The organism is Alteromonas sp. KUL17, assembly GCF_006538305.1.
Lineage (GTDB): Bacteria > Pseudomonadota > Gammaproteobacteria > Enterobacterales > Alteromonadaceae > Alteromonas > Alteromonas macleodii.
This window is the reverse complement of record NZ_BJKJ01000004.1, coordinates 288,357-346,027: the sequence shown is the minus strand read 5'-3', so window position 1 is coordinate 346,027 and position 57,671 is coordinate 288,357. Positions and strand designations below refer to the sequence as shown.

52 protein-coding genes, 3 pseudogenes and 1 other annotated feature (1 of these 56 only partly in view) are annotated in these 57,671 nt (G+C 43.7%); of the genes and pseudogenes, 31 read left to right on the top strand and 24 right to left on the bottom strand.

Features of this window, described 5'->3' with window-relative positions:
* Nucleotides 1-53: 53 nt before the first annotated feature.
* The gene (locus tag KUL49_RS06205; protein WP_131136674.1) at nt 54-419 is read right to left on the bottom strand and encodes a DP-EP family protein; all 366 of its coding nucleotides are present in this window, start codon (nt 417-419) and stop codon (nt 54-56) included.
* A 32-nt stretch (nt 420-451) separates the two neighbouring features.
* A complete protein-coding gene (locus KUL49_RS06200; RefSeq protein WP_131136673.1) occupies nt 452-3,697 on the bottom strand; it encodes a winged helix-turn-helix domain-containing protein in 3,246 nt (1,081 codons plus the stop codon).
* A 203-nt stretch (nt 3,698-3,900) separates the two neighbouring features.
* On the opposite strand from KUL49_RS06200, the pseudogene KUL49_RS06195 reads away from it, so the two are divergent.
* The 7 genes and pseudogenes from KUL49_RS06195 to KUL49_RS06170 form a co-directional block, all read left to right on the top strand.
* Nucleotides 3,901-4,170: pseudogene (locus KUL49_RS06195) on the top strand (hypothetical protein); the annotation flags it as partial.
* Between the two features lie 159 nt (nt 4,171-4,329).
* Nucleotides 4,330-5,181: a DUF692 domain-containing protein gene (locus KUL49_RS06190; protein WP_131136671.1), complete on the top strand. Its 852-nt coding sequence runs from the start codon at nt 4,330-4,332 to the stop codon at nt 5,179-5,181.
* On the top strand, nt 5,178-5,942 hold the full coding sequence (locus KUL49_RS06185; RefSeq protein ID WP_131136670.1) for a DUF2063 domain-containing protein: 765 nt from the start codon (nt 5,178-5,180) through the stop codon (nt 5,940-5,942). Before KUL49_RS06190 ends, KUL49_RS06185 begins: the two co-directional genes overlap by 4 nt.
* A 153-nt stretch (nt 5,943-6,095) precedes the next feature.
* On the top strand, nt 6,096-6,218 hold the full coding sequence (locus tag KUL49_RS21090) for a hypothetical protein (protein WP_256253717.1): 123 nt from the start codon (nt 6,096-6,098) through the stop codon (nt 6,216-6,218).
* Between the two features lie 22 nt (nt 6,219-6,240).
* The gene (gene apt, locus KUL49_RS06180; protein ID WP_014950051.1) at nt 6,241-6,777 is read left to right on the top strand and encodes an adenine phosphoribosyltransferase; all 537 of its coding nucleotides are present in this window, start codon (nt 6,241-6,243) and stop codon (nt 6,775-6,777) included.
* Between the two features lie 41 nt (nt 6,778-6,818).
* Complete coding sequence (dnaX, locus tag KUL49_RS06175; RefSeq protein ID WP_131136669.1) at nt 6,819-9,929, top strand: DNA polymerase III subunit gamma/tau; 3,111 nt, start codon at nt 6,819-6,821, stop codon at nt 9,927-9,929.
* Nucleotides 9,930-9,967: 38 nt separating this feature from the next.
* Nucleotides 9,968-10,294, top strand: a complete 327-nt coding sequence (locus KUL49_RS06170) for a YbaB/EbfC family nucleoid-associated protein (protein ID WP_014950049.1) — start codon at nt 9,968-9,970, stop codon at nt 10,292-10,294.
* Nucleotides 10,295-10,430: 136 nt separating this feature from the next.
* Here the strand turns inward: KUL49_RS06170 and KUL49_RS06165 are convergent, their stop codons facing one another.
* Complete coding sequence (locus KUL49_RS06165; RefSeq protein ID WP_131136668.1) at nt 10,431-11,219, bottom strand: ferredoxin--NADP reductase; 789 nt, start codon at nt 11,217-11,219, stop codon at nt 10,431-10,433.
* A 267-nt stretch (nt 11,220-11,486) separates the two neighbouring features.
* On the opposite strand from KUL49_RS06165, the gene KUL49_RS06160 reads away from it, so the two are divergent.
* From KUL49_RS06160 to KUL49_RS06135, 6 genes are all read left to right on the top strand, one after another.
* Nucleotides 11,487-12,179 carry a hypothetical protein gene (locus KUL49_RS06160; RefSeq protein WP_242633740.1) on the top strand — a complete coding sequence of 231 codons (693 nt, stop codon included), beginning with the start codon at nt 11,487-11,489 and terminating at the stop codon, nt 12,177-12,179.
* A 241-nt stretch (nt 12,180-12,420) separates the two neighbouring features.
* Complete coding sequence (locus KUL49_RS06155; RefSeq protein ID WP_014950046.1) at nt 12,421-13,368, top strand: hypothetical protein; 948 nt, start codon at nt 12,421-12,423, stop codon at nt 13,366-13,368.
* 5 nt (nt 13,369-13,373) lie between these two features.
* Entirely contained in the window at nt 13,374-13,973 is a 600-nt protein-coding gene (gene recR / locus KUL49_RS06150) for a recombination mediator RecR (protein ID WP_014950045.1), read from the top strand.
* Nucleotides 13,974-14,213: 240 nt separating this feature from the next.
* Nucleotides 14,214-16,136, top strand: a complete 1,923-nt coding sequence (htpG, locus tag KUL49_RS06145; RefSeq protein ID WP_014950044.1) for a molecular chaperone HtpG — start codon at nt 14,214-14,216, stop codon at nt 16,134-16,136.
* A 337-nt stretch (nt 16,137-16,473) separates the two neighbouring features.
* A complete protein-coding gene (gene adk / locus KUL49_RS06140) occupies nt 16,474-17,118 on the top strand; it encodes an adenylate kinase (RefSeq protein WP_014950043.1) in 645 nt (214 codons plus the stop codon).
* A gap of 147 nt (nt 17,119-17,265) precedes the next feature.
* Nucleotides 17,266-17,661: an MAPEG family protein gene (locus KUL49_RS06135; RefSeq protein ID WP_014976958.1), complete on the top strand. Its 396-nt coding sequence runs from the start codon at nt 17,266-17,268 to the stop codon at nt 17,659-17,661.
* A gap of 92 nt (nt 17,662-17,753) precedes the next feature.
* Here KUL49_RS06135 and KUL49_RS06130 read toward each other — a convergent pair whose 3' ends face one another.
* The 3 genes from KUL49_RS06130 to lepB form a co-directional block, all read right to left on the bottom strand.
* The gene (locus KUL49_RS06130) at nt 17,754-19,952 is read right to left on the bottom strand and encodes a TonB-dependent receptor (RefSeq protein ID WP_131136666.1); all 2,199 of its coding nucleotides are present in this window, start codon (nt 19,950-19,952) and stop codon (nt 17,754-17,756) included.
* A gap of 268 nt (nt 19,953-20,220) precedes the next feature.
* The gene (locus KUL49_RS06125; protein WP_131136665.1) at nt 20,221-20,451 is read right to left on the bottom strand and encodes a hypothetical protein; all 231 of its coding nucleotides are present in this window, start codon (nt 20,449-20,451) and stop codon (nt 20,221-20,223) included.
* 451 nt (nt 20,452-20,902) lie between these two features.
* Complete coding sequence (lepB, locus tag KUL49_RS06120) at nt 20,903-21,556, bottom strand: signal peptidase I (protein WP_131136664.1); 654 nt, start codon at nt 21,554-21,556, stop codon at nt 20,903-20,905.
* A gap of 330 nt (nt 21,557-21,886) precedes the next feature.
* Here lepB and KUL49_RS06115 point away from each other — a divergent pair, with 330 nt between their 5' ends.
* Nucleotides 21,887-24,802 carry a pitrilysin family protein gene (locus KUL49_RS06115; protein WP_131136663.1) on the top strand — a complete coding sequence of 972 codons (2,916 nt, stop codon included), beginning with the start codon at nt 21,887-21,889 and terminating at the stop codon, nt 24,800-24,802.
* Nucleotides 24,803-24,921: 119 nt separating this feature from the next.
* On the opposite strand, the gene KUL49_RS06110 is transcribed toward KUL49_RS06115, so the two are convergent.
* Nucleotides 24,922-27,057, bottom strand: coding sequence for a methyl-accepting chemotaxis protein (locus KUL49_RS06110; RefSeq protein WP_131136662.1), 2,136 nt, complete (start codon nt 27,055-27,057; stop codon nt 24,922-24,924).
* Nucleotides 27,058-27,433: 376 nt separating this feature from the next.
* On the opposite strand from KUL49_RS06110, the gene KUL49_RS06105 reads away from it, so the two are divergent.
* Together KUL49_RS06105 and KUL49_RS06100 are read left to right on the top strand one after the other, a co-directional pair.
* The gene (locus KUL49_RS06105) at nt 27,434-28,279 is read left to right on the top strand and encodes a formate/nitrite transporter family protein (protein ID WP_131136661.1); all 846 of its coding nucleotides are present in this window, start codon (nt 27,434-27,436) and stop codon (nt 28,277-28,279) included.
* A 372-nt stretch (nt 28,280-28,651) separates the two neighbouring features.
* Nucleotides 28,652-28,954 (top strand): excalibur calcium-binding domain-containing protein, encoded by a 303-nt coding sequence (locus KUL49_RS06100; protein WP_242633738.1) that lies wholly within the window; start codon nt 28,652-28,654, stop codon nt 28,952-28,954.
* A gap of 98 nt (nt 28,955-29,052) precedes the next feature.
* Here the strand turns inward: KUL49_RS06100 and hisIE are convergent, their stop codons facing one another.
* The 8 genes from hisIE to hisG are packed head-to-tail and all read right to left on the bottom strand — an operon-like array spanning nt 29,053 to nt 36,193.
* The gene (gene hisIE, locus KUL49_RS06095; protein ID WP_014979742.1) at nt 29,053-29,670 is read right to left on the bottom strand and encodes a bifunctional phosphoribosyl-AMP cyclohydrolase/phosphoribosyl-ATP diphosphatase HisIE; all 618 of its coding nucleotides are present in this window, start codon (nt 29,668-29,670) and stop codon (nt 29,053-29,055) included.
* A complete protein-coding gene (gene hisF / locus KUL49_RS06090; RefSeq protein ID WP_131136659.1) occupies nt 29,667-30,479 on the bottom strand; it encodes an imidazole glycerol phosphate synthase subunit HisF in 813 nt (270 codons plus the stop codon). Before hisF ends, hisIE begins: the two co-directional genes overlap by 4 nt.
* Entirely contained in the window at nt 30,461-31,198 is a 738-nt protein-coding gene (hisA, locus tag KUL49_RS06085) for a 1-(5-phosphoribosyl)-5-[(5-phosphoribosylamino)methylideneamino]imidazole-4-carboxamide isomerase (protein ID WP_131136658.1), read from the bottom strand. The genes hisF and hisA overlap by 19 nt, the downstream gene beginning before the upstream one ends.
* Nucleotides 31,198-31,827, bottom strand: coding sequence for an imidazole glycerol phosphate synthase subunit HisH (hisH, locus tag KUL49_RS06080; protein ID WP_131136657.1), 630 nt, complete (start codon nt 31,825-31,827; stop codon nt 31,198-31,200). Before hisH ends, hisA begins: the two co-directional genes overlap by 1 nt.
* Entirely contained in the window at nt 31,827-32,897 is a 1,071-nt protein-coding gene (gene hisB / locus KUL49_RS06075) for a bifunctional histidinol-phosphatase/imidazoleglycerol-phosphate dehydratase HisB (protein ID WP_131136656.1), read from the bottom strand. Before hisB ends, hisH begins: the two co-directional genes overlap by 1 nt.
* Complete coding sequence (gene hisC / locus KUL49_RS06070; RefSeq protein WP_131136655.1) at nt 32,894-33,973, bottom strand: histidinol-phosphate transaminase; 1,080 nt, start codon at nt 33,971-33,973, stop codon at nt 32,894-32,896. Before hisC ends, hisB begins: the two co-directional genes overlap by 4 nt.
* Nucleotides 33,973-35,277: a histidinol dehydrogenase gene (gene hisD / locus KUL49_RS06065; protein ID WP_131136654.1), complete on the bottom strand. Its 1,305-nt coding sequence runs from the start codon at nt 35,275-35,277 to the stop codon at nt 33,973-33,975. The genes hisC and hisD overlap by 1 nt, the downstream gene beginning before the upstream one ends.
* A gap of 13 nt (nt 35,278-35,290) precedes the next feature.
* On the bottom strand, nt 35,291-36,193 hold the full coding sequence (gene hisG, locus KUL49_RS06060) for an ATP phosphoribosyltransferase (RefSeq protein WP_014950027.1): 903 nt from the start codon (nt 36,191-36,193) through the stop codon (nt 35,291-35,293).
* Nucleotides 36,194-36,243: 50 nt separating this feature from the next.
* Nucleotides 36,244-36,360 (bottom strand) — a sequence feature (His leader region).
* A gap of 230 nt (nt 36,361-36,590) precedes the next feature.
* Between hisG and KUL49_RS06055 the strand changes: the two genes are divergently transcribed.
* Nucleotides 36,591-36,830: a hypothetical protein gene (locus KUL49_RS06055; RefSeq protein ID WP_014950026.1), complete on the top strand. Its 240-nt coding sequence runs from the start codon at nt 36,591-36,593 to the stop codon at nt 36,828-36,830.
* Nucleotides 36,831-36,845: 15 nt separating this feature from the next.
* On the opposite strand, the pseudogene KUL49_RS06050 reads toward KUL49_RS06055, so the two are convergent.
* Nucleotides 36,846-37,618: pseudogene (locus tag KUL49_RS06050) on the bottom strand (ParA family protein).
* A gap of 162 nt (nt 37,619-37,780) precedes the next feature.
* Between KUL49_RS06050 and KUL49_RS06045 the strand changes: the two are divergent.
* The gene (locus KUL49_RS06045) at nt 37,781-38,821 is read left to right on the top strand and encodes an MBL fold metallo-hydrolase (RefSeq protein ID WP_131136653.1); all 1,041 of its coding nucleotides are present in this window, start codon (nt 37,781-37,783) and stop codon (nt 38,819-38,821) included.
* A 78-nt stretch (nt 38,822-38,899) separates the two neighbouring features.
* Here the strand turns inward: KUL49_RS06045 and KUL49_RS06040 are convergent, their stop codons facing one another.
* The 4 genes from KUL49_RS06040 to KUL49_RS06025 all read right to left on the bottom strand — a co-directional run bounded on the left by KUL49_RS06040 (nt 38,900) and on the right by KUL49_RS06025 (nt 41,815).
* Entirely contained in the window at nt 38,900-39,889 is a 990-nt protein-coding gene (locus KUL49_RS06040) for a hypothetical protein (protein ID WP_242633737.1), read from the bottom strand.
* A gap of 304 nt (nt 39,890-40,193) precedes the next feature.
* Nucleotides 40,194-40,766: a YSC84-related protein gene (locus KUL49_RS06035; protein ID WP_131136652.1), complete on the bottom strand. Its 573-nt coding sequence runs from the start codon at nt 40,764-40,766 to the stop codon at nt 40,194-40,196.
* A gap of 180 nt (nt 40,767-40,946) precedes the next feature.
* Nucleotides 40,947-41,216: a DUF6482 family protein gene (locus KUL49_RS06030; RefSeq protein ID WP_257721543.1), complete on the bottom strand. Its 270-nt coding sequence runs from the start codon at nt 41,214-41,216 to the stop codon at nt 40,947-40,949.
* Between the two features lie 116 nt (nt 41,217-41,332).
* The gene (locus tag KUL49_RS06025; RefSeq protein WP_014950020.1) at nt 41,333-41,815 is read right to left on the bottom strand and encodes a DUF2244 domain-containing protein; all 483 of its coding nucleotides are present in this window, start codon (nt 41,813-41,815) and stop codon (nt 41,333-41,335) included.
* A gap of 153 nt (nt 41,816-41,968) precedes the next feature.
* Here KUL49_RS06025 and KUL49_RS06020 point away from each other — a divergent pair, with 153 nt between their 5' ends.
* The 3 genes and pseudogenes from KUL49_RS06020 to KUL49_RS06010 all read left to right on the top strand — a co-directional run bounded on the left by KUL49_RS06020 (nt 41,969) and on the right by KUL49_RS06010 (nt 44,599).
* Entirely contained in the window at nt 41,969-42,877 is a 909-nt protein-coding gene (locus tag KUL49_RS06020; RefSeq protein ID WP_014976941.1) for a sulfite exporter TauE/SafE family protein, read from the top strand.
* 114 nt (nt 42,878-42,991) lie between these two features.
* Nucleotides 42,992-44,295 (top strand): annotated as a pseudogene (locus KUL49_RS06015) (alpha-amylase family glycosyl hydrolase).
* An 85-nt stretch (nt 44,296-44,380) separates the two neighbouring features.
* Nucleotides 44,381-44,599: a hypothetical protein gene (locus KUL49_RS06010; RefSeq protein ID WP_014976939.1), complete on the top strand. Its 219-nt coding sequence runs from the start codon at nt 44,381-44,383 to the stop codon at nt 44,597-44,599.
* A gap of 50 nt (nt 44,600-44,649) precedes the next feature.
* Here the strand turns inward: KUL49_RS06010 and KUL49_RS06005 are convergent, their stop codons facing one another.
* From KUL49_RS06005 to KUL49_RS05995, 3 genes are all read right to left on the bottom strand, one after another.
* On the bottom strand, nt 44,650-45,345 hold the full coding sequence (locus KUL49_RS06005) for a calcium-binding protein (protein ID WP_131136651.1): 696 nt from the start codon (nt 45,343-45,345) through the stop codon (nt 44,650-44,652).
* Nucleotides 45,346-45,665: 320 nt separating this feature from the next.
* Nucleotides 45,666-46,064 carry a GFA family protein gene (locus tag KUL49_RS06000; protein ID WP_131136650.1) on the bottom strand — a complete coding sequence of 133 codons (399 nt, stop codon included), beginning with the start codon at nt 46,062-46,064 and terminating at the stop codon, nt 45,666-45,668.
* A 47-nt stretch (nt 46,065-46,111) separates the two neighbouring features.
* A complete protein-coding gene (locus KUL49_RS05995; RefSeq protein ID WP_131136649.1) occupies nt 46,112-47,167 on the bottom strand; it encodes an aromatic ring-hydroxylating dioxygenase subunit alpha in 1,056 nt (351 codons plus the stop codon).
* A gap of 161 nt (nt 47,168-47,328) precedes the next feature.
* Between KUL49_RS05995 and KUL49_RS05990 the strand changes: the two genes are divergently transcribed.
* Together KUL49_RS05990 and KUL49_RS05985 are read left to right on the top strand one after the other, a co-directional pair.
* Complete coding sequence (locus KUL49_RS05990; protein ID WP_131136648.1) at nt 47,329-48,249, top strand: cation diffusion facilitator family transporter; 921 nt, start codon at nt 47,329-47,331, stop codon at nt 48,247-48,249.
* A 102-nt stretch (nt 48,250-48,351) separates the two neighbouring features.
* Nucleotides 48,352-48,684: a hypothetical protein gene (locus KUL49_RS05985; RefSeq protein ID WP_131136647.1), complete on the top strand. Its 333-nt coding sequence runs from the start codon at nt 48,352-48,354 to the stop codon at nt 48,682-48,684.
* Between the two features lie 157 nt (nt 48,685-48,841).
* On the opposite strand, the gene KUL49_RS05980 is transcribed toward KUL49_RS05985, so the two are convergent.
* Complete coding sequence (locus tag KUL49_RS05980; RefSeq protein ID WP_039236345.1) at nt 48,842-49,081, bottom strand: hypothetical protein; 240 nt, start codon at nt 49,079-49,081, stop codon at nt 48,842-48,844.
* A 310-nt stretch (nt 49,082-49,391) separates the two neighbouring features.
* On the opposite strand from KUL49_RS05980, the gene KUL49_RS05975 reads away from it, so the two are divergent.
* From KUL49_RS05975 to KUL49_RS05940, 8 genes are all read left to right on the top strand, one after another.
* The gene (locus tag KUL49_RS05975) at nt 49,392-51,311 is read left to right on the top strand and encodes an ATP-dependent DNA helicase (RefSeq protein WP_131136646.1); all 1,920 of its coding nucleotides are present in this window, start codon (nt 49,392-49,394) and stop codon (nt 51,309-51,311) included.
* A 78-nt stretch (nt 51,312-51,389) separates the two neighbouring features.
* A complete protein-coding gene (gene tsaB, locus KUL49_RS05970) occupies nt 51,390-52,106 on the top strand; it encodes a tRNA (adenosine(37)-N6)-threonylcarbamoyltransferase complex dimerization subunit type 1 TsaB (protein WP_131136645.1) in 717 nt (238 codons plus the stop codon).
* Nucleotides 52,107-52,234: 128 nt separating this feature from the next.
* Complete coding sequence (locus KUL49_RS05965; RefSeq protein WP_014950008.1) at nt 52,235-52,528, top strand: hypothetical protein; 294 nt, start codon at nt 52,235-52,237, stop codon at nt 52,526-52,528.
* Nucleotides 52,529-52,871: 343 nt separating this feature from the next.
* Nucleotides 52,872-53,525 carry a Slp family lipoprotein gene (locus KUL49_RS05960; protein ID WP_014950007.1) on the top strand — a complete coding sequence of 218 codons (654 nt, stop codon included), beginning with the start codon at nt 52,872-52,874 and terminating at the stop codon, nt 53,523-53,525.
* A gap of 98 nt (nt 53,526-53,623) precedes the next feature.
* Complete coding sequence (locus KUL49_RS05955; protein ID WP_131136644.1) at nt 53,624-54,463, top strand: alpha/beta fold hydrolase; 840 nt, start codon at nt 53,624-53,626, stop codon at nt 54,461-54,463.
* A 120-nt stretch (nt 54,464-54,583) separates the two neighbouring features.
* Nucleotides 54,584-56,236: a long-chain-fatty-acid--CoA ligase FadD gene (gene fadD, locus KUL49_RS05950; RefSeq protein WP_131136643.1), complete on the top strand. Its 1,653-nt coding sequence runs from the start codon at nt 54,584-54,586 to the stop codon at nt 56,234-56,236.
* Between the two features lie 62 nt (nt 56,237-56,298).
* On the top strand, nt 56,299-57,456 hold the full coding sequence (rnd, locus tag KUL49_RS05945) for a ribonuclease D (RefSeq protein WP_131136642.1): 1,158 nt from the start codon (nt 56,299-56,301) through the stop codon (nt 57,454-57,456).
* 120 nt (nt 57,457-57,576) lie between these two features.
* A protein-coding gene (locus KUL49_RS05940; RefSeq protein WP_014950003.1) for a YcgL domain-containing protein crosses the window boundary here: on the top strand, nt 57,577-57,671 show its beginning. The gene runs 202 nt beyond the window's last position; only the first 95 of its 297 coding nucleotides appear in the window; the start codon lies at nt 57,577-57,579; its stop codon lies beyond the right edge, outside the window.

The window sequence follows — 57,671 nt, the reverse complement described above, 5'->3', positions numbered from 1 at the left end:
CGCGCAATATCGACGGATAACTGCCATGTTTCTTGGTCTAGTCCATGAGAACGTTAACCTGGTCTGCGATTAATCATCTGTGGATCTGGACTGACAAAAATGCAGTTTAATGGGGCTGTGACTAATTTCATGCAGATATCCTCTTTCGAATGGTCGGAGTCGACAAAAATAATTGTCTGACGATCATTTGAGATACTAAAGGTCAAATCATTATCAGCATCGCCGGAAATGATGGGGCCAACGAAACCAAGCTGTTGCTCGTTTTTAATCAAGGTGTAAGAAATTACCGTGTTAGGTTCTGTTACGACAATTGTCGATTCAGCCAAGGTAGTGCCTTCAATGTCGGTATAAAATGTGTACGTATGTTTTTCAGGGCTTGCCGATACATAGAACTGGATTAATGGAGTAGGTGATGACATTGTTTCTCTCTTATTTGCTAAGTGATTTAAAGTTATTGGAGTAAGCGAGTATAGAATTGACGCATTTCGTCTATTTTACTGTACGGGGGATTTTCTGAGTTCAAGCATATAGATGCAACATGTTGTGCATACAGTATGCTGTAGTGCTGACTTTTGTTGGCAACACTATCGTTCAAACTAGATAAATGCGCACAGAGCCGTTCAATTTGCTCGCTATCGTCGTGAAGTTCCTGGTTAATTTTTAAAGTTAGGTACTCATTTCGTGACTGAAGAGAATAAAAATCAGAAACGGGTTCTTGTGACTGCAGTTCTGGCTTAAGCGTTTCGAGCTGATTAATAAGTTCACCGGCGTGTTTCCAGCTGTCTTTAGATTGCAAAAAGCGTATTAGCGTAGAAATAGAGCGATATTCATTTTTATCAGATACTAAGCTAATAAGTTTGGACGTTTCGTCTTCAACGTCTTGTGTGTAAAAGTAAACATGCTTAAGCGTTTTAATATAGACGTCATCGCCTATCCACTCTGTGTTTTTCGGATCTTGTTGCAGCGCTTTTTCTATCAAATATTTTGCTTTATCTATTGAATGTAAAGCTTGTTCGTCATTATTTCGCATTAAAAGCAATGTGGCTTGCTTGGTGAGTAAAGCAACATAAGTTTGTATAACCGCCGCATTTTCACCATCTTGTTCATACAATAACTGGAGTTGGGAAGCCCCTTCGCGATAGTAACGTTCCGCGCTTTCAAATTCACCTAAATGCAATACCATCGAAGCTAGCCAAGATCGCGTGTCGGCTGAATACAATAATGCTTCTGTATTACTCGGATCGGCTTCTACTACTTTTTCTTTATATTCAAGCGATGCCTGGTAATGCTTAATTGCATTTTCAAAGTCAAACTGCTCGAAGGCAATAGTGCCTACGGAGTTCTCTGCATAAGAAACTTCCATCATGGCTTCGAGACTATTTGGAGCCGCTGCGAGCATAGCTTTACTTGTACTAAGATAGCTATCGAAGTATTTTTTTGACTCACTCATAGCACCGTTAATGTAGTGAATTTGACCTAGCCAAAATTGATTTGCGCCATACGCTTTAAGAAGTTGCTGGTTGGTTTGCTGTTCTTTTAGTAATTCTTCAAGACGTATTGATGCTTCGTCGTATGCTTCTTTAGCTGTGTCGATTTCGTCACGATAAAATTTAACTTCGGCCATGGCTTGAACAGACAAAGCGTGCTGAAAACGAAGCTCAAAACTAGCTGATTGTGTATTAAACAAAGTAGTATTTTGAGTTTGTTTAGCGCGTTCGACATATTGTAGCGCTTGTTCACTGATGCCTTCTAATAAGTCCATTCTTTTAACGGTGCGAAGCTTATCTGCAAAATCACCTATCATGAACCCCATTAAGTCTTCTGCTTCTTTTCGTTTGTTTTCTGCTAGCTCACGCGCTTGCTGGCTGTATATAGTAGCAATGGATGAAACAACGAGTAATACAACCAATGTTGCAGCAGTAACACCTTTTAAAACTTTCCGTCGACTAATACGCTTTTGACTTTGCGCAATAAATTCCCTTTCGCTTTCTTCAAGACGAATATTCGCTAGACTAGTCAACATGATTGCATCGAAAAATGGTTTTCCTTCTGACAATAGAAAAGCGTGATTTTTGTTATTTACTAACCACTGACTAGTTTGTTCTGCTAACCTTGCTTTTAGAATTAGGCTGTTGTGATGTGTCTCCACCCACTTCTGAACGCGCTCCCACTTTCGCAACACGGCTTCATGGGCAACTTTGAAACTTGCTTTTCCTTTATTTGAGAAAGAAACAAATAAGCGATGCTCGACCATTTGCTTAACTAACTCTCGCTCGTCCTGCGTTTGTAGCGTGTCCCAATGTGCCGTTTTGCTTGTCAATGTGTTACCCGACTGCGTTACATTAACAATAAGAGGAAGGATATTATCTAACGCATTTTTCACGGCGTCAGAAAGACTTTCATAAAGTTGCTCAGCCTTGTGTCCTATAGCCCCTTCAATGCCCTCTAATTCGTTATATGTCTTTACACATAGCTTGTTGTTCGCTCTTTGCAAATATAATTCTTGAAGTGTGTATTGCAGCAATGGAAGACAATTAGGTGCGCGAGATGCATCGGATAGAATGATATCGTCTAGTCGTGAATTTGTGTGCTCATCGAATTCCCAGGCAATATTTGCGGCAACCGCGGGTCGTTTAATAATTTGACTTAACTCGTTCAATGAGGGGGGCGTAACGTCTATATGTGCGCCCTTTCCTTTGTTCTTCATTAATGTTTCGAAGGTAGAAATAATCGGGTAAAAATCGTTTCTACTGATGAGGAAGGTGAGGAAAAAATTGCTTTGGCTCAGCTGTTCTAGAATACTAAAAAAACGTGATTTGGAAGACGTGGGAATAGACTGATCTGCCAGGTACGCCTCTAGTCGGTCTATGATGATTGCAAAACATGGGAAGTTAACCCCCTGATCTCGTTCTGCAAGCCAATCAGAGACAATTGCTATAACTTGGTCTGCTTCATTTAGCAGCAGTTCAGCAAGTTCTGTTGCACTTAAATTATTAAAGACGTAACTATTTTCATCGCCCCAGTCGATCATATAAGAGGCGAGCTCAACAAAGATAGCAAATTCATTGTTCGAAGATTCTATGTCGGCAACATCGATACTAGCAAAGTCATGCGCATAGATACTGTTTAGCCCTTTATTTCTAAGAAACAGAGGGAGTACGCCTGCATGTATTAATGAACTTTTACCGCATCCACTAGGGCCTAAAATTAATGAAAAAGGCCTTTTTTTGCGAAATAATTCCGCCTTGTGCGAAACAATATCTCTAATTAGCGCGTCTCGACCGAAAAATATTTCACTCTCTTTAGCAGTAAACGCTTTTAACCCTACGAATGGGGGATGTTCGGTCCATGTAGATGCTACCGTATTATCTGTGTCGTTCACCAAAAACTGAACGTCAGCGATTATTCGATAACCTCGTTTGCGAACGGTTTCAATATATTGGGGGGCTGTTGCTTTATCGTTTAATGCCCTTCTTAAATGTGTGATTGCTTTATGTACAGGATTGTCACCGGTAGGAGAATCGGGCCAGCATTGTGAAACAATTTCGTCCGCTGAGACTACTTCATTGTTTTTTTGGCATAACAAAAGCAGAACATCCATTGACTTAGGCTCAATGCTTCGCTTTATTTTCCCTAACGTCAATCTATTATTAGACGGTTCGACTTGCCAATCGCCTAAAAAAAATTTTTGTCTCACGCTCAGCCCCAATACACTATTCGTTTTTATTTAATGTGAATGTTCACTTTTTTTCCTATATTAAGCGCATAATGAGTGAATGAATAAAGAGATAATGTAAAAAAGTTATATTTCTTGTAAGTTTTTTTTGTATTGGCAAGGTCTTTTAAATTACACGTGCTTACTGTACGTCAAACATGACTAATATTATTGAGGGTACATCAATGAAACAAATCAAAAAATCATCAGTAGCGACAGCGTTGGGTGCAGTTGTAATTGGCTCTTTGGCGTCAACGGTTGCAGTAGCAGATGTAAATCCATTTGGTATGCAAGCATTAGAATCTGGTTACAGCCAATTCGCTGCGGAAGGCAAGTGTGGCGAAGGTAAATGTGGCGGCGACAAAGCAGAGAAAGAAGGCAAGTGCGGCGAAGGTAAGTGTGGCGGCGACAAGAAAGCTGGAAAAGAAGGCAAGTGCGGCGAAGGTAAATGCGGTAGCATGTAACCGCCATTCAAAAAGCATCGTGTAGCTTGAAAAAGAATGATGAAGGCTACACGAGTTACGCTTAGCAAAAAAATGGCTGTCGAATGATGGCCTTTTTTGTCTAGTAACGTACGTTACAATTGTGCAATCCCATGCGGTAAAGGGGAAGATATGAAAAACATCTGTGGCGCAGGTCTTGGGTTTCGCCGGGAAATGCTAAAAGCGCTTTTACCTACATTGCCATCTGAAGTCGATTTTTGGGAAGTAGCCCCTGAAAATTGGATCCCACTTGGTGGGAAGTACCAAGAACAATTTCAGCAAGCGTCTTCGCAAGCTCCCTTTACAACTCATGGTTTATCTTTGTCTATCGGAAGTAGCGACAAACTAGATGTCGAGTTTGTAAAAAACGTTAAGCGATTTTTAGATGCAAACAATATTGCATTGTATAGCGAGCACTTAAGCTTTTGTTCTGGCAACGGGCATATGTACGATCTGATGCCAATTCCTTTTACTGAAGACGCGATTAAGCACGTAGTATCTCGAATTGTTCAAGTTCAAGATATCATCGAACGACCGCTGGTCTTAGAAAATGTCTCTTATTACATTGCGCCAGGCCAAGAGATGGATGAACTTGAATTTACCAAGAGCATACTAAATGAATCGGGTTGCAAAATGCTTCTCGACGTAAACAATGTTTACGTGAACAGTATCAACCATAAATACGATGCGAAAGCGTTCATTAACGGCTTGCCCTCAGACAAAATTGTGTATGGCCATATTGCTGGTCATTATGATGAAGCAGAGGATTTGAAAGTTGATACTCACGGGGCTGATGTCATTGAGCCAGTTTGGGCGCTGTTGGAGCATGCTTACCTTACTCACGGCGTATTTCCGACTTTGCTAGAGCGTGATTTTAATATTCCCCCGTTAAGCGAATTATTAGCGGAAGTGAAGAAAATTAAGCAAATTCAAGCAAAATGCGAAGCTGTTCAAGCATCAAACGTTAAAGGAAGTGTCGCGTGACTCAGTCATTTCAAACCACTCAAAAAACGTTCGTTGATGCGATCAAAGACCCACAGACATTTTGTGATACCGACACTGATCACATTCGTCGGATGAAAATCTATCAATCCCTGTTTTTTAACAACATCGATAATTTCGTCAGTACCGGTTTTCCCGTTTTAAAATCTATTGTGGTAAAACAGTATGGTGAAAAAGGATGGGAGAGTATTGTGCGTCAATTTTTTATTGAGCACGAATGCCGCTCCCCTTATTTTGCTGAAATAAGTAAAGAGTTCGTTGAGTACCTTTCAACAGAGCCAACCTTCGATATTACTCTGCCCGACTTTGCTGCGGAGCTTGCTCACTATGAGTGGCTTGAGCTTGACGTCAGTATCAGAAAAAACGAAGACGACATTGAATTTTATCAACAAGGAAACAATGTTCCCGCAATTAGGGTGTCACCGTATGCCTCGTTGGCGGCATATCAGTTCGAAGTCCATCTAATTGGTGAGGATTATATCCCAGAGCAACCTGCCCAAGAACAGCAGTTCTACGTTGTTTACAGAGACCGTGAGTTTGACGTTCAATTTGCTCATGTTAATCCGGTGACGGCTATTTTAGTCAACACGCTGGAACAATATGAACTGGGGATGGAAATAGAACAATTAGCTGAGTCGTTGTGCCAACAACTTCCCCAAATTCCTTCAAACGTGCTTATAAATGGTATGAACCAGACCCTCACTGACATGTTACAAAAAGGAATACTGCTTCCAGTATCCTAAGTAACCATTACTATTTACCTGCTTTATATTAAACTTTCGCCAGGATCTGGTCTGAAAGTGAGCGATCGATCATATTAGCGCTGTCAATCGGGCTTGCTTTCGATTAACATTTAGCACCATTTTTTTGTTCACAAAATTGTTTAGGTAGTGCAAATGGCTGACAATTCAGATTTCAAAGAAGTCTATAACAAGTGGTACTTTCTAGCATCGCTAGTAACTCTAATCGCGTTCCCGTTGATGCATATCATCGCCGGCTGGTTCACCTTCTGGTTATAACGCAGACATTCAAGGCATAATTGTGACTGCAGAATATATTAAATCAGTAGTGAAAACCGTACCTGACTATCCAAAGCCAGGTATTTTATTTAGAGATGTGACCAGCGTTTTAGAAGATCACAAAGCATTTAGTAGCTGTATCTCGTTACTTGTAGAAAAGTATCAAGGTATGGGATTTACCAAGATAGCAGGTACTGAAGCACGCGGGTTCCTTTTTGGTGCGCCATTGGCCATCGAAATGGGCATTGGTTTTGTTCCAGTGAGAAAACCCAACAAACTTCCTCGTGAAGTAGTTAGCGAGAGCTACGAGCTTGAATATGGCATGGATACATTGGAAATCCATAAAGATGCCATTGAGCCAGGTGATAAAGTCCTTCTTATTGACGATTTACTTGCAACTGGTGGAACGATAGCCGCTTCTGCGAAACTAATTCGTTCACTAGGCGGTGAAGTAAACCATGCAGGTTTTGTTATTAACTTACCGGACCTAGGTGGCGAGAAGAAATTGAGTACGCTTGATATAGAAAGCTACTCTATTTGTGAGTTTGAAGGCGAATAATCGCTATAAAGCATAACTAGCAAAAGGCGAAATACGTAATAATGAGTTATCAGGTACTAGCAAGGAAGTGGCGACCGGGCAAGTTCAGTGAACTTGTGGGTCAGGAACATGTTGTCTCTGCCATTTCAAATGCTTTGGATAACGATCGTCTACACCACGCTTATCTGTTTACAGGTACGCGAGGCGTAGGTAAAACTACCATTGCACGTATTTTTTCGAAAAGCCTTAACTGCGAAGAAGGACAAGGGGCAAACCCTTGCGGTCAATGTAACACCTGTAAAGAGATAGAGCAGGGGAACTACGTTGATTTGTTAGAGATTGACGCTGCATCAAGAACCAAAGTTGAGGATACTCGCGAGCTTCTTGATAACGTGCAATACAAACCCACTCGCGGGCGTTACAAAGTGTACCTTATCGATGAGGTACACATGCTTTCAAAACACAGCTTTAATGCGCTGTTAAAAACGCTGGAAGAGCCACCTCCACATGTTAAGTTCTTACTGGCGACCACCGATCCTCAAAAGCTTCCGATAACCATCTTATCCCGTTGCTTGCAGTTTAACTTGAAAGCCATGTCTCGGGAGCAGATTGTTGGACAGCTGCAGCATATTTTAGAGCATGAACAGCTACCTTTCGAGCCACAAGCGCTAGCGCTTTTGGCAAGAGCCGCCCAAGGTAGTATGCGTGATGCGCTGAGTTTAACAGACCAAGCGATTGCACAGGGTGGAAATCAAGTGCTGGCATCGGTGGTAACCGATATGTTGGGGCTGATGGACAAGAACCAGCTGCTTAAAGTGGTTCATGCGGTAGTAAGTAAAAGTCCTGCCGATGTATTGCAGTTGGTCAATGACATCGCAGAGCAAGCCCCCGATTATGACAACGTACACAGCGAATTGGCTAGCCTGCTGCACCAAATAGCGTTAACGCAATGGGTGCCTGAAGCATGTAAGCTAGAAACTACATCGGCTAAAGCGATATTTCAATTAGCGAAAACTATTCCAGCCGAGCAAGTGCAGCTGCTTTATCAGATTGCACTGCAAGGAAGAAAAGACTTACCGTTTGCTGCGGATGGAAAAAGTGCGTTTGAAATGACATTGATGCGAATGATGTCGTTTGCTCCAAATACCCCCATCAAAGACACCGCAAGCGAGATTGAAAACGGGAGGAGTGAGCATAGTTTACCTGTAGATCATGCTTCTTCCAGTGGTGGCCCGGGAAACGTCGGTAAGCAGGAGGAAGCGCCGTTAAGCGAAACTTCTGCAACCAATGTGCAGGAGGAGACGCCTTCACATCTATCGGTTGAATCTACCTCTGAACAGTCGTTAGAAAGTGCGCCATCTACCCCAGACTCACTTGCTACATCAATAATCGAAAAAGAGCAGCAAGAACAATCTACGTCTCCATTTGAATCACAGCAAGAGCAGGAACATGCAGCCGCTGATGAAAGCGAGTTGAGTGGAAGTGATACTCTGTCGGCGCTACCTCATGCAGAGTCAGGTGCAACGACAACTCAAACTACAAAACTTGAGCGTGATGCTTCACATGATGATGAATCCGTAAAGCCAGCTCCAACTTCGTCTATTGAAGAACTACCCGTAGAAAACACCGCGGTACAAGCGGTACAAACAGAAAGCGTTGCTGCAGAGCTTGAACCAACGCCAAGTGAAGTCAGTGCGCCCCATAACGAAGCAGCGCAATATTTCGATGGACCTCCGTTAGATGCGTACATGGACGATATGCCACCTCCGTCAGAAGATGATGGTTCCTTAGGTTTTGAAGGTTTTCAAAGCGCTGAGGGTTTTCATAACGCTGAGGGCTCTTATGACGCTGAGGGCTCTTATGACGCTGAGGGCTCTCATAACGCCAAAGGCTCTGATAAAAACAGCGAGTCGTTGGCACACGAGAACGAACCGTCCTCATTAACGGCCGAAGAGCAGCTTACCTCTACGGCTGATATGTTGGCACTTCGTCAAAAGTTAAAGCAAAGAAAAGCACAAGACGCAGAGTCAAAAAGTACCAGCGCAGCAAATGCTAAGACCGAAAGTGCAAGTGATATTCAAGCGCGCTTTACCAGAAGTAAAGCCGAGGCTTTGAGTACTGCACAAACTGCACATGGAGTTAACAAGGGTAGCGATAATAGTGCAGGGCAGGCTAGCGCTGATAACGAAATCAAGAGTGGTGATTTAAACCCCGTTGGGCATGAAAACAGCCGTGAGCTGCAAGACCATAGCCCTAAGCCTCTAAATAATAGCCCAGAGCTTAGAGATAACACCCCGGAGCGTATAGATAGCGGCTCAGAACATAAAGATAATAGTGTTGCGCGCGGTGACACTCCTCAACTGGAAAGTACAAACTCAGGCTCGTCTTTAGGTAATACTCACGCGCATTCTTCTGACACTATGCATACTAGCGAGTCAGAAAAGAATCATTCTAGCTCAAACAACACGAGCGATTTCTCGCTTGATGAATTTGAAGAGGATATGCCTTTTTCAAATGACGAATCTGAGGTGCAATCAAACTCGGAAACACCTGTTGAGGATATGCCACCTTGGGCTACTGATTACGATAATCACCCACCTCAACACGTTGAAGGTGCTGACTATGTTGAAACTCCCTCTGATAGCAGTTCGAATTACGACAGTGCCCCTGAGCAGATGGAAAGTGCGGGAGATCGGTCTTTTGCGCGGGATGCTCTAAATTTTGATACGCCGCTGAGCAGTACCTATGACGGGCAGTTAAAAGCGTACTTAAATGACGGAAGCAAATTAACTCACGCTAGCCAAATTGACGAATGGAGCAATCTAGTTGAGCAAATGCCAGTTGCTGGTCTACTCAAACAATTGGTGCTGCACGCATCATTTTCTCGAGCGGGCAATCAAGTGTCCCTTGAAATTGACCATAGTCAGACGCATTTATTAAATGATAGTGCGAAAAAGCAATTGGTTGATGCAATCCATCATGGGTTGGGTGAAAACGTTGAAGTAAATATCACGTTAGGTGAACCAGCATCTACACCTTTTGCGTTACAACAAGAGATTCATGCCATGCGCCATGCGCATGCACACTCGGTGATTAAAACCGACGATACAATTCAAGCATTGCTATCGACTTTCGATGCGTCAGTGCTAACCGATTCGGTTAAAGCGCGATAGCAGAATTATTAACACCAAAACGAAGCGAGACAAAAATTATGTTTAAAGGTGGAATGGGCAATATCATGAAGCAGGCGCAGCAAATGCAAGAGCGCATGCAAAAAGCACAAGACGACCTAGCCAAAATTGAAGTAACAGGTGAAGCGGGTGCAGGCATGGTTAAAGTAACCATGACGTGCAACCACAACGTGCGTCGTGTAGACATTGATGAGTCATTGATGGACGACGACAAAGATATGGTTGAAGATTTGGTTGCTGCAGCATTTAACGACGCGGTACGTCGAGTTCAAGAAACTAGCAAAGAGAAGATGGGTGATGTGACTGGCGGAATGCCATTACCTCCTGGCTTCAAAATGCCGTTTTAAATAATTATGTAAAGCTAGAAGCGAAACAGCTTGCAAGTATTTTGCGAGTGAAATCATAGAAAATTGCCGGCAACACGCCGGCGATTTTTATTGAAAATCTAAAATTTTGCCGATGGTCAGGCCAATGCGTTGCGCATTACTTTTCTATAAATGCTTGTTCGATTACATAATGCCCCTGACGGCGCGAGTTAGCTTTCGAGAAGCCCTTGTCGTCTAGCATAGACATAAGGTCTTGTAGCATGTTGTCGTTGCCACATAGCATGAATCTGTCATTTTCAATGTCTAATTCAGGCATACCTATATCATCCAGCAACTTTCCGCTTTCAATTAGCTTCGTTATCCGTCCTTCGTGAGCGATACCGTTTTTCTCATAACTTTCTCTCGTAACAGTAGGATAGTAAATGAGTTTTTCACGCACTTCGTCACCGTAATAAGGGTTGTTAGGAAGTTGGTGCTCAATTTCGTTTTGATAGGCAAGTTCAGAGCGCCAACGCGTTCCGTGAACTAATATGATTTTTTCAAAGCTTTCATAAATGAAAGGATCTCTGATAATACTCATAAATGGTGCTAGACCTGTACCAGTGCTGAGCAAATAAAGATGTTTTCCGGGTAACAAGAAACCAGGCACGAGCGTACCTGTAGGCCTAATATTAATCATTACCTGGTCACCAGGTTCAATATTTTGAAGGCGAGAAGTAAGCGCACCATCTGGCACCTTAATACTAAAAAATTCCAATTCCTCATCATAATTTGGGCTTGCGATGCTGTAGGCCCTCATCAGTGGCCTACCATCTACTTCAAGACCAATCATAACGAATTGACCACTTTCAAAACGAAAAGATGATTCTCTCGTTGTTTTGAAACTAAACAGAGTGTCATTCCAATGGCGAACTTGGGTTACGGTTGCGTTTATAAGATTTCGCATTCGTTTTCCTACTTACTTAGTCATCAAGCCATGCTGCCATTCTCGCACACTTTACAATATGATAATAGTTATCATTAACGTTTGTGGTGTCGGTATACGCACGTAAAATCTAACGTGCTATCAGTTTTAAATAAGTATTTTTAGCAATAGTTCAACCAGGCCTTTCTTCCGTAACATTAAAACACTGTCACATTCAGTCATTTAGCTTGCGCATAGCAAAGGAACACAAATAATAGAATGTGGCATTTCGAAATGAGGGAGGATGCTGTGTTAGCAAAAATGTTAAAACGCTTTCAGGTCCAACGTGATTGTGCCGTCGAAAACCCATCTATCAATAATACCGCTGTATCCCTTTGGAAGGACGCAGGCCAAGTCTACTATTTAGAGAACACGCTGAAGCTTACTTATCAGTCCAACGCGGGAAAGATAACAATTGAAAAGCTCTCAATGACGTCTTTACCTCAAGTTCTTGCTGAGCTTCAAGCATTGGATACCGTCTCAACGCTAGCGCGAAAGGAAACTGCTAATCAGGTGGATGCATTTAGTGTTAGTGTGTGTGGTGTAACTTGGCAAACCGCAGACAATGGTCAGAGCATCCGTATTAAAGCGCTTCCAGAAGCTGCTACTCTGCGCAGCCCTACTGCCTGCTTCACAAAGTCTCAAGCAATTTTCAAACACGCCTTTATGCTTGAACATGATGACTTACTCACACCTGCATCATTGAGTAAGCCCGGGATCTTTACATACAATCGGATATCGTTAAGTGATTTCATTAGTCAGTTAGCGCTGGCTAACGAAAAGTTAGCAAATGGGCAAAAAGCTACAGTGAGCGTTGGTCACCAAAATTTTGAAACTGCATTTACTGACCATGAGCAGTCAATCATTGAACAATTCATAAAGCACGATGAAACCGTATTCAATAAAGATGGACGTCAACGTCTACTTACTGATAAAGGTTAGGCTTGTTTTCAGCATGATACGTTGATAATTATGGGCTGATACACAGCTTACAAATATTGAGCGCATGCCCAACTCATCGACATTAACAGTAAAATCTCATTTAACCGTTGTTCCGTAGAAAAAGTGTCCCAAATAGTTGAATGATCGTTGTATCATTGCGTTTTTTATCTTTCAGAAAACTCAACGTGTTCAGTTAACCGCTAATCGCGAAAGTTAACTCGTTAAAATAGAGGTTTTAGTAGTGCTAAGGAAAGGCTTAGTTATCACCACGGTTATTTTACTACCCATCGCAACCGTGTTGTTTTTTATGAGTATTCACGACCTGTTTAAAATGAAAACAGTAACGGTCGACCCGAAGCTTAAGGAAATTTCAGGTATAGAATACGATAAATACAAAAGGCTTTGGGCCATTAACGACAGTGGCGATGGACCTATCCTTTATATGCTCAATAAAGATGGAACTATTGAGAGGGAAGTTACAGTTACAAATGCCAAAAACGTCGACTGGGAAGACATGACACAAAACAGTTTCGGTCATTTCTTTTTAGGAGACTTCGGTAACAATGACAACAAGCGACGCTGGTTAACGATTTATAAAATTGAAAACCCCATTGACATAAAAACTGATACCACAGAAGCAGAAATCATTAAGTTTACTTACCCGGAAATGGGAAAAGGAAAAGTAAAACCGAAAGACAAGAACTACGATTTGGAAGCGTTCGTAGAGTACAAGCGTAACCTCTACCTGTTTACAAAAAATAGAACAAAACCCTTCGATGGCATCACCAAGTTGTATAAGGTGGGAGATCATGCCGCTAACTTTGACGCACAGCTCATCGGCGAATTTAAAACCTGTACCACCCTTGAAAAGTTATGCTGGATCACATCGGCTGCAATAAGCCCTGATAGGACTAAACTGGTGCTGTTAGATTCAACAAGCCTGTGGTTATTTGAAAATTTTGAAGGCGATAACTTCTTCAGTGGCGATGTGTCGCGTATTGATTTAGGCGTAGTCACACAAAAAGAGGCAGTGACGTTTTATGACGACAACACGCTGGTTTTCACCGATGAAGAGTACAAGGGGTTATTTGGGGGCAACATTTATGAAGTTAAGCTCGACCAAGCAAAGCGGAACGTGATTAAATACCGCGAAAGCTCGAATCAAAAAGAAAAAGCACCAAAGCAGTAAATACTATGAAGTTCAGTCCGCTACTCTCAGAATTAATTCAGGCACTAACGTGTCTTCCCGGCGTTGGCAACAAGAGCGCTCAGCGTATGGCATTCCACCTATTAGAGCGTAATCGCACTGGAGCAATTGATTTAAGCAACGTATTACACAACGCCATGGAGCATATTCATCATTGTAAGCGCTGCAGAACATTTACTGAAGACGAGCTATGTGACATTTGTCGTCACCCTGAAAGAGAAGCAAGTGGCTTGTTATGTATTGTTGAAAGCCCACAAGACGTACTAGCAATCGAACAAACCTTAAGTTACAAGGGGCAGTATTTTGTGCTTATGGGTCATTTGTCTCCTATTGACGGCGTTGGGCCAGAAGAAATTGGTCTTACTGAGCTTGAGGCTCGTCTTGCCGCAGGTGGGATAAATGAAGTTATCCTCGCCACAAACCCGACAGTAGAGGGGGAGGCCACGGCACATTATATCGCTCAACTTTGTGCAAGTCATAACGTTGATGCGTCTCGAATTGCCCACGGTGTGCCGGTTGGGGGAGAGCTCGAGTATATTGATGGTAATACTCTCACCCACGCATTTTCGGGTCGCCGCAAACTATAGTACTGTAAATTGGGGTATACCCATTCTTAGTAATTAAAACACTCAACGTGGGACCGCATCTGGCGGGCCTACGTCACGTTCTCTCTTATCGTTCGCCCACAAAATATTCAACATCAGACTTTATTGAAGATAAATCTCCTTATAAAAAATAAATTTTCGTTCTAAACGTTGAAAAGTGCGTTGAGCGACCTTACCTGTTTAACATCAAACGTGATCCATTCAACGAGGAGATATTGGATTATGGCTGAAGCAGCCCACAAAGAAACCCACGGTTTTCAAACAGAAGTAAAACAGCTTCTTCATCTGATGATTCACTCTTTGTATTCAAACAAAGAAATTTTTCTACGTGAGTTAGTGTCAAACGCGGCAGATGCTGCGGATAAGTTACGCTTTCGTGCGCTAGAAAATGACAGTCTTTACGAAAACGATGGCGAGTTAAACGTAAAGCTTAGCGTCGATAAAGAAGCAAATACCGTCACCATTACCGATAACGGTATTGGTATGACTCGCGATGAAGTCATTGCGAACTTGGGTACAATTGCTAAGTCAGGCACTAAAGACTTCTTTAGCAAACTTTCTGGCGATAGCGCTAAAGACTCACAACTCATTGGCCAGTTTGGTGTTGGCTTTTACTCTGCGTTCATCGTAGCAGACAAAGTTACGGTGCGAACTCGTGCTGCTGGTGCAGATGCATCGCAAGGTGTTGAGTGGATTTCAGACGGTGAAGGTGAATTCACTATTGCTGAAATCAACAAGCCTACACGTGGCACCGAGATTACACTTCACCTACGCGAAGACGAAAAAGAATTTGCTGATGCATGGCGTTTACGCTCTATCGTAAGTAAGTATTCTGATCACATCAGTATTCCTGTGCAGATGTGGAAAGATGAAGTGCCTGAAAGTGAAGGCCCTGATGGCGAAAAAATTGAAGGCCAGCCTGGTGAATGGGAAGTAGTAAACAAAGCCACCGCGCTTTGGACTCGTGAAAAGTCTGAGATTACTGATGACGAGTATAACGAATTCTACAAGCATATCTCTCATGATTTTGCTGATCCGCTTGCATGGGCGCATAACAAAGTAGAGGGTAAAACAGAATATACAAGTTTATTGTATATCCCTTCTAAAGCGCCGTTTGATATGTGGAATCGCGACCAAAGTCATGGTCTTAAGCTTTACGTTCAACGCGTTTTCATTATGGACGACGCCGAACAGTTCATGCCTACTTATCTACGTTTTGTTAAAGGTTTGCTAGACAGCAATGATCTTCCGCTTAACGTGTCTCGTGAAATTCTACAGGACAATAAGATAACGCAAGCGCTACGCCAAGGTTGTACTAAGCGCGTATTACAGATGCTTGAAAAAATGGCGAAGAACGACAATGAAAAATATCAGTCGTTCTGGAATGAATTCGGCAACGTGTTAAAAGAAGGGCCGGCTGAAGATTTCAGTAACCGCGAGAAAATTGCTGGCTTGCTACGCTTCTCTTCTACACACGGTGAGTCTGATGCACAAACCGTATCATTAGCTGACTATATTGAGCGAATGAAAGAAGGTCAGGATAAGATTTATTATGTGACAGCAGATAGCTTGCAAGCTGCCAAGTCTAGTCCTCACCTTGAGATTTTCCGCAAGAAAGGAATTGAAGTGCTATTGATGGGCGAGCGCATTGACGAATGGTTAATGTCTCACCTTACTGAGTTTAACGAGAAGCAGTTTGTCTCAATTGCGAAAGGAAACTTAGATTTAGGCGACTTAGAAGACGAAGAGTCTAAGAAGGCGCAAGAAGAAGCAGAAAAGCAAGTTGAAGGTGTTCTTGAGCGAGCTAAAACTGCACTTGGCGATAAGGTTGTAGACGTTAAATTTACCCATCGCTTAACAGATTCACCTGCGGTCATCGTAGCAGATGACAATGGCATGACTACGCAAATGATGAAGCTTATGCAGGCAGCAGGGCAGACCGTGCCAGACGTGAAGTATCACTTTGAGCTTAACCCTGAGCATAGCTTGGTGAAGCTGCTGGCAGATACCCAAGATGAAGAGCTGTTTAATCAGTGGGTAGGCGTATTGTTTGACCAAGCTGCATTGTCAGAACAGGGTAGCTTGAAAGACCCATCTAGTTTTGTACAGAACTTGAACACGCTTCTAATGAAGTTAGCTAAATAGAGCAATAAACCATTAGGTTTACATTTAAAAACGGGCGTAATGCCCGTTTTTTATTTCTACGGCTAACAAAAGTAAGTTTAACCATTTTATTGTGCTATATTTTGGCGGTCTAAAATTTCAAGTTAATCATATTAAGAGTTAGCTTATTCATCTTAAATAAGATGAGTTACTGAATGGGTGTAGGCGCAAATTTACAAAAGTGCCTATAAGCTGAACATATATTCGCCATTAGTCTTAAGATTAACTTTACGGTACTGCTTACACTTGTCACCCCAGTGTTGAATGTGTAAAGTGCCCGAAGTAAAAAGTTTAAAAATCATAAGCGGAGAACGCACTCATGCGAATCATTCTTCTCGGCGCTCCTGGCGCGGGTAAGGGCACACAAGCTCAGTTTTTAATGGGCAAATATGGCATTCCACAAATTTCAACGGGCGACATGCTTCGTGCTGCAATTAAAGCAGGTACAGAGCTAGGCCTTGAAGCAAAGCGTGTAATGGATGAAGGCAAACTAGTATCTGATGAGATTATCATTGGCCTAGTAAAAGAGCGTATTGCACAAGATGACTGTAAAGACGGTTTCTTGTTAGACGGTTTCCCTCGCACTATTCCTCAGGCTGACGCAATGAAAGAAGCAGGTGTTACTGTTGATCATTGCATCGAGTTTGACGTTCCTGATGATGTAATCGTAGAACGTATGGGTGGCCGTCGTGTACACCCTGCATCAGGTCGCGTTTACCACGTTGTTTACAACCCACCAAAGGTGGAAGGTAAAGACAATGAAACAGGCGATGACCTAATCGTTCGTGACGACGATAAAGAAGAAACAGTGCGCAAGCGTCTTGCGATTTACCATGAGCAAACAAAGCCGCTTGTGAACTACTACAGCGCTGAAGCGGAAGCTGGAAACTGTGAGTACCACAAGCTTGACGGTACGCGCCCAGTTGAAGAAGTGAGTGCTGAACTTGCTGAACGTTTAGGTTAATTGCCAATAACGTCAACAAAAGGTCGCTTAGGCGGCCTTTTTTGTTGCTTGTAACTTATTAGCGGATAACGTTTAATGACAACCATGAATGTTGAATTAAGCGCTGATTAATACAACGCGATATAACTAGAACATGTGGAGTAGACCATGGTTTTGCCAATCACGGCGTTTTACGCCAGCTTACTGGGTATTTGCTACCTGTATTTGTCGTTTTTAGTCATTGGCGCCAGACGTCGCCATCAAGTGGGAATTGGCGATGGTGGCCATGAAGATCTGAGTCGTTTGACAAGAGCACATGGCAACTTTAGCGAGTACGTACCCATCACCCTTATTATGATAGCGTGTTTTGAAGCTAATACTGGCCAAGTGTGGGCTGTTCACGCATTGGGGAGCGCACTGTTATTTGGCCGTGTATTACATGCCTATGGCTTAGGTCGTCACTCAGGCGTTAGCTGGCAGCGCTTCGCGGGCATGATCCTGACTTTCCTTGCTATGCTATGTGCAGCAATAGGTAATTTGGTGCTCATTCATTTCGGATTGTAAGCGTTGCAAAAAATTCTACGTATAGATAAAAAGCGCTCAAGGCATGCCATTGTTAAGCAATGCCGTTGAGCGCTTTTTCGTTTTAAAGGCTTTTAGAAGCGGTAAGTTAGTTTAGAGTATACGAAGCGGCCACGTGGGTTGTGCACGCCGCCTACATAGCCGTATAAGTCGCCATCACCAATAGCAAACGGAGGCTCTTCGTCAAGCAAGTTGTTTGAACCAATTACAAGGCGAAGGTTATCGCTGTAGTTGTAACCAAACTGCAAGTCCACCAACATTTGAGAATCAACCGTTCTCGAGGTATTTTCTTCAAAGTCCAACACACCGTCGAAATCAATGTCAGGCGTGTCTTCAAACTCACCAACAAAGCTAATGTTCAAGTTGGCATCGAACGCACCTTTAGACCAGGTTGTGCCGAATAACCAACGGTGTTCTGGATAGCCATATTCGCCAGTGTACTCAAGACCGTCTTTTTCGAACTCGTTCATGTAAGACCAATCAAGGTTAAAGCGTACGTTACCGAACTCTTGCAGTTCCATGCGATAGTTAACGCTGAAGTCAACACCAGACGCTTCTTGAGATGATACGTTTTGGTAAGTGTTGAAAATCTTCTGAATTACACCTAGCGATTCGCCTGACTGTGGATCTAAGCGTACACAAATCGTGCTGTCTTGGTTATTACATTCCGCGTCGTAAACTAAACCGAATTGCTGCTCATCAATTTTGTTATCCTGCGTAATACTCCATACATCAACGCTCAGGCCTAATTCTTGAATAGGTGCGTAGATAACACCTACGTTCCAAGATTCTGACTCTTCTGCATCCAAGTTAGGGTTACCCGCAAACTCGATATTGTAATCCAACGATTCACAATCTTGACCTGTTGCATCACAGCGATATTTGTCTACGAAGAAAACACTTTTCTGTGATGGGCCAAGGCCAACTTGTGCAAGAGACGGTGCTCTAAAACCCTGAGCCCATGAACCGCGCACGGTTACTTCATCACTTGGCGCCCAACGTAATGCTATTTTAGGATTAGTTGTACTACCAAAGTCACTGTAATGGTCGTAGCGGCCAGCTAGTTGAAGCTCAAGCTGTTCAGCTAAAGGTATAGATAGCTCTAAGTATGCAGCATATTGGTCGCGTTCAGCAGAGGCAGAAACCGATTCTGTACCGAAGATTAATCCGCGCTGGAACTGAACATCAGGAACGTCAGATACTTGCTCTTCGCGATATTCAACACCTGCTGCCATCATGACAACATCGTCGCCGAAGCTGAATGCTTCACCGGTAATGTGAGCGTCAACGCTGGTCATTCGAGACTCACCACGGCGCACAAGGCTAGTAGTAATATCATCAATTACACTTTGCGGGTTAGAAACGCCACCAAACGGCTTGTAGTTACCAAGGTTAATTTGTTCCTGAAGCCAGTCAACGCGAACCCAGCCTTGTGACTGATCACCACTTTGTTCTGAACGGCTACGGCCTTTTTGTACAGATGCTTCCCAATCGTAGTCATTGAATGTACCGCGAAGGCCAGCGACTAAACGAAGGGTGTCAGATTCGATATCCCAGCGACGGGCACCTGCATCAACAGGGCGGTAGCGACCAATTTCAATGTCTTGTCCAAACGGGTTATCAGGATGAGTACCCGGAACGGTTAAACCGAATGGGCCATAATCGAACAGGCAGCTGCCAGACGCCGTTGCGCTATCTTCTGGACAATCAGGGTCGATAGTTTTAACACCATCCACATAGAAGTAACCTGGGTAACCTCGTGAAGAACGGAAGTCCATACCACCATAAGGTGATTGGTTAGCTGTTCCGAATCGACCCATTTCGTCAGCGCCAAGCGTGCTGTTGTTGAAATAGTCGATGATAACTGTAGCACTGCTTTTATCGCTTTGAGAGCCCCATAGAATACTGGCGGTGGTCTCATCATAGCTTGGGCCTGTTGTACCACCATAACCTGCATTAATCTCTAGACCTTCGTAGTCTTTCTTCAGTACTACGTTTACTACACCAGCAACAGCGTCTGAGCCGTAAATCGCAGAAGCGCCATCTTTTAATATATCGATTCGTTCGATGGCAGATACAGGAATAGAGTTAATATCAACAAATGAGTTAGTGATACTTTCAGCAAAGGCACTTATTGCCACGCGACGTCCGTTTATTAGAACAAGCGTTGCATCTGGTCCCATACCTCTGAGGGATACCGCTGCCGCGCCATTGGCTGTTGAATCTTGGCTGTTATTACGTGTCGAGAAGGTACCCGCACCTGTGGCCGGCATACGCTTAAGGGCCTATTAACCATTGATATACAAGTTTGGGCTAGATGGAAGCAGTTTAATTGCGGAGCAGCTCTGCAGACCTAGTGGACTAAGTTTAAGAGCTGCGACAAAAAGTAAAATGCTTCCATGACGCCCCCTTCGGGCAGTGCCTGTGTTACCTATACTGCGTTGAATGTTCTCGATTTAGAGCCACTAGACCTACAAACATTCGCCTTGTCTAGATAACACTCAGGCGCTGCAAAATTGTATATCAATGGTCAATAGGCCCTCACTGTTGAAGGTTTTCATAGCCCATGCCTTTAATCATTGTTGCATCTATTGATTGAATAGGTGAAGGGCCTTCCATATCTGTACGTTTGATACGAGAACCGGTGACTGCAATTCGTTCAAGGTTGGCTGCTTCTTCGTCAGCTTGCTGTGCATACGCAGGAGATAGAGAGGTTAATCCTGAAAGTGCTAATCCCACTGCAATTGCACTTACTTTACGACCTTGTTTCATTGTTATTTCCTTATGTCCTTATTTCCATTTTACTTGTTGTGTGTTTTTGCAACACGATGATGTTGCAAAATTATGAATAGCACTCCTGATGCTTATGTTGCAATAGCGTAAAATGCGAAAGATGTGACACTTGGTTACAAAGTGTGTAAACCGAGTATTACTAATGTGAATTTGAAATAAGGGAATAGGGCATTATTGCGAAGCGTAAAAGCCTTGGGACAATGCTTCTACGACAAGACTAAATAAAAAGTGGAATAAAACCCGTGCGTTCTGATAAGAAACAGAAACGCACAAATGGTCGTATTTTAGGTATTAAAAATAGTGCCTACTTTTTCGTGTAGATAACTTTTGATGGCAAACGCAGCTGATCTGACTAGCAACCGAGTGTTTAAAAATTGAGCGTAGGTAAAGGTCTATTTGCGCTAATGTAAAGAGAATTTATCCTCGACATCTAATAAAGAGAAGTGAAAAACCTTTCTTTTCGAGGTAGATACATATTCTCTGTGTCTAACGAAAATGCAACAGAGTTGGCTTTGCCCTGGATTTCTTCAATTGGAATGAAGCCATAATAACGAGAATCAACGCTATTGTTCCTATTATCCCCCATTGCCAGCACGTGATCTCTGGGCACAGTGATCAAATTAAAGTTTTTCGTAGGGCTAGGTAATGGGTTAATCGCTATGGTTCGTGTTTGGTCTAAAATCTCCTCGGAATAAAGATTGTGATCTTTGGCGCTTACCGTTGCTTTTTCACCATTGATAAAAAGAACGTTGTTTTCTAATTTGACCTTGTCACCTTCAATGGCAACCACACGTTTAATGAGTCGGGTATCAGCTGCATTACTGTCAATAATTACAATGTCACCGCGATTGATGTTACCAGTTTTCGCGACAACAACGTCTGTGAACGGCAGTTCTAGCGTGTAGGCTGATTTATCAACCACTACGCGGTCGCCTACTTGAATGGTGGGCTCCATAGAGCCTGTAGGGACATAATACCAATCAGCAACACTGCTTCGAAACGAGAAAAGCAAAACCATAAATAAAATGAAAGGCAGGTTGTTCTTAACGCTCTGTTTTAGATTTAACACGGCTTCGGTTCTCACTTTTCGTACATTGCTCGTTAGATCAAAGTTTTATCACGACATGGCTTGTTTAATAGATGTAGATTGTAAATTACCTAATTTGTTCAAAATTGAGGTGTGGAAAATGTAACGAACTATGTCGGTAGCTAATTAAGGTTGCTCTAGCTAAAGGGTATTGAACGTTGAAAAAAAGCAATAAAACTCATATCAATCATATGTTTATATTGCACTCTGTAAAAGATGAACGCCGCCCGTTTAGGCATGCTAAAAATGTCTGAAAAAGGAATGTCATGGCACTGGTGGTGCACTTGTGGTACTTGTTACATTTTTGACTGGCAAAGAACATATATAATGCTTGAAACATTCAAACGAACAAGAATGTACACTGCAATTGCTGTAATAACACTAAGTGCAGTTTCGATAGGGTGTGCGCATAACACCAATGATCCACAAAATGTACAAACTGCTTCCGATATAACCAGCGAAACAACCGCTAATGCAGATAATAGCACTGCTTCCCTAAATACGTCACTGTTCAACGTGGACTACGAGCGTTTTACTCTGGATAACGGGCTTACCGTTGTACTGCACGTTGACAGGTCTGATCCCGTTGCTGCTGTCGCCCTCACTGCGCATGTGGGTTCAGCCAGAGAAAAAGAAGGGCGAACAGGTTTTGCGCACTTGTTTGAACACTTACTTTTTCTCGAATCAGAGAATTTGGGAAAAGGCGGTCTTGATAAACTCAGCTCGAAAATTGGCGGCTCAGGTGCAAATGGCTCGACGAGTCGTGATAGTACCAATTACTTCCAAACTGTACCCATTGATGCTTTAGAAAAAATGATCTGGGCTGAAGCCGATAAGTTGGGATTTTTCATTAATACCGTAACAGACCCTGTGCTCGCCAAAGAAAAGCAGGTAGTGAAAAACGAAAAGCGCCAGAGTGTGGATAATCGTCCTTATGGTCACAATCAATATGTGATTGATAAAAACCTTTACCCTGAAGGGCACCCATATAGTTGGCAAGTGATTGGGTCGTTAGATGATCTGCAAAACGCAACGCTTGCTGACGTTAAAGAGTTTTTCAAAAAATGGTATGTACCTAATAATGTGGTGCTTACCATCGCGGGTGATATTGACGTAAATCAAACTAAAGCGTGGGTTAAAAAGTATTTCGATGAAATTCCTGCGGGAGAGCAAATCAATAAATTACCGCCTCAACCTGCGAAGCTCAATGAGACTATAAAACGATTCCATATAGATAATTTTGCACAAGCGCCACTTTTAACTATGGTGTGGCCAACCGTACCTGAATATCACGATGACTATTATCCACTTCAAGTACTTTCTCAGTACTTAAGCCAAGGCAAAAATGCTCCGCTGAACAAGGTGCTTGTTGACGAGAAGAAGCTCACCAGTGATGTTTATCTTTATGGCTATGATGCTGAGATCGCTGGACAGCTACAGCTGCAGGTTATGGCGTTTAATGGCGTGAACTTAAACACTGTTGCAGATGGAGTTAACGAAGCGTTCGCCCGCTTTGAGAAAGACGGGATTTCTTCCAAGGATTTGGCGCGCATAAAAGCAGGTCAAGAAACAGAATTTTATCAAGGACTTTCAAGCGTCTTAGGTAAAGGTTTTCAATTGGCGCAATACGAAATCTTTGCGGGCGGGGCTGAATTTATCAGCCAAGATGTTCAGAAAATTCTGGGCGTTTCACAACAAGATGTAATGCGTGTTTATAGCTCCTATATCAAGGATAAACCGTTTGTCGCCTCTAGCTTTGTACCTAAGGGACAGCAAGAGTTGGTGTTAAGCGGCTCTACTGAAGCTAATGTAGTGGAGGAGCAAATTGTCGCGGGGGCGGAAGAGAGCTTTGATGCGTCAGTTGCGGCTGAATACGAACGTACTCCGTCATCGTTTGATCGCACGAAAGAGCCTGCTTATGGTGAATCAATAGAAATTACACCACCTAAGGTTTGGCAAAATACACTGTCGTCTGGCATCAAAATAACGGGTATTGCTAATGACGAAGTGCCTTTGGTCGCGTTTGAGTTAAAGCTAGATGGTGGCATGCTTCTAGACTCAGAAGGTAAAACAGGAACCGCCAATTTACTTGCCGCAACTTTGCTTAAAGGTACGGCGGAAAAAACACCCGAGCTGCTGGAACAGGAAATTGAGCTTTTAGGCGCTTCTCTGGAGGCCAGTGCTTCTGAAACTGACATTACTATTAGCGGAACGGTCTTGTCTAAGCACTACAGTGACTTAATGCAGCTTGTCACTGAAGTGATACTTTCTCCTCGCTTTGATGAACAAGAGTTTGAATTAGCTAAAGACGATACAATCAACCAGATTGAACAAATAAAAGCGAACCCTAATGCCATTGCATCGGTCGAGTTTAAAACACTGCTTTACGGAAAGGCGCATCCGTTTGCTCAAACGGTTCTTGGTGATAAGCAAACTGTAGATGACACAACGCTCGAAGATGTTAAGAAGTATTACGAGAAATACTTCACACCGTCATTGGCAAAGTTCCATGTTGTGGGAGACGTCAAACAACAGGACGTTGTAAAAAGCCTAGCGCCACTTAATGCGCGATGGTTACCAAAAGATGTTACTTTTGCGAAGGTACCAGAGCCCAAGCTGCCAGAAAGCGCCCAAGTCTTTTTCTATGACGTGCCTGGGGCTAAACAGTCAGTGCTTTATTTCGGCCATTCCGCCCCGAATATTACTCATGATGATGCTTATAAAGTCAGTGTGATGAATTATCGTTTAGGCGGGGGCGGTTTCGCCTCACAGCTTATGCAGGAACTGCGTGAAAACAAAGGCTACACCTATGGCATTCGTTCGTCGTTCTCTAGCGATCAATATACGGGTGAATTCACCATACGAAGCGCCGTTAGGTCGAACATTACCTTAGAAGCAACGCAAGTTATCATGGATATATTAGCAGCGTTTGGTGCAAACTATTCAGATGAAGATCTAGGCGTTACGAAAGGATTCACACTTAAATCAGGCGCAAGGGCGTTTGAAACTTTGGGTGCAAAACTGAATATGATTGCTGAGATCAGTGATTTTGGCCTGCCTGAGGATTACGTTCTACAGCAACAATCAGAAGTGAAAGCGTTAACCGTTGGTGAGGTAAAGCGCCTTTACGGTGAATATGTGCATCCTGACAAGATGATTTATTTGATAGTAGGGGATAAAGCCACTCAATTTGAGCGTTTAGAAGCGCTTGGGTTAGGGCAGCCGATATTGCTAAACCCCTAATTTAAAAGCGCTGACACTACTTTTGAGTGTCGGTTATTTTTCTGCAGAAGCTGTCTAAAAGCAAACAGCCTACGTGAACAAATATCACGCGGGCTGTTTTCAAACGGTAGATTAATAACCTAGTGGGTTTTTAGTTTGGCTAGTAGCTGCTGCAAGCCGCTTACTGCACCAAAGATAGATTTAGAACTTTCCGCAGATGCTTGAGAGTTGGTTGAAACTTCATAAGTTGCGTTACCTATAACAACCATATTTCTATTAAGCTCCTCACTTACTTGGCTTTGTTCTTCAGCGGCAGCCGCCATTTGTGTCATTCGCTCGCTGATTTCACCGATTTGCAAAACGGTAGTCTGCATTTTCTCTAAAGCTGATTGAGAACGCTTCGCAGCTTCATCGGCTTTTAGACTGCCCGAGTATATGGTGTCTACCGTATGATCAACTTCGCTTTGAAGTGCTGTAATTACTTTACCAATTTCTCCCACAGACTCAGCGGTTTTAGATGCTAGCGAGCGAACTTCGTCGGCCACTACACTAAATCCTCTACCATTGTCTCCAGCCCGAGCAGCTTCGATAGCGGCGTTAAGTGCTAAAAGGTTGGTTTGATCAGCGATGGCGCCAATGACGTCGAGAATTTTTCTGATATCCGTACTTCTCTCAGATACCGCCTGAACAGCCCTAGACGCGTTTTGCATATTTTTCGAGAGTTCAGTTACTGAATGTGTAGATTCTGAGATTTCGCTTTCTGTTTGCTTAACCGAGTCGGTTGCATTGTCAGCGTTGTCCGCAGCATCCGCAGCCGTTCTAGCCACTTCTTGTGCTGTTTGAGACATTTCAGTAATAGCAGTTACTACACTATCTATTTCTGTTTGCTGAACTTGAATCAACTTATTGGTACTTTCTGTATGACCAAGCGTTTCTTCGCTCTGTTCCATCACTTGACCACAGGATTGTTTAGCTTGTTCAAGCAGCTCACGCACCCTTTCTTTGAAGTGATTGAATGCTTCGCTTAGTTGAATCAGCTCTGCGTGAGAGTGAACATGAATGTCCTGAGTTAAATCGCCACCTTGACCAGCCAGCTCTTCCATTCTATCAGCCACTTGGCGTACAGGCTGGATGATACTTTTTGTAAACGCAAACACCAATGCAAGAGCAATTGCGGTGCATATGACTGCAACAATGAATTGCGTAGATAATAAAGATGTCACTGCAGATGAAATCATGGTTTCGAGGGACGTAACTGGTGCCAATGCGTGGGCCTTACTCACCCCCACTATCATCTTCCATTTGACGTTAGCAAGAGAGAGTGTGATATCTTCAGAGACGTAGAGCATACCTTCGCTCTCAATCAGTCCAGACTGCTGGTTAGCTCCTAGCAGGGTACTCGCTTTATCTGCGTTACCAAAAACTTCCGAAAAAGGGCGGGCAAGCTTATCTTGTGCACTGGTAGCCGCAACAACCAGCCCATTTTGACTTACCACGTATACTTCAGCATTACCGCTATACAGAGATGCCTTGAGATCCTCGGCGCGCTTTTGAATAATCGGAAGGTTTAAGTCGGCTCCAACCACACCTCTAAATTGATTGTTCGCAATAACTGGCACGGTCAGGCTGGTCATTAGTTCTGTATATCCTTCACGTATTTCATATTGATAAGGGTTGGATACACAAGGTCTGCGAGTTTCTTTGTTACATAGGTACCATTCTGCAGCTCTAAACCCAAATTCATCTAGCGTTGTATCATGTTTCAACGTTGGATCTGTAATAACCACTTGCTCAGGTTTATTGTTTTCACCGCGAATGAAATACACTTCAAAGCTTCCAGTGCCAGGTGTTGAATGTACCTTTCCTTTGCTGTTTTCTTTTGCTTTTCCGTCAAATAAATTGGTTTCAAACTGCGCATATGCACTTGATGTTAAACCATTAGCGAGCATGTTTTTCACTAGGCGTTGGGTTTGCTCACGACTTAACGACAAGCCATCGTTGGCTGAGATACTTGATGATAACTGCGCAGCAAGCGCATTGGGTAAAACATGGGCACTGCTAATTAATGTTTCAGTTTGCGCTGCATATTGTGCCGCTTTCGCTGATACAGTTCTTTGTATTTGGTCAATAACTTCATTGTTAACATGCTGGTCTATTTCTTTTTCAGTGCGATCAAGCAGCACATAGCTCACTCCAATAAATACCGAAGCGATCAAGATTAACAGCGCGCCAACAACCGACATGAGCTTAGAAGACAATGAGTGAATTTTTTTCATGAAGAAACAACTTAGATTGGTAAAGACAAGTAATGTATGAAAGTACGTTGCCAGCGAGTAATTAGTGCGTAAAAGCAATTCGCCTGTACCTGGAATGTAACCGAACATTGAAGGTGTACTGAGGAATACACGGGACAATAATACACCAGCAAATATAATAATTTTTTAAGATTAGGTTTTTCTCTGTGTACATTGGTATTGGATTTTATACGTAACGGGGTGGGGCTAAATGACCGAAAGTGCGTGCATTTAACGTATCTTAATAGTTGGCTTTGTTGGTCTCATATATCAATTGTTACTCACAAGCCGTCCACTTTTCGGCTAAGACCGGATTTCTAAGAAAATAGATGCACATAAAGAGTTGCAGGAGGCATAAGTGACAGAAAAAGTGAAGGAGTCTGGGCATAGAGAGCAAGACGTTGCCCTTAGTCATACTGAAGAAAAAGATGTACGAGATAATCAGAGTTTAAACTCTGTTTCTTTGTATGCGATTGTTCATAGGGAAGGGCTAGAAGAGCTGCAGCGCCCGATGATGTCACTGTGGTGGTCTGGTGTTGCAGCAGGTATTGGTATTTCGTTGTCTATTCTGGCTGAAGGAATTCTACATCATCTTTTTGCAAACTCTCCCAATCAGTTTGTTATCGAGAATTTAGGCTATACGGTTGGTTTTGTGCTGGTTATTGTTGGCCGACTTCAACTGTTTACCGAAAATACGCTTTCGGTCATTCTTCCCTTGTTAAGCAAGCCTTCATTCAATATGGGCTTTTGCATTGCGCGACTGTGGTTTATCGTTTTCGTCGCTAATATGTTTGGCACCTTTTTGGCAGCGTTTTTCAGCTTCACTCTGCAAGCTGTACCACCAGAGCTTGTTGAAGGGATGACTGCCATATCGGAGCATTACGCTAAATTATCAGCGTCTGACGCCTTCTCATACGGCATTACGTCGGGTTTTATCATTGCCGCTATTGTGTGGATGAAGCCTTCGGTTAAGCATTCTCAAATATTGATGATTGTTATCTTTACCTACTTAATTGCTATAGGAAATTTCACCCACGTGATAGCCGGTTCAACCGAACTTTTCTTGTTAGCACTGCAAAATAAAATAAGCATTCTTGAAACAATCTCACTAATTGGCGCAACATTACTAGGAAATATTGTGGGCGGAACAGGGCTGTTCGCACTGCTGGCTTATGGGCAAGTGGCAAGGGAAATAGAAAATTAGAAGATTGAGTTTCATCGAGCGGACTGTTAAATACTATTCGCTTGAATATGTGACATACGTTCTATACATTTTTTTAGATATTAATAGAACGGCACGTTGACCCGTATTTATTTTGCAATTAAAAAGTAATCAAAGTGAATTGGATGCGAAATTTGGTAGTGTATTTTAGCGCTGACTCTTCATTGTCTGTAGCTTCTTTTTTATATACACTTTCGCCGCATTAATAAAAAAGTCGAGTCGCGTTTAGGTTCTAAGTTGTAAAGTACAGCTTTAGTTAACAAAGCGTTTAGAAAAACTAATTCTGTGTTCAAAAGCGCTTCGTCACTTTTCATAAGTAGGCAAGCGAATCATTCAGGGATGAAAATTAATATATTGAATAAACTGTTACTTATCTTAATCGTTGCTTTTGGCGTGAAACTTTACATCGAAAACAGCAGCCACCAATTCACAGACCCTCCGTCGGAACGAAATCAACTTCCTACTCAAGAGCTTCTTGTTCAAGATTCTTTTAGTCAAACTGAGCGCGTTTCATTTATGTGCGACGGACGACAATATTGCAGTCAAATGACGTCATATGAAGAAGCAAAGTACTTTCTTAAAAATTGCCCTGAAACGAAAATGGATGGCGATAATGATGGTATTCCGTGTGAGCGTCAATTTCGAAGGTTTGACTAAACGCTAAGTGTTTTACTGTCAAATTAAAAGACCCTCGAAAATTGGTCAATTCAAATATTGAGGGTCAGAGTACTTTAATATATTAGTACGTGCGCTGATTACTTATGGCGCTCACGCAGCACGTTAAGTGCATCGTTAAGGGACATATCGCTTGCCTGAAGCAGTACAGTGAGGTGATACAACAAATCAGCGGCTTCGTTTTTAAGCTCTTCTTTGTCGTGTACAGTAGCCGCCAATGCGGTTTCTACACCTTCTTCGCCTACTTTTTGCGCTATGCGCTTGATGCCTTTATTGTAAAGGCTTGCTGTATAGCTGCTTTTTGGGTCTGCATTTTTACGGGCCGCCAATACACGCTCTAAATCTGCAAGAAAAGTAAAGGCTGGAGTGTTGCCGTCGAACCAACAGCTTTCAACACCAGTGTGGCATGTCGGGCCGTTAGGGTTGGCTAGTACCAACAGCGAATCTTGGTCGCAGTCACAAGCAACGCTCACTAAATCTAGCGTGTTACCAGACGTTTCACCCTTGGTCCAAAGGCGCTGTTTTGAGCGGCTGAAAAAAGTCACTTTACCTGTTTCAAGGGTTTTCGCTAGCGCATCTTGGTCCATGTAGCCTTGCATTAATACTTTGCCTGATAGTGCGTCTTGCACTATGGCAGGTAGCAGGTTATCCATTTTGTCCCAAGCTAGTTTATTGCTGTTTTCATTAGTAATGATCACGGGTTTACTCCTTCTGCTTGCGCCGTTAAACCGTGACGCTTACGCATGGCAACGCCATTGCTGGTTAATTCTGCTTTTAGCTCATCAATATTGATGATGCCCTTGTGAAATACCGATGCTGCAAGTGCGCCATCTACATCAGCTTGTTGGAACACATCAGTAAAGTGGGCAATTTCGCCTGCGCCACCCGATGCAATTAGCGGCACTTCACATACATCGCGCACGGCTTTCAGCTGCTTCACATCATAGCCTTTGCGCACGCCGTCTTGGTTCATGCAGTTCAGTACAATTTCACCCGCACCGCGTGACTGCACTTCTTTAATCCAGTCGATAGTTTGCCACTGGCTTTTCTGCGTACGAGCTTCATCACCGGTGAACTTGTATACTTCGTATTGGTCGGTTGCTTCGTTATAGTAACTGTCGATACCAATTACTACGCACTGTTGTCCGTACACATCATGAAGCTGATTAATAAGCTCGGGGTTATTAAGGGCAGGGGAGTTAATCGAAATCTTATCCGCACCCATTTCCAAAATGCGCCCAGCGTCTTCAATACTCTTAATGCCGCCAGCAACACAAAAAGGGATATCAATAACCTGTGCAATACGGCTTACCCAGCTTTTGTCTACCACGCGGGCATCAGAACTTGCTGTGATATCGTAAAATACCAACTCGTCGGCCCCCGCTTTTGCGTATTGCTCGGCAAGAGGCACAATATCACCAATAATTTCATGATTTCTAAACTGAACGCCTTTAACGACTTTGCCGTCGCGTACATCCAAACAGGGAATTATGCGCTTTGCCAGCATGCAATAGCCTCCTTCACCGTAAACTTACCTTCAAGTAGTGCGCGCCCAAGAATAACGCCGCCAACGTTTGTGGGTTTTAGCGCTTCGATATCAGCGATGCTGCCAATACCGCCAGACGCTTGCCAGCTAACGTGTGGGAAACGGGCTGCCATTTCTTGATACAGCTCAGTGTTCGCGCCTTGTAGCGTGCCGTCACGGCTAATGTCGGTACACAGTACATGCTTTGCACCAACAGAAGCGAAGTCTTCAAGCAAGCCTTCAAGGGCTACGCCAGAATTCTCTTGCCAACCGTGGGTGGCAATAAGCTTTTCACCGCTTTCGCTAATATTAATATCAAGAGCCAATACGATGTGCTCTGGGCCGTATTTTTCTACCCAAGACTTTACAAGCTCGGGCTGTTTTACAGCCAAAGAACCAATCACTACGCGGCTTACGCCCGTTTCTAGTAATTGCGCCACTTCTTCTTCGCTACGGATACCGCCGCCTGCTTGAAACTGCATGCGCTTAGTGTCGACCATGGATTTGATAAGCGAAAGTTGTCGCTTAGTGGTGTCTTTAGCACCTGTTAGGTCAACAATGTGTAGCCAAGTTGCACCTTGGTCGGCATAGTCGTGAACCACGTCTACTGGGTCCAGTTCGTATTGGGTTTTTTGCTCGTAGTCGCCTTGATAAAGGCGCACTACGCGTCCGTCAATAAGATCAATCGCTGGAATAATCATTATAGGTTCACAAAGTTAGTCAGTAGTTGGGCTCCGGCTTCGCCAGAACGTTCTGGGTGAAATTGCACCCCGTAAAAATTGTCTTTATTTATAGCTGCTGAAAACGCATTGCCATAAGTACAACTTGCAAGTGTGTGTTCGTACTCAGGCACAGCAAAGCTATGAACAAAGTAAAAGTAGGTATCTTGCGGGATGCCTTTAAACAAACTTTCGTTGTTATGAGAGACGGTGTTCCACCCCATGTGAGGCAGGCGCACGCCTTTCGATTCCATGCGCGCCACGTGACCTGGCATAAGGTTCAAACAATCGATGTTGCCTGTACCTTGAAAACCGCCTTCGGCACTGGTCTCCACCATAAGCTGCATGCCTAAACATACGCCTAGTACAGGTTGGGTAAGCGACTGCAGGGTTTCCACTAACGCTTTTTGATTAATGCTTGCCATGGCTGCCGCGGCGGTACCTACGCCGGGTAAAAACACTTTGTCAGCACTCTTTATCACGCTTATATCGTCCGATACGTCTACTTCAACGCCTAAGCGTTCAAGGGCAAAGCGCACTGAAGAAATATTAGCGCAGCCGGTATTTACTATGACTATTTTTTGTCGCTGGCTGGGGTTTACCACTGACATTACAGTGCTCCTTTACTGCTTGGTAGTGCATCACCCTGGCGCGTAATAGCTTGACGAAGCGCACGGCCAAATACTTTAAACAGGCTTTCTACTTGATGGTGGGCATTACCTTCGCTGGTGGAAAGATGCAGCGATAGCCCCATGCTTTGTGCAAGCGAGTAGAAGAAATGCGGTACCATTTCAGTGGCCATTTCACCTACCTGGTCGCGGCTAAATTCAGCGTCAAACTTAAGGTGCGGACGGTTGGAAATGTCCATGATACATTCCGCACGACATTCATCCATTGGCAACGCGAAACCAAAACGACCAATACCGCGTTTGTCGCCTAGTGCCTTTTTAAGCGCTTCACCAAGGGCAAGGGCCGTATCTTCTACACTGTGGTGATCATCAATGTGTAAGTCGCCATCGGTAGTCAGGTTTAACTCGAAGCCACCGTGGGTCGCAATTTGGTCAAGCATATGGTCAAAAAAGCCCATACCGGTTTGGATTGTCGATTTTGCCTGTGAATCAAGATCAACGCGAACACGAATGTCGGTTTCAGAGGTGGTACGTACCACCTCTGCAATTCGTGAAGACGCTAACAAGCTTTTCTGAATATCATTCCAGTTTAAGCTTTCACGGTTGTACTGAAAGCCGCGAATACCCATGTTCTCGGCAAGCTGAACGTCAGTAATTCTGTCGCCAATGACAAACGAACGAGTGAAATCCACCTTGCCTTGCTGTAGGTATTCTTGAACTAAGCCAAGTTTTGGCTTGCGGCATGTGCAGTTATCTTCGTCAAAGTGCGGGCAAATAAGCACGTCGTCAAATACCACGCCTTGGCTCTCAAAAATGGCCATCATGGCATTGTGTGGCTTATCGAAGTTTTCTTGCGGGAAACTGTCTGTACCCAAGCCGTCTTGGTTACTCACCATTACCAACTTAAAGCCTGCCGCTTTAAGCTTAAGTAGCACAGGAATAACGTTTGGCTCGAAAACAAGCTTCTCTAAACTATCTAATTGCTTATCTACTGGCGGCTCTTCTACGAGTGTACCGTCGCGGTCAATAAATAAAATGGCTTGCTGACTCATGCCGCGTCCTCATTATTTTTAAATTCGTTAATTAGCTGCATTAAACGCTGGTTTTGCTCTTCAGTGCCTATGCTTACGCGTAAACAGTTTTGTAAGTTAAGCTGTTTTGATTGATCGCGAATAAGCATGCCTTGGCTTACCAAGTACTGCATTAGGGCTTGCGCTTTTGCGTAGCGGAATAAGATAAAGTTTGCTCGTCTATCACCCACTAATTCAAAGCCTTCGATAGATTCCAGCGCTTCGGCTAGGGCCTCTTTTTCCCGGTTAATAGTAGCCACCTGAAGCTCAAGTAACGTTAGCGATTCAGCCGACAATGCTTGTGCAGCAATCTGCGCTACTGGCTCTGGAATAGGATAGGGCGCTATCACTTTAAGCAGAGCTTGAATCACCGGTGCCTGAGCAAGTGTAAAACCACAGCGAAGCCCAGCCAGTGCGAACGCTTTAGACAGCGTACGAAGTACTACTAAGTTCGGGTAATTGTTAATTTCATTTGCCCACGTATTGTCAGCATCGAACTCAATGTACGCTTCATCAACGACAACGAGTGCTTTATCGGCAAAGTGATTAAGCACGGTTTTAATGTCTTCGCGAGCGACCGGCGTACCGGTTGGATTATTTGGCGCACAGATAAAAATCACGTTAACGTCATCTTCAGCGCAAACGGCATTTACATTCAAGCTGAAATCGTCGTTTAACGGCACTTTCTTAATGCCCACATCACAGGTTTCAGCACTGATAGCATACATACCGTAGGTGGGCGGGCATATTAGAATGTTGTCTTTACCCGGCGTGCAGAAGGTGCGAATAAGTAACTCAATGCCTTCGTCTGCGCCGCGGGTAACAATAAGCTGTGATTTATCTAGCCCAGCATAGTTTGCGTAACCACTGACTACCGCTTCAGGCTGACACGATGGATAGCGGTTAAAGTTACTGCTATCAACGCTATATTCATTAGCATAAGGTGACTCGTTAGCATTCAGCCAATCTTGACCACCGGAAAACAAACGACGTGCCGACTCGTAGGGTTTTAGCGGCACTAAATTTTCGTTAATTAGGTTATCGATAAGTGCCGACATTAGGCGTCTCCTTGCTTAAGTGCCTGCATACGAAGTGCAACGGCCTGTTCGTGTGCATCTAAGCCCTCGGCAGCTGCAAGTGCCATAATCGCAGGGCCTAAATTACGCATGCCGTCTGCGCTTAGCTCTTGAATAGTGTAGCGACGCATAAAGTCTAATAATCCAAGGCTAGAGTAATTCTTAGCATAGCCATAGGTTGGCAGTACGTGGTTAGTGCCCGACGCGTAATCACCTGCAGATTCTGGTGACCACGGGCCTAGGAATATAGAGCCTGCGTATTTAATTTTTGGCAAATAATCACGGGCATTCTCTATTTGTACAATTAAGTGCTCAGCGGCGTAGGCGTTACTTGCTTCAATGGCTTGCTCAATGGATTCAGCCAAAATATAACGCGCATTTTCCATAGCAGGGCGTGCAATCTCAGCGCGAGATAGGGTTGCTAATTGACGTTCAACCGCGGCTTTTGCTTCTTCAATAAGTGTAGCGCTGTTAGACACCAAAATAGCCTGCGAGTCTGGACCGTGCTCGGCTTGGGAAAGCAGGTCGGCCGCTACAAACTCAGGGTTTGCGAACTCATCAGCAAGTACCAACACTTCTGATGGGCCGGCCGGCATATCAATAGCTGCACCATCAGCACGTTGGCTTACTTGCTGTTTAGCTTCAGTCACAAAGCTGTTACCCGGGCCAAAAATCTTATCTACTTGAGGAACGCTGTCTGTTCCCAAGGCCATAGCGGCGATTGCTTGGGCACCACCACACAAGAAGATCTTGTCGATGCCGCATTTTCTGGCCGCATACGCAATTTCAGGCGCGATAAGCTGTTCTTTGTTTGGTGGAGTACAAAGTAGCTTATTTTCGCAGCCCGCCACCAATGCAGGTACGCCTAGCATCAATACGGTAGAAGGAAGCGGCGCGCTGCCGCCTGGAATATAAAGGCCTACTGCGTCAAGGGCGGTGAAGCGCAGCTCGCATTTAACACCAGGCGTTGTGGTTAGCGCGATATCACTAGGCATTTGCGCTTCGTGAAACATTTTTATGTTGTTGAACGCAGTATCGATAGCACTTGCTACCTCTGGCGTTACCTTCGCAGCAAGAGCATCAATGTTTTCTTGTGAAAGTACAAGGTTAGTAAGGTCCGGGCAGTCAAATTTACGCGTGTAATCAAGTACTGCCGCGTCACCTTCTGATTCAACGCGGGCGATAATGTCGCCCACCGTTTGCTTTAACTGTTGGCTATTGGCCATAGCCGGGCGGGCTAGCGCCTGTTTTTTCTCATTTGCTGAAAGAGATGACCAAGTAATCATAATTGCCTGCCTTTTAGCCCATCATTTTTTCGATTGGCATTACAAGAATAGAGCTACAACCAAGGGCTTTAAGTTTCTCCATGGTTTCCCAGAACAAGGTCTCTGTAGAAACAACGTGGATAGCAACTTGTTCTTCATTTCCAGCAAGTGGTAGAACCGTAGGATTTTCAGCACCTGGAAGTAGGCTTTTCACCTGCTCTAAATACGCTTTTGGTGCGTGTAGCATGATGTACTTGCTTTCTTTTGCTAGTAATACGCCATCAACACGTGGCATTAGTCGGTTAACCAGTGTTTCTTTCTCGTCGCTAAGCTCGCCATCAGCGCGCTTAATAAGTACCGCTTTACTGCGGAAAATAACGTCTTTTTCAACAAGACCGTTAGCTTCAAGGGTTGCACCGGTAGATACAAGGTCACAGATAGCGTCAGCTACACCTGCTCGTGGGGCCACTTCCACAGAACCTTGTAGCATTACAGCCTTTGCATTTATGCCCTGTTCTTTGAAGTAGCGCTCAAGTAGGTAGGGGTAAGTTGTTGCTACTTTTTTGCCTTCTAGCGACTGGATTCCTTGATAATCCATCTCATTAGGTACCGCAATAGACAGGCGGCAGCCGCCGTAGTCTAGACGACGCAACACTTCATATTCGAATGGCTTGCCCGCAGCTTTACGCTCTAGCATTTTCTCTTCTAGCTCATTTTCGCCAATAAAGCCTAGGTCTACTACACCATCCATAACAAGACCTGGAATATCGTCGTCACGCACGCGAAGCAAATCAATAGGCTGGTTCGTAGAATGCGCAATCAGCAGGCGATCACGAATATTGAGTTTAATGCCTATAGCTTTCAGTAGGGCAATGCTGTCATCGCTCAATCGACCTGATTTCTGTACGGCAATTCGAAGTCTTTTGCTGTTACTCATTGAAACGTTCCTTACACGTTGTGTTTTAACTTTTGATTGCGCCTAAAACGAAAAACCCCCGGAAGTTTCCTTCCGAGGGTCGAGAATTTTCTATCTGCGCCACTGGAAGGATACATAGACCTTCCAGCACGAACCTGAAAGGTTATGCTTTGTGGTGATGGTGATGTTTCGTCGCGCAGTTAATCATTTTGAAAATTTTAATTCCTAATTTCGAACGGCTGAAACATTAGCGTTTTGAATTAGGATTTGCAAGGTTAAAGTGAACTCTTTTGGCACATTAACTCTAATTTAATGTGTATATAATAAAACAATTCGTTATGAATTAGTTTTGAACCGTAATTTTAGGCAACTCGTTGCCGATAAGTTATAGAGACAAATGCAAACTTCTGGAGGGCGTATGAGCAATGATCTACTGTTTCCCATTTTGCCTCGCAACACAAAAGTGCCGATTGAGACGGACGACCGCGTGAAGAAAGTGCAAAAGACCAAAAAGTCCGAGCATTTCAGTGAAGAAGAGCGCGATCAGTTTCAAGACGTGAAGCGAACTGAGATTATCGAAAAATCAGCTGAAAACTCGAAAGATAAAGAGCGAGGTAACAGCGAGGGTGGGCTTAAGCATATTGATATTGATGTTTAGCGAAACTTGTTAGCGTTAGGTTTTGCTCACATTGAGTTCTTCAAATAAAGCCGCAATTTGATTCGTCACTTTGTGCTTAGGTAAGTAGAAAGGCAGCGGCATTCGCTTAGAGTGAGACTCTTTCACTTTTACCGTGGCACTTATATAACTTTCTAACACTGGCAAATCTTGCTGCTTAAGTGTCTCAATTAACTCTCTTGGAAGCTTTGCTTGGCTATTGAATTGATTAACAACAATACCCAACAAACGCAGTTCAGGGTTGTGGTCTTCTTTTAGTTCCATCGCATTTTCAAGTAAACGCTCAATCGCCTGTGCCGAGAAGTCGTCGCAATCAAAGGGGACGCAAAAGCCATCAGCAGCAATAAGTGCCGCTTTAGAATAAAAATTAAAATTAGGAGGCGTGTCGATAAAAATGTTGTCGAATTCGTCTTTTAACTCCTTTAACGCGTCTTTAAGTTTAAAAATTTTGTATCGTGATTCGAGCTCTCGCTCGACTTCTGCCAACGCAGGAGAAGAAGGCATAACGAAGAGGTTTTCATAAGGCGTTGCATGCACGAACGCGTTAGGCTTCTTGGCTGTTCTGAAAATGCCAACTACTTGTTTGAACATATCGGCTACGGTAAGGCTTTGTTCACTGGCGTTAAATCCCACGTAGTGAGTACTATTTCCCTGAGCGTCTAATCTACCAATAAGGTCTTATGACCCAGCTTAGCGCTTTGCGCAGCTAAATTGGTGCTAATGGTCGATTTGCCTACGCCGCCTTTTTGATTAAACACCACGATTATCATAAGAAATCCCTTTGTCAGTTGTGTTTAAAATATGCCCAATTAAAAGTCCTTATGCAAAATATTGTTTGTGGTTTAATGCAAACTGAATACAGTTGTCCCAAACAGTGAAAAAATCAACACCGCAAAACAACGTGGTTTTATACACCTAAAATGGAAAACGTTATGGTTAATATAAAAAAGTCTGTATGGCGGCTTGCAATAATGCTTCTGGCGGTTTGGATGTCCAATAATACTTACTCAGCCGATGTATACACTGCGCAATATTACGCGAATAAAGGACTGAAAAGTGCTAAGCATTTTCCTGGATTGGCGAGTCTTTGCGATATTAGTCAGGAGCCGCGGGATATGTTCATTATTAACGATAACCAGCGTGAGAGATCCAAGCGCAATAAGGGTGATAGCGAAGTAAAAGGAAATGCTAAAGTCCGTCGTCAAATTCCACCTCAACAGGTCTTCGATAACCTTTATTATGTCGGCGCTGGCAACGTAGCAAGTTGGGCAATTGATACGGGCGAAAGTATAGTTTTAGTAGACGCACTAAACAATAACCAACAAGCTCAACATTATATCCTTAACGGACTTTCGGCACTCGGGTTGGGAGATAAGCCGATTTCCCATCTAATCATATCTCATGGACACGGCGATCATTACGGAGGTTTTGGGCTGATTAAATCAGTTTATAGTCCACGTATTGTGATGAGTGAAATTGAGTGGCACGTGTTGGAAAACGACGCGTTTGCAAGCTATCGCTGGGGAGCAAAACCTGAAAAAGATTTACTGATTGAAGATGGGGATGTACTCAACGTAAATGGCACTGAGTTAGCGTTTTATGTAACGCCTGGACATACACCGGGTACGCTTACTATCGTTCTCCCTGTGATCGATGGAGATGAACGGCATCGCGCTGTATTATGGGGCGGGACAGGGCTCAATTATGGTCCGGATGTCGCAAGAATAAAGTCTTATACAAACTCGGCCAATGCAATGAAAGCGTTGGTGAAAGAACAAAATATTGATGTATTTTTGTCAAATCACCCTGGAAGAGACGGAACAAGAGATAAGCTTAAGGCATTAACGGATAGGAAAGATAATCAGGCACATCCATTTATACAAGGAGAAGATGTGGTTGTTGAAGCATTTGAGCTTCTCGAGAATTGTACAAGAGCACAGTGGATGCAGATTGAGGAAAACCGTGCTCAGTAAAATGTGAGCGATAAGAATCTCAAGGCAAAAAAGAGAGAAACCGTAGACTTGCTCCTTTTACCTTGAGATTTTCAAACGTTATTTCTGTAGCATTTTGTGTTTATTAAATCTTCTTGCACTCAATAAACCTACTGCGAAAATAAAGATTGCAAACGTAGAGGGTGCACTTACCTCAGTTGAAGAAGAGGTTGTAGCAAACGAGCTAGCTAAAATGATCTCGCCGTTGACAATCGGGTTGTTAGTCAAGTTAAAGACAGGCCCGGTTAACGGCCCGCCAGCAGGGAATAGTGCATCGTAAAATGCATTTAGTGAGAAATCATCGAAAGATACTCTAACCGCGTTGCGTGATTCTGTGCAAGAGGTGTTGGAACACGACTTTTCGACTTCATTAACAAATATTCCCAAGCCAAAGTCAGCGATATTCAAACCCGCAAAGAGAGACTGATTTTCAAGTGCAGTAGCCGTTACGGTATTTCCCCAAAGATTCACTTCCACATCCACGATGTCTGATGAACCTGCTGTAGATAGATTCACGTTTGAGCCGGTCGTGGCGTTTCCGTCAATTTGCGAGACTGTGGAAAGTACATCAGCACTTAGCGTTAAAAAGCCACTTATTCCAAGTAAGTCTGAAAATAAGTCAAGATTAAGGTCGTTTATGGTTCCGCGGCCTGACGTAAAAAAGCTTGCCGGAACAACACTCGTTAAAGACGATTGAGATTCACCTTCAATAATGGCGGTGGATAGCGCGCCATCAAACTCTGTAACGTCGATGGGGCTGCCCAACGTACCCGAAGCATCTGCGCTTGCGCCAATGATAGTGTCAATCTGAGAATAATTTTCAGGAGCACTACCGCTGGTATGAGCTAAGTTGATAGTTGAGTTAGCGATTGCAGAGACCATACCTCCTATATTACTTGTAATGGAAAGATCGACATGGACTGCATTCCCATAACTGCTGCCTATTATTGCCGCGTTAGTTGAAAAGCCTACCGTCGCCGAAGCGAACAATGCGCTCGTTAATATCGTTCTTACTACTGCTCTTATCACTTTGTTGTTGTGTGGTTGCATGATGAAACCCTCATTTATGGCTTAGCGTGCTGCTAAGCGAGCCTTTTACAAGTAAAGCGTAGTCACGAGTGTTCAATTCAGTTATGAGGGTTTCCCCCTAAATTTAGACTTTCGTATACACGGCGGTGGTAAGAGAAGCTATGGGGAACACGACACTGTTTATTACTGTGATTCAGACAGCCTAAAGATTTAGAGCGGTAGCTGGCAGTTGTGCAGAAAAAATAAAAAGGCCTCTAGCATTCAAGAGGCCTTCGGTGTGTTGGAGCGCTAATCGCTAATATGGTTAGGAATAGTTAGGGCAGAATTAGTTTAGTTCTTTATCTACCCAAAATTTCGTGCCTTTAACAGTTGCCTGTAATGTAAGGCCGCTTTCAGTCATAGTATACACTGTGACGTTACCCAAGTAGCCTTCGCCTTCTGCAGATGCGCCTTTGTTACCGGCTTTCGCTGCTACATCCGCGTTACCACCTACAGTCCATCCATTTTCAATAAAGTGATTCATCGCTTTTTGTGTGTGGAAAACCATAACAATTCGGTAATCTTTTGCGCCTAAGCCAAGGCCTACGCCACCTTCGGCCATATTCATATAGGTTTTTGCGCTGGTTACATTATTGTTTACAACACCGTAGCCTGTGCCCGCCGCCACAAAGAATACGTTGATGTTAGCATTGGTAAATACGGCGTAGCCGGCAGCGTCTTTTACCTGAGAGCGCGTATCGGGCTTTTCAGAATAAAGGCGGGCAAGCGCGTTATCTTGCATATCTAAAATAGCTTGTCGCTTTTCAGCAACAGTTCCGTCGCCCATCGAAGCGCACGCCGTCAAGGCTAACACGGCAGCCACAAACACAGATTTAATAGCTAACTTACTTATTTTCATGCAATTCTCCTTAGCATGTAGGTATTTTATTAACTACAGAAGAAGACCATTCTTACTGTTTCTAATTCAATAAAATACCGTTTTAATTTACGTCACATTAGTTGTACGCAAAAAACGTGCTAAGTGGTGCATGGAACATTGAAAACTATTGTTCTTACTTGCTAGGACACCTGCAAGTCGCTACCACTCAATTTCAAGCTCTAACGCACCGGGATGATCGGTTTGACCAACCATTTCTTCATACGGTGTGCTTTGACGGAGCCAAACTTTCTCAAAGGCTTGAGAGTCAAAATGCTCCCTAATCTCGTTCAAACAGTGAAACGTTTTAGGTTGTGACTTGTTGTCGCGAACCAAGGTGCGTGAGGCGCCCATACCGGTTGATGCGAGGTAATTGCCGCCTTCTAGTGACTCAATGTATAAGTTCATAGTGTAACCCTCATTAGGTCGCAACTCGTTATCGCTGCGTCTTATATCTAATTAGTCGAAAATAGCCACAATGATCATTAATTTTGTGTCATGCACGATAAGGAGCCTTACGCATTGGTTGCATTTCAAAGCAACACGAATTACCACCACTTATTCGAACATACTGCGATCCCCGCCTTTTGCATACATTCATGAACACGCTCTTTGTCTTCTAAATTTAAAAATGATCCCACTTCAAATTGCTGCAGAGGGGCTTGTAGCACAAGCTGTGGCGCACATTTTAAGCTCAAGTCTTTTTTATAGTACAAGGACGTATCAGGGCGGAAGAATTCTATGCTGATACCGTTCGAGCTAGTGACTTGAATGCTGTTTGATGAAATTAAGAGCGTCTCCCAGCGGTATGTTGCTTTAGAAACCAAATACATAATCAGTGCCAGTAACCCGACCTCCAATCCTGCAAAAGGTAATATGACCCACGCACCGGCCAGTGACCAAGCAATAGCTATCGAGCTGATAAAAAGGGCAAAAGCTGCAATAAGGTGCTTTGTCTGTTGCCATGTTGCTGAGCGGTTTGGCGAAAGATGCAGTTGCACCTGGTGCTCAAATGTAGATACTTCAACCATGTTTTTTAAAATGCTGTATATGATATCTGTGTAAGTAAAACCTTATACGTAGTGGGATAACAATAGTTTGAAAATTGTACAGGTGCTAGTTGGCTGCGTGCTTAGAAAAGTCATGCCGTGTAACTTGCCGTATTTTCTGCCTTAAGGACGTATGTGATTTCTCTCATCAAGCAAAACGCTGGTAAAACAGCGTTGATAGTACTTTTATTTTTATGGATCGGCAGTTTGCTAGCGCAACCAGCCCCTATTGAGCTTGTTAAAGAGTTCGGGCTTTTCAGCGTTCTTGGCGTTATTGGTGCTATATTTGCGAACGCCACTGGAGCTGGCGGTGGCGTGGTTTTCGTTCCGTTTTTTAACTACCTGTCATTTTCTGCGCAAAGCGTTGTGGCAACGAGTTTCGCCATCCAATGCTGTGGTATGACCGCGGGGGCACTAACTTGGGCCGCGTATTATAAACACCAACACAAGTATGATCAGTATTGGAAGGCATTACCCAGTGTACTGATGTTAACGGTTCCCTCGTCAATATGCGGCATAGGATTCGCTCAGTATTCTTCTCAAAGTACACGGCTTCTAGAGCATTTGTGGGGGGGGGCCAATAACCTTCATATCGCTTTTGGTAGTTTTTCTATTCTATTAGCAATCGCAATATTTGCTTCTATTCCGCTAATGAAGCGTACCCATTTCAAAAAAGACTTACATACGAAAGATCTTTTGCTTTTACCTTTCATTGGTTTTTTAGGCGGCATTATCACCGCGTGGCTTTCGGTAGGGGTAGGAGAGTTAGTCGCTGTTTACCTCATAATTCGAGGGTTTAATGTAACTTTGTCTATTGCCAGCGCGGTTATCTTGTCGGCTTTTACTGTGTGGTCTGCATTGCCATATCACGCTTTTATAAGCGAGTCTGTGGTATGGCAGGTTGTTTTGTTTGCTGGGGCAGGTGCAATAGTCGGTGGAACGATTGCAAAGTTTGTTGTTTTAGCATTTTCGGTTCAGCGTCTAAAACTTTTTTTCGGTATTTGGGTACTAATTTTAGGTGTTACAAGTTTACCTATTCTTTAAGCCACGAGCTTGCGGCAGTTAACAGCTTAGCTCACCTCAGTTTAAAGCCTAAAAGTAACGCGACGCAGAACCAGATTCTTTTTCTAAACGCTAATCTCGATAAGGAAAGATAATATGGATATCAATCCTGTTCCTAAGAAACGATATAACGTGCTTCAGCCAGAATGGTCATCTCACGCTGTTATTTATCAGGTCAACACTCGACAGTTTTCAGAGCAAGGTAATTTTGAAGGAGTGAGAAAAGGGTTAGCTCATATTAAGTCACTCGGCGCGGATATTGTTTGGCTAATGCCTGTACATCCTATTGGGGAAAAAAACAGGAAAGGGGAGCTTGGTAGCCCCTATGCGGTAAAAGACTATCTGGCCATAAACTCAGAATTTGGTAGCGAAGAAGATTTCAAAGCGCTGGTGGATGAAGCGCACAAGCTTTCGCTAAAAGTCATCATAGACTGGGTGCCAAATCACAGTGCGTGGGATAATCCTTTGGTTGAACAGCACCCCGAGTGGTACGCCAAAGACTACAAAGGAGATTTTCGTCCATCTCCGTGGTGGGATTGGAGCGATATCATAGAGTTTGATTATGAACAGGTTGGCCTTCGCAAATACATGATTAACGCGTTGTGTTATTGGGTTGAAAAGTTCGACATTGATGGGTTTCGCTGTGATGTAGCGGGGTATGTCCCCAACGATTTTTGGCAGCAAGCAGTGCAAACGCTAAGCGCAATCAGACCAGTCTTCATGTTGGCTGAATGGGAGAATCGAGATCTTCACGAAAATGCGTTCAATATGACATACGCATGGAGTTGGAACGAGACGCTACACGAACTCGCACACGGACAATGTTCGCTGGATAGGTTGCGCAAGTATTATTCGTGGAACGAACGCAGCTGGCCTCACTCCGCTTACAGAATGACTTTCGTTAGTAATCATGACAAAAATGCCTGGGATGGCACTCAGCGCGAACAATTTGGTGATGCGCTTGAAGCCTGCATTGCGTTGTCTGTGGTAGGTGAAGGTATGCCGCTCATTCACAACGGACAAGAAGCTGGGGAAACCAAGCGTTTAGCGTTCTTTGAGCGCGATCCAATACACTGGCAAAAACATGAAATAGGCAACTTGTACCGCAAGCTAATTGCTCTTAAAAAGTCCAAAGCTGTGCTAGGGAACGGAGAGTACGGGGCAAGAATGATACAGGTGCCAAACTCTAAGATGGATAAGGTTTTAGTTTTGTACGTTGTAATGAAAATGAAAAAGTATTCGTTGTGATTAATTTTTCAAATGAGCAGCTTGATGTAACGTTTGAAGAACCATTGCTTGAAGGTGAGTATGCGCACTGGGAGCGGGACGAAAAGAAAATCTTCGGAGCTGATTCAGTGTGTAAACTCACGCCTTGGCAGTTCGAGATATGGGTGGCATAACGGTGTGATCGTTTAGTGTCATCTTTAACTACAAAAGGTAAAAAGCACTAATGTTTTTTTACTAAGTGAAAATTAAGGATGAACTATGACTGCGAATGATTCAGCTGAAAAAACAGAAGACCGCTCGTTAAATAATCATGCAGCGCTTAAAACTTCTATTGCCAATGGTGATGTTGAAGAGGTAAAAGCGCGACTTGAAGGACACACTTTGGATAAGCTAGAAAAAGGTTATCTTATCGATCTCGCACGCTTGAGTGGTAACAGTGAAATCGAGGAAGTGATTAAGTCAACACCCGAAAGTTAGATGCTAAAGAATCTAGCTCAGATCTAATCTGAGCTAGTACAACTTAGTTATTACTCTTCAGAACTATCACTTGAGTTACTTTCAGACTTACTCTGATAACGCTTAAATTCCGTACGCGTAATTAATTCATCGTCATTTGCGTCAATATTATCAAAATCACGTGTTACACCACTTCGCGAGGCTTCAGCTTTAGTAAGCTTACCGTCGCTGTTAGCGTCCATCATCTCAAATTTACTGCGCGCAATGACCGCTTCATCTGCGATAACCGTATTATCATGAACAACAGTATCTTCAGCGACGTTGTCAACGTTTGTCTTTTCTAAGTTTCCGTTAGCCTTCAACTCAGTCTTAGCTCTTAGCTCGTGAGTCAGCCTTTTGTCTTTCGTCGCGGCAACCACTTCATCGACATCAGTATCAACTTTAACTTCCGTTTCCATTGTACCTTCTGTACCCATACTCTCTTTCATCGATTTTACCGTTGCAAGCACGTCGTCATCGAAATGTTGAGGGTGCTTCGTTACATGAGCATTGAACTCTTTAATTGAAAGCTGCATGTCTGAATTGGTATCAATTTTGGAAAAGTGCGCATAAATCTCATCGTCGTCAGCTTCTTCTCGTGAAATATAGCCGTTGTCATCGTTATCCAAATCGGCAAATGTGGTGTCTATTTTTTCGATACCATTGCCGGCAAACGCGGCAGTAGAAAGTGCGGCGCTGATTAGTGTAGCAATTGTTAATTTTTTCATATCTAACTCCTTGGTTTTTCGGCCTCCATACTGCTTAAAAACGGAGGAGAGTATTCACATGGAGTTATTCACAGCATATGCCATTTCAATAAAATTTTTTTAGATCATTGGTTTATGTTTTTTGAAAGGTTGGGTGACGACAGGCGGAATTGTGAGATCTATAGAATTTTCTGAAAAAGTTACTCGCTATTTTTGACAAAAATGGAACGCGTTAAGCGGAGAATGTTGTGAATGCGAGCAACAATCGACCTGCCGTTATTCAAGCAGTGAATTTTGTTTAGTTTAAAGCCATTAGGTTTCGAATGAGTACTCAATGTTTGTTACGGTAACCGTTCGAATTTTGTAATGGCTTCTAAGCTTACTTCCCACGCAGCTTTGCTTACGCCGAAGATATGTGCAGTAGGTTTAATCAGTAGTTTCGTATCCAGACACCCAGCGGGTACGGCTAGAATGTCACCGAGTTGAGTACACGGAAGGGCTGAACCACAGATTTTACAGAAACTTTTGCTATGACGCGTGTTCTCGAGCGTGAAGTTGACTACAGCGTCAACACCCGATGCCCAAGTTATTATAGCCGAACTTGAAAACAGGTTGGCTGCGAAGGCCGAACCTGTATCCTTTTGACAATGTTTGCAGTGGCACAGATAAAAACTGTCAAAATCACCCTCGATTTTAAAAGTTACCGACCCGCACAAACAAGACCCTTTGTAATTGTTCATCAAAACTCCTTTTTTGTGAAATACCACTATTTAAAGCACTAAGACTGCTACTGTTTAGCAAGCCAATCGTAAAAATGCGCCACGCCCGCTTCTAAAAACGGTTCTATGGGACCGTGTTCTTCTTCGCCTGATAAATAAAGTGCTCGTCGACCTTTTTCTAGCAATAGGCAGGCTTCTTCATCTTCTACGGCTGTTTCCATATAGGCCGCTTTTTCCGCTGCAAAGTAGTCTGGCATATCCTTATAAAGTGCTTCGGGATAATAAAATTCAACGTGGTTTACACATGCGCCGGCACCCTTGGGATAAATCGTGCTGACGACAATAATATCTGGGTACCACTCAATCATAATATTAGGGTACAAAAAGCACCATATTGCGCCAAAGCGAGGAAGTGTTTGCCCGAATCGTGCCAATAATGCGTCTTGGAACTCTCTGTAACGCGGAGTTGTGCGCTTGGTAAGCTGGTCGCCTAGCCCCACTTTTTGAACTGAAAAATCATCGCCAAACGACCATTCTAAATCATCGGGTTTAACAAACTGGCGAAGCCCAGGGTGCATGGAGTACACGTGATAGTTCTCTAGATAGATTTCGATGAATGTCTTCCAGTTAAATTGATATTCCGTGGTTTCAGAACCGGCGTAAAAGTAATCGGTAAAGTCGAGATAGTCCTCAAGCCCAAGGGCAGATAAGTCCATATTAGGAGAGCGCCCTCGAAATAGAAGACCGTTCCACACTGACAGTGATTCCTTTTTCAACTGACCGCTAAGGGCATCCTTAAAGTGGGGTGCACCTTTAAGCTGGCCTGTATTGTCATAGCCCCAGCAGTGGAGTTTACAAACTATGCTGCGTGCCCGGCCTTGCCCTTCAAGAAGTTGAGCTTGTCGATGTAAGCAAACATTGGATATAAGTTCATAATTCTCACCTTGATTAAACAACGCATAACGGTCGTTAAAGTGAGGCAGTACTTGATAGCTAAACTTCTCTGGCACCATTAGGGAATGGCCCGCATAAGCAAGCCCTCGAGAGAATGCCTGCTCGACTTCCTGCCGGCTTTCATCAGCATCAAAGTAACTTTTTATAGAAGGATGGGTAACGATTTTCATAGTTTAAAACGGGTGCTAAAAACGCAGTGCGTTGAGTCGAAATAATATAGGCGCTATGTATCACTGAATTGCTTATAAAAATAGCAATATTTTATTTAAAGCACTATTTTTTTAAAAATATCGGAGTAGAATCCGCGCACCTTAATTTCGAAGTGATTTTCATGGACATTGGCTTCCATCACCTTGAAGAAAAGCGTCTATTAACGCTTTCTTTTTATATTGCCGGCGCATTTGTCATTATTGCGCTTGGTTTTGCCATTTTAACGAGCTCAGGCGCTATTTTATTTGATGCCGCGTACTCGTTAATCGCTTTTGTTATGTCAATGCTAACGCTTAAAGTGGCCAATTTGGTTCAACGTCCTGACGATGACCGGTTTCACTTTGGTTACACGGCAATTGAACCTACGCTAAACATGTTTAAGTCGCTTATCATCATTGCCACGTGTGTGTATGCCGTCGCGAGCTCTGTTCAGAGTTTATTAGCAGGTGGGCACGCAGCTGAGTATGGTATTGGTATGGTCTACGGTGCTGTGGCAACGGTTGGCTGTTTTAGTATCTCTCTGTACATGCGAGTAAAAGGTAAGCATTTACTGTCCGATTTAGTAAAAGTGGATTCTCACACTTGGATGATAGACGGCGTGCTAAGTGCATCCATCTTGTTCGCTTTTATTTTGGCCTACGCGTTAGAGTTGACGGAATATAGAACGCTGTCGCCGTACGTTGATCCTGTTTTATTGATTATTCTTGGCTCGGCAATGTTGCCGGTGCCTTTTAAGATTTTGCGTGAAAGCCTTAATGAAGTAATTAACAAAGCGCCGCCTGAAGCTATCTCGGCGGTAATCGAGAAAAAATTCAAAAAAACGTTGGCTGACGTCCCATACGAACATGTGGAAGTGCGAATTAGTAAGCGGGGTAGGGATGTCTATCTGTTAGTCCACATTATCGTGGATGACGCATTCTCGATTGCAACGATCAGTGAGTTAGACGAAATTCGACTGAAATGCGAAGCAGAAATGCGCGAGTGGGATCCTGCAATCATCATGGATATCTTGTTCATAAAAGATCCTGAACTTGCAGAGTAATGATACGGGGGAGTGTGAAATTTCTCGCATTCTCCCCTTACTTGGCTGGCAAAATCCTCCAAACTTTCCGATTATCAACTCTTTAAGCTAATTGAAGATGTGATGGAAACGCGACTTCCGCTATATAAAAAGCTGTTGGTAATGTACCGCATAGAACCGGGATGTCTTGGGCCGCAAGGGGCTGACTACGTTGAGGAGTTTTGTGTATTTGCCAAAAAAAGGCTAAAAGACAACCATGGTCATTGTTTGCGATGGACCATTAAGCCCCGCTACGACAAGACACTGCCCGAGCTTGAATTCCAGATAAAAAATGTCGTACTTTCCCGTGACAATGCGGCTAAATATATGGATAGCTTTGGTATTGATATCGATGCTTTCGAAGAAGAGCTAGAGGAGTCGCTCGCCGATTTGGTTGATGCATTTTTTGAACGCTGATGCTTTCAACTAAAGCCACCGTTGCATGCATTGCTATATACAATGCGAGGGAACTCGAAAAGGCACTTCAAATGCAGAGCACAAAAAAGCCCCGCCATTTCTGGCGAGGCTTTATCATTCATTCAGTTAAAGTGAATCAGTAACTCACCTTAATAGATCAGTTTAAAGATTTCAGTTTCTGGTAACCTTCAGCTTCTAGCTCATCATTTACGCACTCTAATACAAATACGTCTTCCGACTTGCCTTTTGTACCTTCTTCTTCAGCGATTTCTTTACAGAACTGGGTTAATTCCGCTACCAGCTCTGCAGGTGCTTCTTCTGACGCAGCTGCAATTACAGAGAACGCCATTGCGCTTAAACCTACTAAGCCTAAACCTATAAAGCGTAAACCTTTCATAATTACCTCGTTTAATAGTTGAGTATAAACATTTACGAGCTGGATATTGCGCCTAAGTGTTGAGATTAAAAAGCTAATTTTTTGTTCTAGAAGACAAATTCTTTTCATCAAAAATTTAACAATTTTTTTGACTCTTAAAGTGTCAGGAAGCGAATAGTTAAGGTGAGAAGTTTTTTTGATATCTGGGTAGTTCAGGATTTAAGAGAGTGGGCTAGGCTCACGCTAAAGTGTAAACCTTTGATGGGCATTTTAAAGGCTTTTTGGCATAATGCGCGGCCTAAAGTAGAAAAGTAACGACAGCGCTGAAACCATGCCCACAATAAATAACGTATTCTCTTCAGATGGCCTCCTCGCAGGTGCTATCAAGGGGTTTGTACCTCGCGAAGCTCAAACTGAAATGGCAAAGGCGGTTAAGCGCGCTATTGATACCACAGGTAGTTTAATAGTAGAGGCCGGTACAGGAACGGGAAAGACTTTCGCTTATCTCGCTCCGGCATTGTTGAGCGACGGAAAAGCCATTGTTTCTACAGGGACTAAAAACTTACAAGAGCAGCTATTTCACCGCGACTTACCGCTGGTAAAAAAGGCTTTAGGCAGCAAGCGAAAAACTGCACTGTTAAAAGGCCGTTCAAACTATCTTTGTCTACACCGTGTAGCGCAGCACAGCGGCAACTCTACGCTGGTTGAAAAAGAGGTATTGGGTCAGCTTTCAGAAGTGAAACGTTGGTCTAGTACTACGAAAACAGGTGATATGGGGGAGCTTAAAACCCTTCCCGAAGATGCCCGTGTTTTACCGCTGGTTACCTCTACAGTGGATAACTGCTTGGGCCGCGATTGCCCAGATTATGAAGATTGCTACTTGGTAAAAGCGCGCAGAAAGGCGCTGGATGCTGATATTATTGTGGTAAACCACCACCTTTTCTTCGCTGATATGGCACTGAAAGACACAGGGTTTGGCGAGCTTATCCCAGAAGCTGATGCGATTATTTTTGATGAGGCTCATCAAATTCCCGATATTGCCAGCGATTATTTTGGCGAGTCACTTTCGACAAGACAAATTCACGATATTGCGAAAGATATCACGCTGTTGTTCAGAACAGTGCTAAAAGATGCTGGGCAGCTAGATAAAGCGGCTGACAAATGCAGGATGATTGCCTCTGATTTACGGCTATTGTTCCCGGATACGGCTGAACGCGGCAACTGGGCAGAGGCGTTAGACCGTGACGAGGTGCGCATGCAGGTGGGCAAGCTGGCCGAAGCGCTAGGTGTACTGCATGAAGTGTGTAAACTCCATATTGGCCGCGATAAAGATTTAGACAACATGTACGAACGTGTTGTGGCTGCAAGAGAGCAGTTAGATGCGTTAAGCGACAATAAGCAAGAAAATGTAAGTTTGTGGTATGAAACTACTCAGCGCCACCTCATTATGCATTTAACGCCCTTATCAATTGCCGCTAAATTCAGACGATTCGTATCATCGCCGCCGCGCGGGTGGATTTTTACCTCGGCAACCTTAATGGTAAACGGCGGTTTTGATCACTTTCAGCGCCGCATGGGCTTAGAAGACGCTGAAACATTAGGGTTGGATAGCCCGTTTAACTACCCTGAACAGGCCATGCTTTGCGTGCCCCGATATTTACCTGAACCAAACAGCTACGCTATGCGCGAAACTTTGCTAGAAACAGCCAAACGGCTAATCAAAGCAAGTCGCGGGAGATGTTTCTTGTTGTTTACTAGTCACGCTATGCTTCGAGAAATTGCGCAGAAGCTAGAAGATGAGATAGATAATCCGCTACTGGTGCAAGGGACTACCACCAAGCAAGCATTGCTGGATGCGTACCTGGCAGATGAAAAAGCGGTATTAATGGGCACAGGCGCGTTTTGGGAAGGAGTAGACGTGCGCGGCAACGATTTGGTTTGCGTGATGATTGATAAGCTGCCCTTTGCGTCACCTGATGACCCGCTGCTTCAAGCCCGTATGGAAGATGTAAAAAAACGTGGAGCAAACCCGTTTGGTGTTATTCAAATTCCCCAAGCTGTTATTACGTTAAAGCAGGGCGCGGGAAGACTCATCCGAGATCCTTCAGATAAAGGCGTGCTGGTTATATGTGACAATCGATTAGTGACGAAGCCTTACGCCAAAACCTTCGTCGGAAGCTTCCCAGATATGAAAAGAACAAGAAGCTTGGACGAAGTGGAAAAATTTTTAGCCGGCATTGATGAAGCCTAAGTTAAAGCACTGAAAAAGCGGTAAGCGTGTATTACGCCATTAGCCCCGTTTTCAGCTTATATGAAATAAGAGATAAACATGAACATTTTAGCTATAGATACCGCAACCGAAGCTTGTTCGGTTGCGCTTCAATTCAAAGACACCGTCATAACGCGTTTCGAGATATGCCCTCAGCAGCATAGTCAGCGACTTCTTCCCATGGTCGATGAGGTGTTAAAAGAAGCAAAGGTTTCGCTGGGCGACCTAGATTTACTGGCTTTTGGTCGAGGCCCAGGCAGCTTTACCGGTGTTCGCATAGCGACGGGAATGATTCAAGGTTTAGCGTTAGGGACAGGCTTAAAAGTAGCGGGCGTGAGTACGCTTGAAGCTATGGCGTTTGAAGTAGCGTCTAAAACTCAGCATAAAGATGCATTGATTGCCGTCGCGTCTGATGCGCGTATGGGTGAAGTGTACTTCGCGGTTTACTCTCAGTCGCAAAATGGGCTTGTACTTTGCATTGAAGAGCAAGTTTGTCCGCCCGAATTGGCTATTGAACAGCTAAAAGTACTTAGAGAAGAAAACGGCGCGACTGTAATTGCAGCTGGCACCGGCTGGTCTGCCTACGAGGAGCTTGATAACTGGAAGTCTGAAGTATGTGGTGAGGTAGCGTCTGACATCACACTTCCAAACGCGCAATACATGCTTAAACTTGCAATAGATGCACATAGTAAAGGCGAAGTATCTGACGCTGTGAATGTAGAACCTGTATATCTGCGCGATAAAGTTACGTGGAAAAAATTACCCGGTAGAGAGTAACGACACGCTGCCAAATATTGGGCCCCCATTACTAACAATAAATAAATCGAGCAACGGGAAAAGAGGAGCGAGTCTAAAGGTTAAAGCTCGCTTCCCAATGGTATGATTCTTGCCTCAGTTAACTCTGTATGATTATCAATAATAATTTCGCCGTACCGTCTTCCGAACCTTCGCAAGGCCGTGTCGCTAAAATTAACAAAGACCCTGAACAGCAAAGTAAAGGGCAAAGCGAATCGTCTGCTAGGGCGATTGTTGTTGCGCCCGACGAACAGGGAACGGATAACGCCAAAGCGTACCAACAATTCATTCGTGAAGATGGCAACACGTATTCTCAAAATGCCATAGCGTCATACACAAGCTTTGAAAAGCAGCAGCAACGAGAGTCTATTCAATCTATGTTCGGCGTGGACATCTACGCGTAGTTCAATTCCAAATACCATAATTCACACAGTAGATAAATTTAACAAATTATTAAAACCAGCTGTGTATTTTGAACAAAAGCCTACCGTACATACTCTACAAATTGTTGGTTGGGATGATCTATCTCATTTAAGCGACATAGTGTTTGAACGGCAGTGGTTGTCCATTCGTATAAATGCTAATGTTTGGTTGTTGGTATTCGGTTTTTCTTTTTCTCATAAAGAGATACATGAAAGTAGAGGCGGGTTGTAATCGAAATTTCACTGTACTTTTTAAACAACCCAGTGCTTGTAGACTGACTTTTAATCAAAGGCAGCATTTTCTAGGATTTATAGGAGCTCGTCGATGTCTCGGTATTTAGTTTTACTTACAGTCTTTTTATTTGCGGGCTGCACAATAGTCCCAGATAGCATAGAAGTGCCTGAAGGAACGCAGCTAGTTAGCTATTCGAAAGCGGTCACGTCGGGGGCGAACGCGCAAGGCCAAAAGGCCAGATGGGGAGGAATGATTGTTGGTGTTGAAAATAAGCCCAACAAAACGTTCATTGAACTCGCTCATTTTCCGCTAAATCATTATGGCAAGCCTTCAACAAATGGAGAGACGTCGGGTCGATTCAAAGTACAAATTGATGGCTTCGTCGACCCAATTGTTTTTGAAGAAGGGCGTGCGGCAACGTTTCTAGGTACAGTTACCGCTCCAACTGCGGGCATGGTGGGTGAGCAGCCCTACATTTATCCGACGATCATTGCCGATGACTACCACATGTGGAGGAAGCAAGAGGTTTATGATGTAAATACTTACTTCTTCAATTACCACACAGGTTGGTATTCACCTTTTTATCGCTTCAATGGCCCTTGGATGTATCCGCATTTTAATCGAACGCGCGTAATTCGTTACGAAAATGCGCCGAGCAAGGCCACGCTTCCTTCTAAATCTAAGTCTACACGAAGCAAGACAAAGGCAACGATACAGCCCGCAAGGCAGGATAAAGCGAAGTAAAAAACTTATCATGGAGGCGGCATAATATTGCCGCTTTTTTTTATTTTTAGGACGGTCATGGAAAGCGCGCGGCGATTTATTGCCGCAAAGGATGAAAGATGATTGAAACAGAATTTAACATTGGGGCATTACATTTAGCTGCGTTAGATAATCAAGGTGCCGGCAAAGTCGTACTTGGCTTACACGGCTACTTGGATAACGCAGAGAGCTTACGGCTGTTAGCACCCTACCTACAAACTTACCGCTTTATTGCGCTAGACCTAGCTGGTCATGGTCGTTCTGGTCACCGTGCACTAGGCGCACATTACAATCAAGCTGATTACCTGCAAGACCTTTATGCGCTAATAGAATCTCAAGAGTGGGAAGAAGTCATTTTATTAGGACACTCTCTCGGCGGAATACTAGCGAGCCTTTTCGCCGCACTTTTTCCGGAAAAAGTCACTGCTGTAATAAGTATTGATGCTTGTGGGCCGCTTACCGAAACTGAAGAAACAACCGCAGCACAAATGCGTGACGCAATAATGAGTCGTCACGCGAAGTCGCGAAATAAACTGCGAATCGTTGATTTAGACGACGCAGTTAAAGCCAGGTGCAAGGTATCCGATATTCCTGCCGAACACGCGCGTTCTATTTTATCGAGAAATTTGACCCAAGATGCAGGGGGACATTGCTTCTGGTCGAGCGACCCGAAGCTTCGTACAAAATCTACACTAAGACTCACAGAAAAGCAGGCAGAATCGCTAATGCGTGCTATTGTATGCCCAATTCTCTTTATTGGTGCATCTAACAGTTTTAAAAACCTTGAGACTGTTTTCCCCAATCGCAAGGGGTGGTTTTTAAATGCGCAATACGAACAATTAGTAGGCGGTCACCATATTCACATGGAAAATACTGACGATGTAGGGGTATTAATTCGTCATTTTGTTGAGCAATTGTAAATTGTGCCGTTTATTTTTTTTACACATCCTATACTATTCGCAAGTTATCAGACCAGTTATATAAGTGCAGCTCCCCATGCGCTTATAAAATAGTATAAGAATAAAGTAGAGGAGGTTTTGGTGGAAAAAACCTGGCTTAAGCATTACGACCCTCGCGTTTCCGCAGAAATTGATGCCGATCGTTACGCATCTGTAGTAGACATTTTCGAGCAGTCGGTAAAGAAGTTCAAAAATAAAGAAGCCTTCATAAATATGGGGCATTCAATCACGTTTGAAGAGTTAGATACCTTATCAGCTCAATTTGCTGCTTATTTGCAGGCAAGCGGACTAAAACGCGGTGATGCTGTGGCAATCATGATGCCCAACCTTCTTCAATACCCTGTTGCCATGTTTGGTATTCTGCGCGCAGGGATGGTTGTGGTTAATGTAAATCCTCTCTATACAGCTCGTGAGTTAAAGCACCAACTAAATGATGCTAATGCAAAAGCCATCGTTATTGTTGAAAACTTCGCGTGTACTCTAGAAGAAGTCATCGCAGATACAAATCTACAAGAAGTCTTTCTGACCGCTTTAGGCGATATGCTTCCGGCACCTAAGCGCTGGATTGTGAACGCAGTTGTGAAGTACGTTAAAAAGATGGTGCCTTCGTTTAATCTTCCTGAAACGACATCGTTTATATCGGCGGTTAAAAGAGGGCAATCCCTTCAATATAAACGCCCAGATATCGATAGCGGCGATTTAGCGTTTCTTCAATACACAGGTGGCACAACGGGAGTTTCTAAAGGTGCCATGCTTACTCATCGCAATATGGTGGCTAATCTTGAGCAGGTCTCGGGAATTTTAGAAACAGTGATTGAAGAAGGCGAAGACTTTGTTGTTACCGCGCTTCCGCTTTACCATATCTTTGCGCTACTGGCGAACTGCTTGATGTTCGTTAAATACGGGTGCCGTAACTTGCTTATTACCAACCCACGTGACATGCCGGCTTTTGTAAACGAACTTAGCAAATATCCGTTTACCATTTTACCTGGCGTAAATACATTGTTTAATGGCCTGTTAAATATGCCTGGATTCAGTGAACTTGATTTCAGCAAATTTAAGTTTGGTTTAGGTGGCGGTATGGCTGTTCAGCGCCCTGTTGCAGAAAAGTGGGAAAAGGTCACCGGTACTGTGCTTCTTGAAGGCTATGGGCTAACAGAGTGTTCGCCTGTGGTAGCGGTTAACCCGCCACAGATTGAAGCTTATAAAGGTGCAATCGGTATGCCGGTCCCTTCTACAGACATCAAGCTCCTTGACGACGACGGTAACCCTGTCGAAAAGGGCGAGCCTGGTGAAATGTGGGTGAAAGGCCCTCAGGTAATGAAAGGATATTTGAACCGACCAGAAGCAACAGAAGAAATTCTAAAAGACGGTTGGTTAGCCACAGGTGACATCGCAACGGTAGATGATGAAGGTTACTTCTATATTGTTGACCGTAAAAAGGATATGATCCTAGTTTCAGGCTTTAACGTGTTTCCTAACGAGATTGAAGAAGTGGCTGCAATGCATGAAAACATTGTTGAAGCAGCTGCGGTTGGGGTTCCTCATGAAGTCAGTGGTGAAGTTGTGAAATTATTCGTAGTTCGAAACAGCGACTCACTTACTGAAAAAGACGTTATCGCGCATTGCCGTAATCACTTAACGGGTTACAAAGTGCCTAAGCAAGTTGTTTTCAAAGACGACTTACCAAAAACCAATGTAGGTAAAATACTGCGTCGGGAGCTTCGAGACTAATTTCGTTGAAATAGTTTTGTGAAAGCCGGCGTAAGCCGGCTTTTTTATTACTGTGCAAAAATATGCAATATCAATTAATTACAACATCTGAACAACTCGAAAAAGTGTGCACTGCCGCACAGCGTCAAGAGGCGGTAGCCTTAGACACCGAATTCGTAAGAACGAAAACCCTCACTCCTCATTTAGGCCTTATCCAGCTCTATGATGGCCATCAGCTGGTACTCATTGATCCGCTCGCCATAGACAATATGCAGCCATTTATCGATCTCATGGAGAATACCGAAGTCGTAAAAGTACTGCACTCGTGTTCTGAAGACATTGAGGCGTTCCTTACCGCTTTTGATACCGTACCAACGCCTGTGTTCGACACGCAGCTTGCGGGAAGTATTTTGGACATGGGGCCGTCACTTGGCTATGCAAAGCTTGTAGAGTTGCTGTGTGATATCAGTTTGGACAAAGGGGAGTCGCGAACCGATTGGTTAGCCAGACCACTACGTGAAGCGCAGCTTAGCTACGCAGCGAATGATGTGCTGTATTTACTGCCTTGCTATCAACAGTTAGCCAGTAAAGTACAAGAGGCGGGGAAAGTGCACTGGATTTACCAAGAGATCGCTTTGCTAGTTGATAAGAAGCGCGCTCAAATGCCTGAAGATTTTGCGTACTTAAGCATTAAGAATAACTGGCGATTGAACAGCGAGCAGCTCACCGTATTACAGGCACTAGCGGCATGGCGCTTGAGTACCGCACGAAAAAAAGATCTGGCCCTAAACTTTGTGTTCAAAGAAGGGCATTTGTTTGAAGCGGCGCAGCGTCTTATCGATAGTAAATCTGGCCTTTCGCGTATTAACGGCGTGAATCATCAGTCGGTACGCCGCTACGGGGACACCATCATCACGCTAATTGAAGAGGCGAGAGCAAAGTACGCGCAAACACCAGAAAAGCTCAGACTTCCGGTTGTGCTGCGGTTAATTGATATCGCCAAGTACAAAAAAACGCTGGCCGAGCTTAAAGTTATCAGCGACCAGATAGCGAAAGACAATGCTGTAAATAGTGATGTTATTGCCTCTAAAAAACAGCTTAATCAACTGTTAAAATGGTACTGGTTTTCGGTTGATGAGACCCGCGTGCAGGGACTAATGCCCGATGTACTGTCGACGTGGAGAGAGCCATTGTTTCGCTCTCACGTAATTCGTCTACTTGGCGACGCTCCGGCCCAATAGTGCCTTAAAAGCAATATGGGTGAGCAGTATTGGCGAGAGGTGTATGTTCTCTGGCCAATTAAATCTGCTTAGTGACCCCAAAAGAACTAAACAAACGAATTGAGAAAGAGTAAAAATTCTATGTTATGCGCAGTTTATAAAACGCGAAAGAAAGACGGCATGTATTTGTACGTGCCAAAGAAAGACCATTTTGAAGACGTGCCAGAGCCGCTTAT

Bases quoted from the DNA above. Each gene is read 5' to 3' on its own strand.
- KUL49_RS06035 (WP_131136652.1), bottom strand. From the start codon at position 40,766: ATGAAAATAAGTAAGTTAGCTATTAAATCTGTGTTTGTGGCTGCCGTG.
- KUL49_RS06165 (WP_131136668.1), bottom strand. From the start codon at position 11,219: ATGCGAAATCTTATAAACGCAACCGTAACCCAAGTTCGCCATTGGAAT.
- KUL49_RS06135 (WP_014976958.1), top strand. From the start codon at position 17,266: ATGGTTTTGCCAATCACGGCGTTTTACGCCAGCTTACTGGGTATTTGC.
- KUL49_RS06010 (WP_014976939.1), top strand. From the start codon at position 44,381: ATGACTGCGAATGATTCAGCTGAAAAAACAGAAGACCGCTCGTTAAAT.
- KUL49_RS05975 (WP_131136646.1), top strand. From the start codon at position 49,392: ATGCCCACAATAAATAACGTATTCTCTTCAGATGGCCTCCTCGCAGGT.
- KUL49_RS06005 (WP_131136651.1), bottom strand. From the start codon at position 45,345: ATGAAAAAATTAACAATTGCTACACTAATCAGCGCCGCACTTTCTACT.
- dnaX (WP_131136669.1), top strand. From the start codon at position 6,819: ATGAGTTATCAGGTACTAGCAAGGAAGTGGCGACCGGGCAAGTTCAGT.
- KUL49_RS06125 (WP_131136665.1), bottom strand. From the start codon at position 20,451: ATGAAACAAGGTCGTAAAGTAAGTGCAATTGCAGTGGGATTAGCACTT.
- KUL49_RS05965 (WP_014950008.1), top strand. From the start codon at position 52,235: ATGATTATCAATAATAATTTCGCCGTACCGTCTTCCGAACCTTCGCAA.
- KUL49_RS05960 (WP_014950007.1), top strand. From the start codon at position 52,872: ATGTCTCGGTATTTAGTTTTACTTACAGTCTTTTTATTTGCGGGCTGC.
- KUL49_RS06170 (WP_014950049.1), top strand. From the start codon at position 9,968: ATGTTTAAAGGTGGAATGGGCAATATCATGAAGCAGGCGCAGCAAATG.
- hisC (WP_131136655.1), bottom strand. From the start codon at position 33,973: ATGTCGGCACTTATCGATAACCTAATTAACGAAAATTTAGTGCCGCTA.
- KUL49_RS06190 (WP_131136671.1), top strand. From the start codon at position 4,330: ATGAAAAACATCTGTGGCGCAGGTCTTGGGTTTCGCCGGGAAATGCTA.
- KUL49_RS06045 (WP_131136653.1), top strand. From the start codon at position 37,781: ATGGTTAATATAAAAAAGTCTGTATGGCGGCTTGCAATAATGCTTCTG.
- KUL49_RS06205 (WP_131136674.1), bottom strand. From the start codon at position 419: ATGTCATCACCTACTCCATTAATCCAGTTCTATGTATCGGCAAGCCCT.
- tsaB (WP_131136645.1), top strand. From the start codon at position 51,390: ATGAACATTTTAGCTATAGATACCGCAACCGAAGCTTGTTCGGTTGCG.
- KUL49_RS06000 (WP_131136650.1), bottom strand. From the start codon at position 46,064: ATGAACAATTACAAAGGGTCTTGTTTGTGCGGGTCGGTAACTTTTAAA.
- hisB (WP_131136656.1), bottom strand. From the start codon at position 32,897: ATGAGTCAGCAAGCCATTTTATTTATTGACCGCGACGGTACACTCGTA.
- KUL49_RS06115 (WP_131136663.1), top strand. From the start codon at position 21,887: ATGCTTGAAACATTCAAACGAACAAGAATGTACACTGCAATTGCTGTA.
- adk (WP_014950043.1), top strand. From the start codon at position 16,474: ATGCGAATCATTCTTCTCGGCGCTCCTGGCGCGGGTAAGGGCACACAA.
- KUL49_RS06040 (WP_242633737.1), bottom strand. From the start codon at position 39,889: ATGCAACCACACAACAACAAAGTGATAAGAGCAGTAGTAAGAACGATA.
- KUL49_RS06130 (WP_131136666.1), bottom strand. From the start codon at position 19,952: ATGCCGGCCACAGGTGCGGGTACCTTCTCGACACGTAATAACAGCCAA.
- KUL49_RS06110 (WP_131136662.1), bottom strand. From the start codon at position 27,057: ATGAAAAAAATTCACTCATTGTCTTCTAAGCTCATGTCGGTTGTTGGC.
- KUL49_RS05955 (WP_131136644.1), top strand. From the start codon at position 53,624: ATGATTGAAACAGAATTTAACATTGGGGCATTACATTTAGCTGCGTTA.
- KUL49_RS06055 (WP_014950026.1), top strand. From the start codon at position 36,591: ATGAGCAATGATCTACTGTTTCCCATTTTGCCTCGCAACACAAAAGTG.
- KUL49_RS05980 (WP_039236345.1), bottom strand. From the start codon at position 49,081: ATGAAAGGTTTACGCTTTATAGGTTTAGGCTTAGTAGGTTTAAGCGCA.
- KUL49_RS05995 (WP_131136649.1), bottom strand. From the start codon at position 47,167: ATGAAAATCGTTACCCATCCTTCTATAAAAAGTTACTTTGATGCTGAT.
- rnd (WP_131136642.1), top strand. From the start codon at position 56,299: ATGCAATATCAATTAATTACAACATCTGAACAACTCGAAAAAGTGTGC.
- hisF (WP_131136659.1), bottom strand. From the start codon at position 30,479: ATGCTGGCAAAGCGCATAATTCCCTGTTTGGATGTACGCGACGGCAAA.
- hisG (WP_014950027.1), bottom strand. From the start codon at position 36,193: ATGAGTAACAGCAAAAGACTTCGAATTGCCGTACAGAAATCAGGTCGA.
- hisA (WP_131136658.1), bottom strand. From the start codon at position 31,198: ATGATTATTCCAGCGATTGATCTTATTGACGGACGCGTAGTGCGCCTT.
- hisH (WP_131136657.1), bottom strand. From the start codon at position 31,827: ATGTCAGTGGTAAACCCCAGCCAGCGACAAAAAATAGTCATAGTAAAT.
- recR (WP_014950045.1), top strand. From the start codon at position 13,374: ATGAAGTTCAGTCCGCTACTCTCAGAATTAATTCAGGCACTAACGTGT.
- htpG (WP_014950044.1), top strand. From the start codon at position 14,214: ATGGCTGAAGCAGCCCACAAAGAAACCCACGGTTTTCAAACAGAAGTA.
- KUL49_RS21090 (WP_256253717.1), top strand. From the start codon at position 6,096: ATGGCTGACAATTCAGATTTCAAAGAAGTCTATAACAAGTGGTACTTT.
- KUL49_RS05985 (WP_131136647.1), top strand. From the start codon at position 48,352: ATGGAAACGCGACTTCCGCTATATAAAAAGCTGTTGGTAATGTACCGC.
- KUL49_RS05990 (WP_131136648.1), top strand. From the start codon at position 47,329: ATGGACATTGGCTTCCATCACCTTGAAGAAAAGCGTCTATTAACGCTT.
- KUL49_RS06025 (WP_014950020.1), bottom strand. From the start codon at position 41,815: ATGGTTGAAGTATCTACATTTGAGCACCAGGTGCAACTGCATCTTTCG.
- hisD (WP_131136654.1), bottom strand. From the start codon at position 35,277: ATGATTACTTGGTCATCTCTTTCAGCAAATGAGAAAAAACAGGCGCTA.